The sequence below is a fragment of the Ruegeria sp. C11 genome (assembly GCF_056537725.1).
In genome coordinates, this window is the sequence record NZ_JBQFSB010000009.1 from 115,343 (window position 1) to 171,438 (window position 56,096).

Here is a 56,096-nt window from a genome sequence, read left to right on the forward strand (position 1 = left end):
CAGCCAGAGGCCGCGATACGGAAGCGGCTTCTGAAAGGGTGCACGGATCAATTCGGGGTGTCGGTCACCGATATTGCAGGCCAGATAGGCCATGCCGAGACCGGACGCCGCGAGGGTGATCAACGGCACCAGCTCAGAGACGCGGTGTTTTAACTGTGCTTTCGGATAGCAACTGTCCTTCACCCATTTCGCGGTCACATCGCTTTCGGGCTCGTGCCAGCCGATCAGGTTAAGCCCTTCACCCCCGTTGTCGCGGATGCGTGCGGCATATTCCTTGCTACAATAGGCGGCTTGTGACATCTGAACCAGCTTTCGCCCGACCACGTCGTCGCTCACCTCGTGGGCCACACGTAGGGACACATCCGCCTCGCGCCGCGTCAGGTCGGCCACGTCATTGGTGAAGTTCATGTTGAGTATGATGTCCGGGTAGAGATCTGCAAAGGCCGCCAGATCATCCATGATCGATGTCATTGCCAGCCCGTGGGGCAGGGTCAGATAGACGGTGCCGGACGGCTGTGCGTCGCGTCCGATGACCACACGCGAGGCGGCAGTCATTTCTTCTTCGACCCGCTCGGCATAAGGAAGCAAGTCCTCGCCCAATTGGGTCAAGGCGAGCCCCTGTTTCGAGCGGTCAAACAAACGGCTACCCAGTCGTTCCTCCATCAGGGACAAGCGTCGTGTCAGCGTGGTGTGGTTGATCAGGATACTCTCGGCGCCGCCCCGGATCGTGCCGGTGCGGGCCACCGCCAGAAAGACTTTCAGGTCGTCCCAGTTGAAGGCATGGCTTTCCTGCAGCATCGGCAGACCTCAGTAATGTGGTTCATATTTGACACGCTGTGTCCAGTTTTACCCATATACACGGCGATTTCCAAACACGTTATTTCCGGACAACAGAAAGGACCCCGATCCGGGCCCTGGGAAAATGGCAAAGGAAACGCAACATGAAACCGATCCAATCCGTGCTCATCACCGGCGCCAATGCCGGTCTGGGTCGCGAGGCCGCGCGACAGCTTGCGCTGCAGAAAGGCATCGAAAAAATCTATCTGGCCTGCCGCAACCGAACCAAAGCCGAGGCCGCCAGAGCGGCGTTGGAAAGTGATACCGGACGTAAGATATTTGAGAATGTCCTGATGGACGTCACCGACCCTACCACGGTTCGTGCGGCTGTGGCGAAACTCACCACCCCGATTGACGCTGTCATTCTGAATGCGGGCGGTACAGGTGGGCGGCAACCTAACAGCCTCACTGATGAAGGCGTAACCAACATCTTCGCCACCAACGTATTGGGACATGTGGTGTTGGTGGATGAGCTGTTGGAGCGCCAATTGGTGACATCCACTGTCCTATATGCCGGGTCCGAGGCCGCTCGCGGTATTCCAAAGATGGGTATGGAGCGCCCCGACCTGTCCGAAGGAACCGTGGACGAGTTCAGGTCAATCGCCGATGGCAGCAAATTCGGCCCCGAGGGCGATCCGATGAAGACCTACGGCTATGCCAAGCTCACCGCGACCCTGTGGATGGGCGCGATGGCGCGTCAGCACCCGCATATCCGCTTTGTAACCATGAGCCCCGGCGGCACCGCTGGCACTGCGGGTTTTGACGATCTTCCGCTCATGAAGCGCATCTTCTTCAAGCATGTTGGCGGTGTACTGATGCCGATGTTCGGCATGATGCACAGCGTTGAAACCGGTGCAAAGCGGTATCTGGACGGGTTGCTCAACCCCGAATTCAAGACCGGCCACTTCTATGCCAGTCAAACAGGATATCCCACAGGGCCGGTCGTGGATCAGGCCAGCATTGATGGGGCCCTGTCGGACATCGCCACTCAGGAAAATGCCAACCAGGCCCTGCGCCAGTTCGCCTGAGCCAAAGGAGAATTGAAATGGAAACCACGTTGAACGCCCTTGTCATCCTTGTCACCTTCATGCTGACGGGCCTTGGAATCATGTCGATGTTCGCGCCACGCCGCATGGTCGCCAACTTTGGCATCGAACCTGTGGGCACAGCCGGACTCAGCACCATCCGCTCAGTAATCGGCGGATTGTTCCTGTCTTCTGCCGCACTGTTGGTGATCGGCCTGATCACCGGACAGACGCTGGGCTTTGTGGCCGTTGCAATCCTGATGGGCGTCGTAGCCTTCGGGCGAGTTGTTGGCATTCTGATCGACGGGTTCGACAAGGCAGTTGTTCCACCATTGGTGGTCGAGCTGGTGATCATCGCGGTCCTGCTGGTGGCCTATCAGAACCCGACTGCGTGACCCGTATTCAAAACAAAACCACCCGGCAGAGCGCATAGTCTCTTTGCCGGGTGTCGGCTACTGCGCTGAAATGACGGAAGCTGCTAAGATCAGCAGAGACCGTTTCAGGAGATAGAGGTCGCTCAGGTCCACCATTGGTCGATCGCCGCTATTTCCACATCGGTCCAGCCAAAATGATACGCGAAACTCTACGCTGCGGTTTGCAGCTTGTCAGGATCCAAGCCGTTTGATCAGGAAATCCATAAAACAACGCACTTTTGGGGTCAGAACGTTTGAGCGTGGGTAGATCAGCCATAGAACGGACCGGTCGTTCAGCTGCCAATCGGGCAGAATGTGAACCAACCGCCCTGAGGCGATCTCATGCGCGATATTCCAGAGCGAATTAATGGATATGCCTGCGCCGGCCATAGTGGCGACGCGCTGAGAGGCGCCGTCATCAAGGATCGTGCGGCAATGCACTTCCTTGGGATCAAGCGTGAACAGCGTTCCATCCCCATCATTTAGGTCCCGAGGAGCCAGATCCGACCAGGCAAGAAAGTCATGATGGCTCAGGTCTTCAGGTTTCTGGGGTGTGCCCCGTGCCTCTAGATAGGTGGGGGACGCGCAAAGGATACGGGTATCGTCTGCCAGTTTTCGCCCCTTCAGGCTGCTATCCTGCAAGGGGGCGCTGCGTAGCGCGAGGTCAAAGCTGCCTTCGATCAGATCAAAACGGGTATCAGAAAGACGCAAATCCAAAGTGATACCGGGGTGAAGCGCCTGAAACTCGGGCAGCAACGGCATGATGTGCAACTGTGCAAAACTGCTGGGCGCGGCAAAACGCAAGGTGCCGGTGGGCGCGGCTGCACCTAGCCCAAGTGCCGCACACCCGGCATCGGCCTGGGCAAGGATTTCACGCGCGTAGGGCAGGAAGGCCTCTCCTTCTTGGCTGAGCGACACCTTGCGGGTTGTGCGATGCAGCAGTTCGACACCCAGTTCATGCTCCAACTTAGCCAAACGGGCGCTGGCAATTGCAGGGGCGAGGCCGAGGCTGCGCCCGGCGCCTGAAATGTTCAATTGCTCCGCCGCGCGTACGAACAGGCGGATCGACTGAGTGTCCATAGGATTATCCTGAAAATCAAAAAACTGAATTCAAAAATCGGCAGTTTTTATACGAATAGCAATGAATAAATTGCCTTCCAAGCGAAACGCCAAGGAGCACGGCAAGAGATGAAAGCGATCGGATACGACCGGATTGGGCCAGTGGATGGTGCGGGTGCGCTGCGCCTTTTTGATGCGGACAAGCCGCAGCCCGGACCGCGCGACCTGTTGGTGCAGGTAAAGGGGCTTTCCCTGAACCCGGTGGATGTGAAACTGCGCGCAATCCGGGCCCCCGAAAACGGCCCGGGCATTCTGGGTTTTGACGCGGCGGGCGTGGTGGTAGAGGTTGGGCCCGAAGTCACCGGCTACAAATTCGGCGACGAAGTATTCTATGCTGGGGACGTAACCCGCCCCGGTTCCAACGCAGAATTGCAGGCGGTGGATGAACGCATCGTCGGGCGCAAACCCACTTCTCTGGATTTTGTAGAAGCAGCCGGAATGCCCCTGACATCGATCACCGCTTGGGAAATGCTGTTCGATAGTTTCCGCCTGACCGAAGGCTGCGGAGCGGGCAAAAGCTTGCTGGTCATTGGCGGCGCAGGCGGGGTCGGTTCGATCCTGATCCAGTTGGCGAAAAAGCTGACCAAGTTGACTGTGATCGCAACTGCGTCGCGCCCCGAGACCGAGGACTGGGTGCGCAAGATGGGGGCTGATCACGTGATCAATCATCGTGGAGATCTGGTGGCCCAGATGCGCGCGCTTAGACTAGAGCCGGACTATGTGGCGGCCCTGACTGCAACCGATCAACACTGGCCCGCGATCATCGAACTGATTGCACCGCGCGGCCATGTGGCCCTGATCGACGATCCTGAGAATTTTGACATTGCACCCGCCAAGCCCAAGGCGCTGACGATCTCGTGGGAGTTCATGTTCACACGTTCGATGTTTGGAACAAAGGACATCGAGGTTCAGCGTGAACTACTGAACAGGGTCTCTGCCATGCTGGATGCAGGAGACCTGATCTCGACCGCCACGGAGCGCGCCAGGGAACTTACGGTCGAAACACTGACCGATGCTCATCTGCGGCAGGAAAGCGGCCGGGTCATCGGCAAGCAGGTTTTGCCCGGCTTCTAGTTCTTTCGCACAACCCCGAAATCAAGGAATATATGCAATGACTTACTATTCTGTTCTGGACGTGACGCCCACAAACGAAGACTGGATTCCCGGCTACCTGCCGACTGCCAATGAACGTGTCGCAGCACATGGCGGACGCTACATTGCCCGCACAGCCAATCATGAACAGGTCGAAGGCGACGCCAAGCCCGCGGCGCTGCGGATCATCATTGAGTGGCCTTCGAAAGAGGCAGCATTGGCCTTCATGCAGGATGAAGACTACGCACCCCACCTTGCTGCCCGGACAAACGGATCGGTCAGCAATCACTATTTGATAGTAGGTAAGGACGACCTTGCCTGATGCAATCGGGCTGTCGCCATCTAGACGGCCCTTTTAGCGTCGTGACCTACCGCAGTTCAGTTGAGGAAACCATGATGCCTAAAACCATTCTCATCACAGGAGCGACCGACGGAATAGGTCGCGCCACGGCGCAGGCGCTTGCCCAACAGGGCCACCACCTGCTGATCCACGGCCGCAACTCCGGTAAACTGAACGCGGTGTCAGATGATCTGAAAGCGCAGGGCGCGGAGGTGGATGCTTTTCTCGCGGATCTGTCCAACCTGGAGGACGTTCAGCGTCTCGCGCATTCTGTGCTTGCTACGCATAAGCATCTGGACGTGCTCATCAACAATGCCGGCGTGCTCAGAACGCCAACTCCCATGACGCCCGATGGGCTGGACGTCCGGTTTGTTGTCAACACATTCGCACCTGCTCTGCTAACCCGGATGCTGCTGCCGATCCTGCCCAAAGATGGGCGTGTTATTCATCTGTCCTCAGCCGCACAGGCGCCGGTAGATCTTGCTGCAATGAACGGTCAACGAACACTTGAGGCGATGGAAGCTTACGCACAAAGCAAACTGGCCATAACTATGTGGAGCCAGGCTTTCGCTCAAGAATTTCCGTTGGGCCCGGTCTCGATCGCTGTCAATCCCGGCTCTCTGCTGGCCACAAATATGGTGAAGGAAGGATTTGGTGTTGCGGGCAATGACATTGATATCGGCGCGGACATATTGATCAGGGCTGCGCTGTCTAAGGAATTCGCCAACGCGTCCGGGCGATATTTCGATAATGACACGGGGAAGTTTGCGGCTCCCCATCACGGCGCTTCCGACCGATCGAGAGTAAGCAGTGTAGTCGACGTGATTGCGTCTCATGTCGGTGAATATGAAACGAAGGTGCGATGAGTGTGATCGCAATGGTTTACCTTTTCTTGACCGAACATTCTGCCAACCTCTGATCTCTGCATGGTTTTCTAATCAAACCCGAAAAAGAAGATCGAATTCTCGCCTTGAGCATGGGGGCACCCCGCCGATTTCCCTGATAGGGCCCAAGCGCTCGAACCGCCGTTCAAATCTCACGAGCGGATTAGAAGCCCGGGTATTGTGCAGGGGCGAAGTCCGTCAAACAAACCGCATTGTCCGCGCGATAGGACGCGTAAGTGGCCAGATGTATATTGCCAGTTTCTATTCGAAAGACGGTCGGTTTTCCGTGCCGCTTCGATCGTCCAATTGTCAAATCTGAACGCGTATTTACGAGGATGCGGTGAACGGTATGGGTTGCCGCCCGAGATTGCGGGCGGCATTGCATTTCCCCAAGTCTTCAGAAACTGGTTCGCAGCAACGTGTTCGACAGAGACCAGAGTTCTTGTGCGCCGTCCGCATCGTAAGCGTGTGGGACATGACCGCCTTCCATAATGTCTTTGCCACCCGGTTCGGCGACGTGACAGTCTTCCAGATAGAGGCCGGTCTGGCCGTTCAAGTCAGGGGAAGTCGCAGCCCAACAAGACGTCGCGGCGCCTTGGGGGATGGTTTTCCAGAGATCAGGGTAGTCCCTGATCATTTGCTCAAACCGTTCCAACAGGGCGGAGTCCAGATTGCGGCCCAGTTCGGTCTGGATGCCACCGGGGTGCACGGCAAAGCTGGTGACGCCGTGGTCAGCCCATCGGCGGGCGAGTTCGAGCGTAAACCAGATGTTTGCAGTCTTTGACTGCCCATAAGCCTGCATCGGTTCATAATCACGGTTCAGGTAATTCGGATCGTCCAGATCAACGGTCGAATACCAATGTCCGGCTGAAGACAGGTTGACAATTCGTGCTGCGTCCGCGGCCTTGATTGGCTTGGCCAGCAGATTGGTCAGCAGGAAATGCCCAAGGTGGTTAGTGGCGAACTGGCTTTCCCAGCCTTCGGCGGTCCGCGTCAGAGGGGTTGCCATGATGCCTGCGTTGTTGACCAGGATGTCGAGCGTGTCATGTGTTGCCAGCCAGTTTTCGGCAAAGGCCCGGATGGTGTCGGGTTTATCCAGCTCCAACGTCGCGGTTTCCACGTCCTGACCGGTTTCCGCTTTAATGGTCTCTGCGACCTTGGCCAGTTTTTCCGCAGACCGTGCCACGATGGTCACTGACGCGCCGCAGCTTGCCAGCGCACGGGCCGTTTCGGCCCCCAGCCCGGTTGAGCCACCGGTCACAAGTGCGGTTTTTCCGGTCAGATCGATGCCCTGCAGAACATCGCTGGTGGTGGAGTTTCTATCGAAGGACATGAGGGGTCTCCTACTTGATTATGTCGAGTTGGATCGCTCAACCGGGGCAATCCTGCTCTGCGAGTGGTGATGCCGGCAGTCTTAGGCGTCGGCTCCGCCGTGTTTCCTGAAGAACCTGTCCATGGCCGCGACGGCACGGTCGACATCCTCGGGGATGTCATAGAGCGAAACGTGCGAGGCGTCGGGGATCTCGACCAGTTCCTTGGGCTCGGAGGCCCTTTCGTGAAAGGCTATCGTCAGCGGGGCTGTGTCGACCATCGCTTTCTCTCCATAGATGCCGATGAAGGGCGTGTAGAGATAAGGCGCATAGCTCATTGCATCCGCCAGCATCGGTGCCTCCAGCATGAAGGATGGCGACATGTTGCTGTAGGTCGGATAGGTCTCCGCCCCCGCACGTTCGGTCATGTAGTACTTATAGCCTTCGCGCATAGCCGTGCCCTCGGGCGCGGCCTTGGCCGCAGCCATGTTCAGTGCATCCACATAATCGACCACTCCGGTTTCATAGGCTTTCTGACGACCGGCATTTTGTGTTGCGATCAGGTCGGTCACGGTTTCGCGGTCCATTGCGCCAAAATAGCTCATCTGATTGCCCAGCATGCCGGATACGGAGGCGATGGCCTTGAGCCGTTTGTCGGTGGTTGCAACCAGCGCCATGTAGCCACCTGAGGCGCAGACGCCGAGGCCAAACAGGTTGTCGCGATCCACGAAGGGCAGCGTGCCCATGAAACTTATTGCGTCGCGGATGCTTTCAATCTTGATCCACGAATTCTCGTTATTGCGAATTTCGCCTTCGCTTTCGCCATAGCCGATATGGTCAAAGCCTATAGCAACATATCCCAGCGCCGCCAGGCGCGGGCCATAAACGGCCATAGTCTGTTCTTTCACCTGGTTGAAGGCCGAAGACATGACAACCGCTGGGTAGCGGCCTTCGGGGCCAAAGCCCTCGGGCGTATAAAGGTTGGCAGCCAACTTCTGGCCCATGGATTTGAAGGTGATGTTGTTTTTTCCGGCTGCAATAGCGTTCATGTTCGAGTTCAACTCTATCGATGATCGAGATGTCTGATTTGCCTTTGCGCCCCAACCTGCGAAGGACAGCACGGAAGCGGAAGAAGTGAATTGAATAAGACGGCGTCTTGTGAGCTTGATCATCCGAACATCCTTTTGGGGTTGTATTGTAAACTGGTATGTTTACATTTAGGAAAAGCGGATAGAATGTAAATAGAGCTTTTTACAATTTTCCACCAAACGAGGTGAAATGGCGTGAAGCTGACTGAAAAGAAACGACAAAATATTATCGAGGCAGCGATCGAAGAATTCCGGGAGAACGGATTTCTCGCCGCCAAGACTACGCAAATCGCCAAACGGGCCGGTGTCTCGAGTCGCACGCTCTACAATCACTTCGCGACGAAAGAGGCGTTGTTCAACGCGATCACCCAGATCATGATTGCGCGCAACGAGGCGATGAAACCTGTCGACTACGATCCGGCGCGCGGCTTGGAAGAACAACTGCTTGAAGCTTTGGAACACTACGTGACGGTCATCACCGAGCCCGAAGCCATGGGTCTCAACCGTATGGTGATTTCTGAGTTCTTGCGCGACCTGGACCGCTCACGCGCCTTCTTTGCCGAAACTGCCACGCACGACTACCCGATAACGCAGCTCATAGCCGGCGCGATGGAGGCTGGTGCTCTGCGAAAAGCCGATCCCGCTTTTGCCACCGGTCAGCTGCTCGCCCTGGTGAAGAATTTCTTTTTCTGGCCTGAATTCTTGTTGGGCGAGAAGCAGAACGCAGACGGTATCATGCAGGACTGCGTCGCGATGTTTCTATCGCATTACAAGGTGGGACCTTAGTTCGCTGTGATGACAACCTGAAATTCCTGTTTGCAGATATTTGCGCCAGTGCAGAAATAGCTGAGCCTGTCAGAAGCGCGGATTATTTTTCATAAAATCTGATACTTGCACACAACGCCCAATTATTTGCCAAGTCAGTAGGAACGCAACAATCTCGCAGGAACTTTAAAAACTTCTAAGTCCTGTGGCAGCCCTCGAATAGAGCGGAAGCCGACAGATTGGGCCGCGTCACCCGTGTGCCGCGCGATATTTGCTGTCATTAGAATTTTTTCGTCCAGTTCTTTGCAAAGACCCTGAACGCGGCTGGCCACGTTTACGGCTTGACCAACAACCGTGAAATCCAATCGGTCGGGACTGCCGATATTGCCGAAAGTCACCTGGCCAAAGTCTATGCCGATTACGAATTCAATAGGCTCCCGGTCCTTGCGCATCCCGGCTTCGTTGTAATCTTGGAGATTGGCCAATGACATCTTCGCGGCCTCGACAGCGGACTTGCAGGATTTTCCGGCACTGTCCTCGACATTGAACACGGCAAGAATGCCGTCACCCATAAATTTGAGGACATCACCCCCCATCTGCTGAATGGGAGAGACAACCATCTCGAAATAGTCTCCCATCATGTCCAGCAATTGGGTCTCGGGCCAGGCCTCTGCTTTTTCGGTAAAGCCCCGGAGGTCTGCGAACAGGATCGCAGCAGAAACTGTTCTGTGCTCTCCGCGCTTTATATGCCCTTGCCCGATTTCTTCGGCAGGACCGTGACCGAGATAGGTTTGCAAAAGGCTCTTTTGCGAATTGCGCATGGCGATGGGTTCGAGGGCCGCCGCAAGCGCATAGCGCGAGTCTTCGATGTATCGAATGTGCTCGTCAGAAAATCCGCTGTCTGCATCCGTGGTGAAACTGGTGCCTTGCACTGAACCGTTGCCATGCTCCAGGGGAATGGCCAGAAAATCGGTGGCTCCTGTGTCGGCAAGCTCTGTATAGACCGGGTGTTCATCCTCTAGGTCGAGGCTGATCAGCCGCTTACGCAACGGGCAACGTTGAGTAACTACAAATTCGAACGGGCTCCCATGCCATGCGCTTGTTGACAAAACCGTCGTGGGAACGACGTAGCGTTGGGTTTCTTCTGGGGTCCAGATTATGCCCCAGGCACTCAGAAGAGGGTTGGAATAGTTTTGCGCGATCCGTGCGCGCGCCAGCGGCACGCCTAGCCGAACCAGGCCTTCGCAATAGCCCCTGACGATTTCGACCTCATCGCCAAGCAGCCTCCCCTCGGCAATCAGCCAGTGGTTCAGTTGATCGATCTCGGGCACGGGCATCTCGCAGAATATTGGGCTTGCCGACATTCTATATATTGATTGATCAGAATGAACCCACTCTGAAGAGGTTGCGATCCGACAATTCAGCGTGGGTTCTTTGGCATAGCATAATAGCGCAGGCTTTAGCTGACTGCGGCAGCCTTGGTTGGATCGTCTTCCAATTGTTTGAGCAGGCGCGCTTGTTTGACCTTGGGGTCCAAATCCGGGTCGGTCAGGTGGGCCAGCATCTCGGGCACATTTGCTTTGATCTGCTCTTCAGTAGCGAGAGCCATGCCGTGCGCCACAAACGGGCGAAGATAGGTCATGCCCGCCAAATTGGCCGTCTGCTGAAAGGGTTTCAGGAATTCAGCCATCGTGTAGTTGTTGTAGCCGCCTGCGTGATAGCTGTGTTCGGGCCCGCCTGTGGAGACAAGGATCAGGAACTCACGCCCTTTCAGTTGGTCGCCGCCGGGCCCGTAAGCGAAGCCATAGCTCAAAACCTGATCCATCCAGGCTTTCATCACCGGCGGGGCGGAATACCAGTAGAAGGGAAACTGGAACACGACCCTATCATGTGCCAACAGCAAGGCTTGCTCGTTGGCAATGTCAAACCGCATCTCGGAACCGCCGATGTCGGTCAAATCGCGGGTGGTCACGTTGGTCGCTTCGGACAACGCTTCGAACCATGCACGATTGATGCGCGATCTGTTCAGGTCCGGATGCGCAGTGAGAACGAGGGTTTTCATATGTCTGCCTCTTACAGAAACTTTGCGGAATAGGAGGTGATGAGCGGGCGACCGTCGGGCCGGGTGTCAAAGCGCCAGTTTTCCTGAACGCGGGCTTCGATGCGTTCGCCCGAGAAGGTTCTGGCGCGGAACAGAACTTCGAACCGCGCAGTGTCGGGCGTGACATCAATCTTGCTCACATGGTGTTCGGTGGGTCTCTGAAGTGTCTTTAGCACCCCGGCATACCAAGCGCGCACGCGGTCGTGGCCGGTGAGGCTGGCATCCGCGTCGGGCATGTCCCATGTCACATCCGGATGTAGATCGCGCAGGAACACTTCGATCGAGTCCAGCCGGTCAAATCGAGCAAACCAGTCAGCGATGAAACCGCGGATTTCAGGATAGTCACTCATGTATTTCACCATTCGATTGGTTGTCGGTCCCCAAAAAACCGCCGGTGGGTCCGCCTTAATAAAGGGTGGCCGGGAAGTTCGCCGTATCGGCTCTGTCTTCGACCGAGCGGGTTGCCCCAAGGCGATATCCCTAGCGGCGAGGGCGGCGGCAAACGCCGTAGCTATAGTCATGGCGCGTTCATCCTCTTGGGTCAGGCTGTGCTGCGGTGAGGTGAATATAGGTGTGATACGCTGCTGAGATAATTGCCTCGATTTTCACTTCTTTCATGTATCATATCGAATAATCGCCTAAGTCGGAGCCTCCATGCGTTTGCCCCTCGCCACGCTTGAAATTTTTGTAGCAATTGCTCGCCACGGTTCGCTGCGCGCCGCGGCCGAGGCGCTTGGCATCAAGCCTTCAACCGTCAGTCATCAGTTAAAAACACTGGAGGATCAGCTTGGCACCGCGCTGTTCATTCGCACAACGCGATCAATCAGCCTGACCGAGGCAGGACGGGCGTTGATCCGTGGGGCAGGCCCGGCCTTCGATCAACTCGCTGAGGCCGTCGAAAGCGCACGCAACACTGGGCACGCTGCCAGAGGCACGCTGAGGTTGGCGATGCCGGAATTTGCCTATCATCTGTTTGTCAGCCCGGTCCTGAAAAGCTTCTGCGCCAAATACCCTGAAATTGAACTGGAACTTTCTCAGACCGATGCACTCTCGGATATTCTGGGTGAGGAACTTCATGCGGGATTCCGTTTGGGGGACCGCATTGCGCAGGACATGGTAGCAGTGCGCATGACGTCACCGTTGCCGCTTGCCGTGGTGGCTTGCCCGGACTACCTGGCGGCCCATGGAACTCCTGAAACCCCGCGCGATCTTCTCGATCATAGCTGCATCTGCTACAGGTTTCAGTCTTCAGGTCGGATTGCCCCTTGGAGCTTTCGGGCGCAGGATGGCGAGTATTCGGTTGATGTGCAGGGCAACCTGATTACAAACACCCTTCCGGCCTCTGTCGACCTGGCCAAACAGGGGTTGGGATTGGTTTACACGTTTCGGGACTACGTTGCCGATGAGATTGCCTCCGGCGTTCTGAGCCCTGTACTCGAAAGGTTCCTTGGCACAACTCCGGGCATTTTTCTCTACTTTCCACGAGAATACAGATCCATGATGCCGCTTAGACTGTTCATCGAACACTTGAATGCATCGTCCGATCGCCAAGGATGACGTCTTTCAGACAGCTGAGAATGAAGGGCAGGATAGTGTTTTGCCTTTCTCCCGAAAATTAGCCATCGCTGCGCCTTCTGCGTGCTGCACGTCGCCGGAGAATTGCAAGGACCCAACCTGCCGCCATCGAACCGATTATCGGATGGAGGCTTTCGGCCGCCAATAACTATGACACAGAGAGTTAGATTTGAATGTTGTCGGCCGGGGCGAAGGCGTGCCCTTGCTCAGCAATGGGATGTAAGCGGGAACCGCAGATTTCGTGTGAACCACGATCTTGCCCAAAACGTTGCACGATTTGTCATAACGCGTGAATGTCGAACGGATCGGAAAAACCTTTGATCCTGGTTTCACCGAATGTCTCCAATACATTAGCTCCTTCCAACAGGTCGAAGGTTGCTTGATCAATCAATGTCCGGCTGCCAGTTTTCTGCGTTTCTGCTTCAAGACGAGCAGCAAGGTTTACGGTCGATCCGATACACGTATACGTCGCCCGGTTGTCCGTACCGGCATAGCCAGCGACGACTTCGCCAGTTGCGATTCCGATGCCGATCCTTAGGTCACTTTTCCCTTCTGCACGTCGTTCGAGATTTAATATCTCAATCATGTTGTGCATTTCTTGCCCTGCGGCCACCGCGCTTTGCGCAGAGTTGGGTAATGGCTGCGGAACGCCGAAAAGTGCCATCAGGCCGTCTCCCAACATCAGGCTGACAATGCCTCCGTTGCTGGTGACCGCCTCGAACATCAACGTGTAGTAGGTATTGAGCAGATCAATCGTTTCCTCGGGGGCGAGGTTTTCCGACAATGTCGTGAAGCCGCGAATGTCACAAAAGAGAACCGACGCGTTGGCACGCTTGCCGCCAATCGCAAATCCCGACTCTTGCAAATCCTGAGCAACTTCGGATGTTGCAAAGCGTTCCAGCAGGCGTTTTTGTTCGTCCCGAAGCCTTTTCTTCTCAAGGCCACTTGAGACGCGGGCGCTAAGAAGCGTCTTGTTGACCGGTTTCGGCAAGTAGTCTTCGGCACCCAATTCAATGCAACGCACAACATTGTCGAGCCCTTCGACAGATGACGTTACAATCACTGGCAGATCCCGTAGCTCGGTGTTTGACTTGATCGCTTCCAGAACCTGGAAACCGTCCATTTCCGGCATCTCGATATCCAATAGAAGCAGGTCAAATGGCTGGCTTGAAAGCATTTCCATTGCGACCAGACCGTTTTCCGCAACCGACGCCTGATGGCCCAAAAGCTCCACACTGCGAGACAAAAGCAGGCGGTTTACCTTGTTGTCGTCGACAATGAGTAAATGGCCGGGGGCATCAGTCATCAATCAAACTCCGTAGGGCCGCGGCAGCAGTATCGAAGGCGACCTCCAATGCGAGCGCATCCGTAAGATCTCCGGTCACGGGCGGATCACCGAGTTCGACTTTTCTTGCCTGTTCGGCAAGCGCTGTCGCCCCAAATGTACTGGCATTGGACTTAATGGAATGGGCGGCGCGGCGGTACCTGTCGGCATCTGCCTCGCCTGCTGCCGTTTTCAATTCGGCAATCATGCCGGGCGCTTCGTCAAGAAATGTGCTTACAAGTTCGGCGGCAAAATCTTCACCTGTTGCGTCTTTTAGCTCCAGGAAGATTTCATGATCAATTGGGCTGTCAGTCATGGATCACCTTCTTCTGCCGGGGACATTCAAAAGCGCTTCGATTAGGACAGGTACGCGGATGGGTTTGGTGATGTAATCGTCCATCCCTGCTTCCAGGCACATCTCGCGGTCGCCTTGCATGGCATTTGCAGTCATCGCAACGATGCGAGGGCGGTTTCCACCGGGGAACGCTTTGTTGATACGGCGGGACGCTTCCAGCCCGTCCATTTCAGGCATTTGTACATCCATGAAAACGACGTCGTAGGTTTGACGGTCAACGCTTTGGACGGCCTCGGCGCCGTTGCTGGCCAGATCAGCGCGATAGCCCATCTGCTCGAGCAGGCGAAGAGCGAGTTTCTGATTCACCAAATTATCCTCGGCCAGCAAAATGCGCAGCGGATGCCGCTTTGCCATATCCGGATCGGTCTGAGGTTTGTCCTGAGATTTTGTCGGTTTTATGCGCACCTTTTCAGTCGCAAACAGTGTGACCAGGGTATCGAACAGGTGAGATTGACGTAAAGGTTTGGCGAGATTGGCGTCAAACAGCCCATCATCGAGATTCATGTCGCGCGGACCAAGCGAGCTGAAAAGGATAAGTGGCAATCCAAGCTTCTTGGCGCGTACCTTTTTGGCAAGTTCTTCGCCATCCATCTCCGGCATATGCATGTCGAAGATCGCCAGATCGAACCGATCCGCATTCTCAAGCAAGCGCAGCGCCTCAGACGGAGTTTCGCAAGTTGTGGTTTGGGTGCCCCATTTCTCGGTTTGAAGGGACAGAATTTTGCGATTGGTGGCATTGTCGTCCACCATCAGTATGCGCTTGCCTTCAAGTTCCGGCTGAACGCCAAGCAGATCGCGAGATGACGATTTGACCGATTTTGCAGGTTTGGCTTGAATCTTGAAAATAAAGGTGGAACCGCATCCCTCGCCATCGCTTTCTGCCCACATGGTTCCGCCCATAAGCTCTGCGAGGCGTTTAGAAATCGCAAGACCAAGGCCGGTGCCACCATATTTGCGGGTGGTTGAACTGTCCGCCTGACTGAAAGATTGAAACAGGCGGCTCATGCCCTTTTTGGTAAGCCCAATTCCGGTGTCACGGACCTTGAATGTCAGTTCAAGTAACCCCTGCACCCCGGCTGAGTGTTCAACGGAGAGAACCACTTCGCCGCTTTCGGTGAATTTCACAGCGTTTGAAAGGAGATTCAGCAGAATTTGCCTTAGTCGGGTAAGGTCTGTACTGATTGCGGGCGGAAGGGAGTCATCGAATTCATACGCCAAATCGAGCTGTTTCTCGGCAGCTTTGCCGCTGATCAAGTCCAGCGCGCTTTCCAGACATTCACGCAAATCGAACGGATGGATTTCGATGTCCATCTGCCCCGCCTCAATTTTTGAGAAATCGAGAATCTCGTTGATGATGCCCAAAAGCGCATCGCCGCTATCGCGGATCGTGTTGGCATAGTCGCTTTGTTCCGCATCTAACTCTGTATCCATCAACAGCCCACTCATCCCGATTACGGCATTCATCGGGGTTCGAATTTCGTGGGACATCGTGGCCAGGAAGGCGCTTTTGGCTTCGTTTGCCTCTTCCGCAGCTTTTCGCGCCTCTTCCGCCTCGCGGAACAATCGCACGTTCTCAATTGCGATCACTGCCTGATCGGCAAACGAATAGGCAAGGTCGATTTCATCCTTGGTGAAGGCACCGGCTGTTTTTCGTGCAAAAACCAATACACCCAGACACACCGCACCCTTCATCAGAGGCAGCAAGAGTGCGGCACGGATACCATGCCGATCATACGTGATCTGCTCAAACTGTGAGAGGTCGAGTTTGTCCCAATCCGGGAGGTGGAGCATCTTCTTGTCATGCAACACCTGCGCAGGAAAGCTGGACATCGGATCGGGGTCGATCGGGAAACTCTGGTTCCCCTCAAGGGTCGCCGCACCTTCTGCATCGACCCGGGCGAGCACCTCAAAGCTGTTGTCCTGCGCGGTCATCGTTGCAACCGTATCACAGGAGACCAACCGAACACCCGCTTCTGCAATCGCCTCGAAGACAGGTTTGATGTCGTCAGGGGATTGGCTGATTACTCGCAAAATGTCTGCGCTGGCCGTTTGTCGCGCCAAAGATGCTTCGGTTTCATTGAACAAGCGGACGTTTTCGAGGGCGATGATAGCCTGATCAGCGAAGGACTCGGCAATGGCGACGTCATCATCACTAAAAGCCTTAGTCGTCTTTCGAATGAATGTCAGGGCACCGAAACAATCCTTCCCGCGCATCAGTGGTACCATCAGGGAGGATTTGAACCCCTTCTCGCGCATGATTTTTTGATCGCGCCGAGGTAGCTCGTCGTAGTTCCACTCAGGTATATGCAAGGTCTTACCGCTTTGGATTGCCCAAGACGGCAAATTGTCTTCCGGATCAATTGGGATCCGCTCTGCCCACGTGATTTCTTCGATACCATCAGGCGTTGCAACGGCGACCTGCCAAATTTCAGTTTTGTTGGCTTGGATGGCGATTGATAGGTCGCAATCGATGAGCATCGTTGCGAGCTCAACAATCTTCTCAAAAATCGGTTTGGTATCGGTCGGGGACTCTGAAATCACGCGCAGCACGTCCGCACTCGCCGTTTGGCGTGCTAGCGCGGTTTGCGTATCATTGAACAACTGAGAATTCTGAATAGCGATAATCGCCTGCGAGGCAAAAGTCTCCATTTGTTTGATTTGCTTCTCGTCAAAAGCTGCGCTTGTTCGGCTGCCCATGCTGATGACACCAATTGTGTCACCGTCACGTATCAAGGGTACGGACAGAACGGACCGATACCCTTCAAGGTTGGATTTCAGGACCGGGTCATAATTGGGGTCTGCCAGGGTATCTTCGACGTAATCGGCCCGCCCATAAAGCAGCGCGCGTGCCGTCGCCGATGTTTCCCCCGGTTCAAAAGGATGGGCTTTTAGAAAATCGGCAAATTTGTCGGACAGATTGTGGCCGGCAAAGTAATGGTATTTGCCGTCATCCGGCTTTTTCAGAGCCACAAAAGCATCCTGAAGGCGGCAGATACGGGACGAGACGGCCAGCAACACTTCCAAGACTGGTTCTAAAGCGTCCGGAGATCGGGAAATCACCTCAAGAACTTCAGTCGTGGCTGTCTGGTACTGCAACGCCTCTTCGACTTCTGCCGTACGCGTTTGCAACTCTTCGAATAGCTGCGTGTTGTTGATTGCGATCAGAGCCTGAGACGCGAAAGTTTCAAGAAGGCTGATCTGTTTTTCACTAAAAGCCGAGGCCTGCCGGTGTGCCATAACGATGACCCCCAGCGTCAGGCCATCTTTGACAAGCGGAACCCCCAGAGTCGTCAGGTAGTCGCCCATCTCGGCCGCTTCTTTCCACGTGTATGTCGGGTCGTTGCGCGTATCCTCGATATGGACAGTTTTTCCGTGCAAGGCCGCACGCCCGATGCACGAGCCTTCTTCAGGAGCAATCGGATTGTCTGACAAGAAGTTCAGGAACGCATCGCTGACATTGTGGGACATGACCACGCGGTAGAGCCCGTCGTCAGCATCGCGCATGGCAAAGAATGCATATTCCGGGGAGCAGATGCGCGAGGAGACTTCTAAGATGGCGTCCAGTACAGGCGGAAGGTCGTTGGGCGAGCGCGAGATGACATCCAGAACTTCTGACGTGGCAGTCTGGTACTCCAGTGATTGCACGACTTCTGCGGTGCGTTCCTCGACTTCTCGGAAGAGGTTGGCATTCGTAATGGCAATGATGGCTTGATCCGCGAAAGTTTCCAATAACTGAATCTGTTTGTTGGAAAATCCCGAAACCTCTGTTGACCCGATCGAAATTACACCAACAACATCTCCGTTCTTGACCAAGGGCACTCCGAGCACGGATCGATATTCACCGACACCGCTTTCTTCCATCCAAGTATAAGAAGAATCCGTTTCAACATCTTCGATATAGATTGTGCGTTTCGACAGAATGGCACGCCCGGTTACACCGCTTTCATTGGGAGAAATAGGATTGGCTTTGACATACTCAGCAAAGGCCGTGTCCTGCGTAAGTATCGAATGAACATGAAAGAGCTGATCGTCGGGGTTCAGCATCGCTACATAGGCATCTTGCAATTCGCAGATACGCGACGCTTCTTTGAGGATAGCGTCGAGAACGGGTGATAACTCATTTGGTGACGCCGAAATAACCCGCAGCACTTCGGATGTAGAGGTCTGGTATTCCAAAGCTTGCGTTACTTCCGCTGTGCGGTCCTGCACTTCGCGGAACTGACGGACATTCTCCATTGCGATCACGGCTTGAGCCGCGAAGGTTTGGACCAGAGCCACGTCGTCATCCGAGAAGGATGCAACTTCGCGGCGATAGAGCACAATCACCCCCAGGCCTAAGCCATTCTTCATCAATGGAACCGCAAGAACTGAACGAGCCCCTTCGATCTCAACCATCTGAACGCGTCTTGGGTCACGGTCCCTGTAATAAAGTGGATCATCGGCAATATCGTCTAGGCGGATAACCTGCCCATCGATCATTGGCTTGATCGCGATCAATTCAGTGTGCGTCAACGGCTCTGAGAAACCCTTGAGCGCTTCGTCAAAATCAATTCTCGCACCAATATTGGCTGGGATCGTTGCAAGCCCACGTTCGTGATCAGCGACACACAAGAAGGCAAGCGGCGCTTTACACAAACGGCTGGCATTTTCGAGAATGCTTTGGAAGACAGGCTTGTCATCGTCACGGCTACGGCTGATGACTTCGAGGATTTCTCGCGACGCTTTCTCGCGCTCAAGCCGTTCCTGAACTTCACGAAACTGGCGCGTGTTTTCGATGGCAATGACTGCGTGTTTGGCGAACTCTTCAATGAGCTGCACGTCCTGATCGGCAAACGGGCGCACCTCGCGGCGACTGACCGCGATGGCACCCACCGCCCGATCTCCTTGCATCAAAGGGACTGCAACGCGCGACCGAATGCCCTCGACCTCGACCATCTTGACCGCGATTTCGTCACCCGAGCGGTAGAAATCAGTCTCGACCAAATCGTCCATATAAACGACCTTGCATGTTCGGATCGCGGCGCTCACGGTACCCGATCCCTCAAGCGGCCATTCCTCTCCGATACCGAATTCGATGTTCTGATGTCCCCAATTCGCCGCCAGTCGCACATGGGTTCCTGCGGCATTGACCAAAACAAGAGCGGCCTGATCTGCGTCACATACTCTGGTAGCCTGCTGAAGCACCGAATTGAAAACGCGCGCATCATCATCACGGCTTTTGCTGATTACGGTCAAAATTTCCTGTGTTGCCGTTTGACGTTCCAGCTGCGTGTGCAGCTCAGTCAACTGGCGCGTATTATCCAAGGCAATCACAGCCTGCGCAGCAAAGCCTTCTACCAGAGAAATCTCATCATCCGTAAAGGCGCGCACTTCACGCCTGTAGATGCCAATGACCCCGACCGGATCACCATCCGCTGACATCAGTGGAACCGTCAGAAAGGATCGAACGCCTTCTTCATCAACCAGCTGGCGGCGCCAGGGATCCCCGTTGATGTAATGGTCTGTCAGCCGCAAATCTGCATTGTGGATGGCACGCGCTTCTCGCACTGACTCGGCGATCTGAAGGTTTGAGTCCAGAGACCAGCGATCTACGCCGACCTGGTAGGTCGCCAATTGATCGCCGAAGTGTGCCGCATATTCGAGATGCGTTCCGGCCTCGTTCAAAAGGCTCAATGTGGCGACATCCGTTTCGCAAAGTCTGGCAGTGTTTTCCAGGATCGCCTGAAACACCGGCGCTTCATCTTCCCGAGACCGACTGATCGTCTCCAAGACTTCGCGCGTGGCGCCCTCACGTGCCAGACGGATCTGCAACTCGCGGAACCGGCGCACATTCTCAATGGCAATCACCGCCTGCGCGGCAAAAGTTTCAATCAGCTTGACCTGATCGTCAGTGTAGGGACGCACCTCGTCCCGTGCCAGCATCAAGCACCCGATTGCGCCACTATCCACCTTTAACGGAACAAATAAGTTGCTGCGGCACCCATGCTTATCGACAATGAGCTTAAAGCGCTCATCGCCTGATTTATGGAAATGGGTATCCCCCATGTCTACAACGCGCTTGGTCTCGCCACTGAGAATGGTGTCGGTCACGATAGAATTGCCCGGTTCCATCGTGTACTTGCCGTCGGTCCAGAGTTGTTGAATTTCCGGGTGCAGATTAACGCTGGCAACCAGTTGCTGAAGATTGTCCCCTTCTTGCCCGAGGACCAACCCGGCAAAAACGGCATCACAAAGGTCTTTTGCAAGCGTTACAATCAGGTCGCAAACAGGCTGCACATCATCCTTGGCCTCCGAGATGGCCTGCATGACCCGTGCGGTGGCGTCGAACCGCGCCTGCTGATCAGCAGCGCTGAGTCCCGAATTTTGCGCTGTTGATGACGTTGAAATTATCGTCTTCTCTGAAGCCTTCTTTCCACCCACTTGCGCTCAAACTCCCACGCAACCCACTAAAATACATGAGACAGGAGTTTAGAGGGCACATGGTAGAAGTCACTGAGTTTCTTTGCAGCCGGTGTTTCGTGGACTTCGGGCGATATAGGGCGGAACTGAATTGCGGGGGTTTTCTAGAAATTGCGAACACCTCAAGCTGTGCTGTCAGGAGGCACAAACAATGGCACTCCCGCCAATCCGAGCCCAGAGTTTGCGGCACATCCCATTGAGACGAATTCCCCTTACATTTCAGAAATGAGTTGTGCCCAAAATCATAATTTATTAATTCACGAAATATGGAAATAGAAGTCTCGAATCAACTTGGCATCCTGGGCCACTCTCACCGTCTTGCGGTGTTTCGGATGCTCATGCGGCGATATCCTGACCACGTGCCGGCGGGGGAGCTGGTTTCCGCGTTGGGATTCAAACCCAGCACAATGTCGAACTACCTGAATGCGTTGCAGAATGCCGGGTTGATCAGACAGCAAAGGGCGGGAACTTCTCTGCTCTACTCGATTGAAATGAAGAACGTGCAGCAGATGCTCGACTTCCTGATCGTGGATTGCTGCCTCGGACGACCTGATCTCTGCATGCCTTTTAACCAAGGAAATGATGCCATGACTGACCGGAAGTTCAACGTGCTGTTCATCTGCGTGGGCAATTCCGCCCGCTCGATCTTTGCAGAATCCTTGCTGCGCGAAATCGCCGGGGACCGGTTCAATGTATTTTCGGCCGGGACAAGACCGTTTTCCGAGCTGAATCCCTTTGCCCTTCAAGTATTGAAAGACAAAGGGCACGACACGTCAGTCCTGCGCTCCAAAAACGTAGCTGAGTTCACGGGGGCGGATGCGCCAGAACTGGATTTCGTTTTTACCGTCTGCAATCAGGCGGCGAACGAAGAATGCCCGGCCTGGGAGGGTCAGCCGATCAGTGGCCACTGGGGCATGGTTGATCCGGTCAAGGCCGAGGGTAACGATGCCGAGAAAAGCCTCGCCTTCCAGAACGCTTACGGCGCGCTCAAGCGCCGTATCGAAGCCTTTTCTTCACTACCGGTCGAAAGCCTTGACCGGATCGCACTTCAATCCGCCGTTGATGAAATCGGCAAAACCTCTGCTGAAAGTACAACATGACAACATACGCTGTGAACGGCTTGGGCCGAATGGGAAAGCTTGCCCTGAAACCGTTGCTGGAGAAGGGCGCAAAAATTGCCTGGATCAACGACGCCGTGGGTGACGCCGCAATGCAGGCGCACTTGCTGGAGTTTGATACCGTGCACGGTCGTTGGGAAGCATCCTTTGAACATGATGAGGACAGTGTCACGATCGATGGCGTGCGTATTCCGTTCATCGGAACCGATGATTTGGCCGAACTGCCACTGGACGGCGTAGATGTGGTTATCGAGTGCACCGGGGCTTTCAAGACCGAGGCCAAATTGGCACCGTATTTTGAAGCAGGCGTGAAAAAGGTCGTCGTGTCCGCGCCGGTCAAGGACGGCCCCACGGCTAACATCGTCTGCGGCGTGAACGAAGATACTTACGATCCCGCCGCACATCGCATTGTTACGGCGGCATCATGCACGACCAATTGCCTCGCTCCGGTGGTCAAGGTCATTCATGAAAACCTTGGCATCCGCCACGGGTCGATGACCACGATCCATGACGTGACCAACACGCAAACGATCGTGGACAAACCGGCCAAGGATTTGCGCCGCGCTCGCTCGGCTTTGAATTCGTTGATCCCGACCACGACCGGTTCGGCTACAGCCATCACTCTGATTTACCCGGAACTCAAAGGACGGCTGAACGGCCATGCTGTGCGGGTTCCATTGCTGAACGCATCGTTGACGGATTGCGTTTTCGAGGTCGAGCGGGAGACGTCCGTCGAAGAAGTCAACGGTTTCTTCAAAGCTGCCGCAGAAGGAGAGCTGGACGGCATTCTGGGCTATGAGACGCGCCCTTTGGTGTCTACCGACTACACGAATGACGAACGCTCTTCGATCATTGATGCGCCTTCAACCATGGTAGTGAACGGCACACAGGTGAAAATCTATGCCTGGTACGACAATGAAATGGGTTATGCACATCGACTGGTCGATGTTGCCCTGATGGTTGGGGCTTCTCTGTGACCCAAAAACCTGAAGGTCTGTCAGCCTATATCGCGGTAACGGCAGCCTATTGGGCATTTATGTTAACCGACGGGGCGCTCAGGATGTTGGTGCTATTGCACTTTCATACACTGGGCTTCTCACCGGTGCAGTTGGCCTATCTGTTTGTCCTGTACGAAATCGCTGGCATGGTGACCAACCTTGCAGCCGGTTGGATTGCAGCACGGTTTGGGTTGACGTCGACTCTCTATGCGGGGTTGGGCCTTCAGGTCGTGGCGTTGCTGGCGCTGACCCAGCTTGACCCGAGCTGGACCATCGGGGTCTCGGTCGCCTTTGTCATGATTGTTCAGGGGGCAAGCGGGGTCGCCAAGGACTTGGCCAAGATGTCTTCGAAATCGGCGGTGAAACTGTTGGCGCCCACCGATGGTGGTGGTTTGTTTCGGTGGGTCGCCATCCTGACCGGATCAAAGAATGCGGTGAAGGGTCTGGGCTTCCTGCTGGGGGCCGCATTGCTGGCCACGCTGGGTTTCAATTGGGCTGTTCTTTTCATGGCGATCGTATTGGCGGCGATCCTGGCGGCTGTCGTGACCTTCATGCCACCCGGCCTGCCCAAAGGACGCAAGGGAGCAAAATTCTCCGAGGTCTTTTCGAAATCGGCCAATGTGAACTGGCTGTCGGCTGCGCGCGTTTTTCTGTTCGGGGCACGAGACGTTTGGTTCGTGGTTGGTATCCCGATCTATTTCTACGCCGTACTTTCGGACGGTACAGAAGAAGGAAACCGCGCCGCCTTTTTCATGATCGGCACATTCATGGCCGTCTGGATAATCCTGTACGGCGCGGTTCAAGCCAGCGCACCCAAAATCCTGCGCGCGTCCGAGCGCACCGAGGGCGATCTGATCCGTGTCGCGCGCAGTTGGGCCGCCGCCTTGTTTTGCGTTCCGGCCGCTCTGACCATTGCAGTCCTGCTGTCCTCGGGACCACAGACATGGCTGACCATCACTTTGGTCTTTGGCCTTTTGGTCTTTGGGGTGATTTTCGCGGTCAACTCTTCACTGCATTCCTACCTGATCCTTGCCTTCACCAAGTCTGAAAGGGTCACGATGGATGTAGGGTTCTATTACATGGCCAATGCAACGGGCCGATTGGTCGGCACCGTCCTGTCGGGCCTGACCTACCAGATCGGAGGGCTGCCTTTGGTTCTGGGAACTGCGGCAATCATGGTCGCTTTGGCCGCGCTGACATCCGGCAAGCTCGCCGAGCAGACTAACGAGGCAATCTCATGAGCATCTTCGAACGCTACCTGACGGTATGGATCGCGCTAGCAATGATTGGGGGCGTGTTGATAGGCCAGGCGGCACCGGGACTGGTTCAATTGATCGCTTCGGCCGAAGTCGCCAGCGTCAATCTGGTGGTGGCGCTGCTGATCTGGGCGATGGTTTACCCAATGATGGTTGGTGTCGATTTTGGCGCGGTCGCGGGCGTTGCCCGCCAACCCCGCGGCTTGATCATAACCCTTGTCGTCAATTGGCTGATAAAGCCATTCACCATGGCGTTTCTGGCGGTACTGTTCTTTGACTTTGTTTTTACGCCCTGGATTCAGCCCGAAGATGCCGCGCAATACACTGCTGGTTTGATATTGCTTGGGGCTGCACCTTGTACCGCAATGGTTTTCGTCTGGTCGCAACTGACAAAAGGGGATGCGACATACACTCTGGTTCAGGTCTCGGTAAACGATCTGATCATGGTCGTAGCTTTCGCACCAATCGTGGCGCTTTTGCTGGGCGTCACAAACATTTCTGTCCCGTGGCAGACGCTTGTTCTGGCAACCGTTCTTTACGTTGTCCTGCCATTGATCGCTGGCCTGATCACGCGCAAGAGGCTGGGATCGCATGAGGCGATCGAGTCCTTCTCGGCTCGGGTCAAACCCTGGTCCGTGATTGGCCTGATCACCACCGTTGTGATCCTGTTCGGTCTCCAGGGCCAGACAATTCTGGCCAAACCTTTGGTGATTGTGCTGATCGCAGTGCCCATATTGGTTCAGAGCTATGGCATCTTTGCGCTGGCCTATGGCGCTGCATTCGTTCTCAAAGTTCCACATCGGATCGCCGCCCCCTGCGCCATGATCGGGACATCCAACTTTTTCGAGCTGGCCGTCGCGGTTGCAATCAGCCTGTTCGGCTTGAACTCGGGCGCTGCTTTGGCAACCGTTGTCGGAGTACTGGTCGAGGTCCCAGTGATGCTGTCGTTAGTGGCTTTTGCAAACAAAACACGCAGCCGGTTTGCGGAGATAGTGCAATAGCCCGGCAAAATTCTCGATGGCACTCTTGATTTGATATGAGTCCCCAGCCCAACCAGAAAAACGCCGGGAAAAGAGAATAGCGACAACTAAAGGCAGACCCTCCGGAATAAGAATACAGCCAAGCGCAACCAACCCTTTCCGTTGGTGACCAAGTAAATTTCCTGTTCCGCCCAAAACGCTACCCCCTCACAACCGGATCTTATCGCCATGTCCGTGCCGGTGATTTCAGAACTGGGGAAGCGTTTACACTTGAAGTGACCGCATGATTTTTTGCTCTGGTCACGCTTCGAGGCAAAAGGTGAATAACCTGACAATGCCTGCCGATCGTCGTTCACCCGCAGGCGGCGCGAGCGTCGATGGTCATGAGTTTGCAGCAGATTCTTCAATCCTGACTCCTTGCAAGCAAAGATACGAAAAACGTAGAATAATAAGAATACAGCAACTTTAATGTAGGTTAAATTTGCCAGTATTGACGAAAGCGTAAAATAATTGTGGACAATATCAAAAATTCGCAGTTCACTTTTCTGCATGGAATCATGAAACTCGATGCAGACATCTCAAAAAGGTCAACCTGCAAGACAACAACTGCGTGCAATACGACACGCGCCTTGAAATCGAAAACGGTCGGCTTCCAGCAGGAAGGTCGCCGGTGTTGATCCGGATGATTTTGTAGCCGGCTGATGGCTCGCTGCAGGCCGCTGACGGCGAAAATGCCGTTCAAACATTCGACCGCCCAGCTCTGATGTCAGAGTGCAGCGGCGCGCTGACAGGAGGAAGCCCAGTGCCTAAGGACAATGCAAACAGCAAGATCTATTACGAGAGCTTTCAGGACGCGGTTGAGCGCAACCGCCCCAAAATTCCCGCCGTCAAAAAGCGGTTGGAAGAGGCTGGCGTCAAATATGTGATGGGCGCCTGGATCGACCTGCATGGCATCCCCAAGACCAAGCCCGTCCCGATGAGCGATTTCGAACAGCTGTGCCTTGGCAAAGGCCCGCAATTCGCGGTGCACTCGATCTCTTTCGTGCCGGAACTCAGCCCCGCCGACAGCGATCAGGTCGTGGTTCCGGATCTGGATGCAGTTTACATCTGCCCCTGGGATAACTCGATGGCGATCATCTTCTCGGATCTGTACTGGGAAGACGCGCCCTATAATGTTTGTCCGCGCCAGGCGCTGAAGCGTGCGATGCATGAGGCCGCGCAGGAGGGATATACCGGGTACGCCGGGGTCGAGCCCGAATTCATCGTCATGAAATATGACGAGAACGGCCAGCCGGTGAAGGCGTTCGATGACGACCCGGCGGACGGCCTGCGCCCGCGCCGTCAGGCCTTTGGCTATGACGTGGAATATTCGGTCGACTCGATGCCCTATCTCAAGGACATGATCGACATCATCGAAGATCTGGGCTGGAACCTGCATGACGTGGTGGCCGAGGGTGCCTATTCCCAGTTCGAGCTGGATTTCCACTATACCAACATGCTGGAAATGTCGGATCGTCTGGCCTTCCTGCGTATCGTGCTGAAAGAGGTTGCCAAGAAGCACGGCATGTTCGTCACCTTCATGCCAAAACCCACGGTGGGCGACTGGCGCTCGGGTGCGCATATCAACATGTCGATGCAGCACGAAAGCCGCCCCGGCGAGAACATCTTTGAGACACCGGATGGCGAATGGTCGGATGAAAGCCGTTATGCCGTTGGCGGCCTGATGCAGCACGCCGAGGCGATCACTGCGATCACCTGCCCGACGGTGAACTCGTATAACGGGCTGGTCCCGCGCGTGGGCGGGTTCGAAGGCGGCACCGTGACCTGGGCGCCGACCAACATCACCTACGGGTTCAACAACCGGTCCGCACAGTTCCGCCTGCCGCAGAGCCGTCACTGCATCGAAAACCGCGCCTGCGACATGACGATGAACGTGTATCTGGCGATGGCGATGCATCTGACTTGCGCGGTTCAGGGGATCAAGAACAAGGTCGACCCGGGCAAGCCCACGGATTTTGACCTGTATTCAAAGACTGAATCCGAGCTGACCGAGCTGGGCATTCGCCGTCTGCCGCGCACGCTGTTCAACGCAATCGAGGCGCTGCGCCATGACAAGATGGCCGAGCACGTGATGGGCCCGGTCATGCGCAAATCTTACCTCGAATACAAAAATGACGAGTGGGAACGATACCACCAGTCCGTCACAGACTGGGAAGTCCAGGAATATCTGAGACTGTATTGATGAACCAAAAGCAGGGCGATCAGCCGACCATGGTCGCCCCGCTGAAATTACCAATAGCATCAACAATCTACAGATCATCTGAGACTACGACGATGAAGAACATTTATACGTTCAACGGAACGCCTGCGAAGCGTAATTTCACAGTCGCCGACCTGCGCGCACGCAAAGTCTCCAAAGACAAATTGACGATGGTCAACCCGTCCAGCCCAGAAGAAGCGCGGGCAGCGGTTGAAGCCGGTATCGATCTGTTCACCCTTTGGGATGAGCAGGTGGAAATGGTACGCCAGGTCGCCCCGACCACATTTGCCGGTTCTGGTATGGGTTGGGAACAACACGCGACCAATGACGACATTCTGCGGGCCGGTATCGCATCGATGGAGCGGGGCGCAGATTTCTTCTACACGAACCGCAGCTACGATGCCGTTGAGCTATTGGCCAAGAATGGAATTCCCGTCCAAGCGCATATGGGATTGATTCCACGATTGTCGACATGGGTTGGCGGCCTTCGAGCCATGGGAAAAACGGCTGAAGAGGCGATGGAGCTACATCGCACATTCAAGCGTTTGGAAGATGCAGGGTGTTTTGCCGTCGAGATTGAGTGCGTTGCCGAAGAGGCGTTGCTGGCCCTGAACGAGAAAACCAGTATCGTTACATGTTCTCTGGGATCGGGTTATGCCGGTGATATCATTTTTCTCTTCTTGCACGATATCTGCGGCGAGGCCCCGAATGATCCGAAACATGCAAGGGCGTTCGGTGATGTGGGTCGGTTGCACCGGCAGATCTACAGCGAACGGGTAGAGGCAATGATCAAATTCCGGGATGCCGTTAACGAGGGCTCGTTCCCGGGCCCTAAAGAGACTGTCCATATGTCGAAAGAGGAGAACGAGAAGCTTCTCGAAGCATTGGACAAGCTCTGACAGATGACCGCGATGGGGGTTCCGTCCCGATCCCACAGAAATCGAAATACTCGCCTTGGAAACCAAACCTGCAACTGCTTACAGGGAGATCTAACGAAGATGGCAACGATTACCTACGTCGAGCATGGCGGTACCGCTCATGTTGTCGAGGTCCAAAACGGTCTGACCGTGATGGAAGGGGCAAGAGACAATAACCTGCCGGGCATTGATGCCGATTGCGGCGGTGCATGCGCATGTTCGACATGCCACGTCTATGTGGATGCGGCTTGGGTCGAAAAGCTGCCGGGCAAAGACGACATGGAAGACGACATGCTTGATTTTGCATTTGAACCAGATCCGGCGCGGTCACGTCTGACTTGTCAGATCACAGTATCAGATGCCTTGGACGGTTTGGTTGTTCACCTGCCCGAGAAGCAGATCTAAGTCGGCGCTGTTGACAAGAATTGAGGCAGATCGCGTGGGGTTGCACATCCGATCTGCCTCAAAGCCGTTTCGAATTCAGCGAGAAAAACGTCAAAGACGTGGTCTGCACCTTCAGGCCCAAGCGCGGCGACCCCTGCATAGAATGGACGCCCGGTGCAAACGAAGTCGGCCCCGAGCGCAACCAGGCGACAAATATCCAGACCAGAGCGGACTCCGCCTTCGGCCAAAATCGGAAATTCGGGTCCTAACTTCTTGCGCATTTCGGGCAAAACGTCAGCCGGAGTAGGTGCCGCGTCGTATTGCCGGCCACCATGGTTGGACACCACCACGCCATCGCACCCCATGTCGCGCAGCTTTGTGGCTTCGGTCGGAGACAAAACGCCCTTCGCCACAAGTTTGCCGGGCCAGTGGTTCCTTATCGCGCGCAGGCGGTTGGCGGTAACGGGCGTCGACAGGCTTGCGATCACATCGGCCGCGTTCTGGCCATCTCGGCCGATATAAGGACTCAGGTTGGCGAAATCCATCATGCCGTGGCGCAGGACGTGGTGTAGATTGGCCCAGCTCCAGGCGGGGTTCAGCGCCATCTGCCACAGTTTGGGTAAATCAAAACGGAACGGAAACTCTAACGCGTTTCGCAGGTCGTGGGCGCGTCGAGCGGGGGTCGGCACATCCATCGTGACCAGCAGAACGTCGTATCCGGCAGCTTCGGCTCGGCTTAACAGGTCATACGTGATCTCGTCCCGGGATGACACATATAGCTGAAACCAGGCTGTTGGCCCTGCGATCTGCCGTAGCTTTTCCAGCGTTGCAGCGGTATAGGTCGACCCCGTAAAGGCGAGCCCAGCCCGCGTAGCGGCGGATGCCAGGTGGGATCCGGCCCGCGGCCAGGCAATTTCGCCCCCGCCAACCGGAGAGACACCAAACGGCGCGGCATATCGCTGGCCGAACAGGGTGCAGGACAGGTCAGGTCCTTCGGCGTCATGAAGACTGCGCGGCGTCAGAGTGACCTCAGACAATCCTGCCCGGTTTCGGTCCATCGTTGCATTGTCATCGACGCCTTCGAAAATGAAGTCTCGGGCAAATCCCGGCAAGCGTTGTATCGCCCGCCTTTCAAGATCATCAATGCGGGGAAAGCGTCGATGCAGTTCCGATGTCAAATCTCGCGACCAAGCAGGTTGGATTCAAAGGGGAACTTGGACAACAGTTCATACCCGTCCTCGGTGATTAGAACCTGTTCTTCCAGTTTCACACCTTCAGCCCCTCCGACTTCTCCTACATAGCTTTCAACGCACATCGCCATGCCGGGCTCAAGCACGCCGTCATAGGCCAGAGCTTCGTCTTGCGGGTAGTAGATGCACGGCCATTCATCGGACATCCCGATACCATGAGCCAAAACCGCATAGTGTTGATCCTGGAATTGCTCGGGTTGTTTGAACCCTTTCTCCATGACTTCTCGGAACGATATGCCTGGTTTCATCAGTTCCAGATTGTGCTGAATTTCGTCATAGGCACGGTTGTAAAGCTCGCGTTGATAATCGCTTGGCCGACCCGAGCCACAGAACAGCGTGCGCGAAACATCTGCGGAATATCCGAAGGGGCCGACCATATCCGTGTCAAAAGCCACCAGCTCTCCCGGGCGGATGATGCGCCCCGAGGCTTCCTGCAGCCATGGGTTCGTTCGATCGCCTGCCGCCAGCAGGCGACCTTCGATCCAATCACCACCGGCCTCGACATTGGCTTTCCAAAGATGCGACCACAGTTCGATCTCGGTGATGCCGGGGCGTAGGGCCTCGCGCATGCGCCACATGCCGTCTTCGGCCACCGCGATGGCGTAATTCATGCACAGAACTTCTTCGATGGATTTGATGGCGCGGGCTGGTTCGACCACCTTGTGCGCATGAACGACTTCCAGCCCTTTGTTCGCGAACAACGCCGCAACCTGCGGTACCGGGCTTTCCACGCCCAAACGAGTGCTGCCGCCGCCATGGCGTTGCATCAGGGCGGCAATCTGATTGACCCAACGGTCGATCATTTCGTCCATGCGCTGACCGGCAAACATAAAGCTGATCTGGATCGCCTCATCGCCCAGCTCATCAATAGTTTCCAACCCCTGAGCGATCTTCTTGCCGGTTTCGCCATCGAAATAGACTGTCGGACCTTCAGCGGGTACGAACAGATAGCTGAGCGGGATGTGGCTTTGCATGATGCCGGCGTCGCGCATGCCTGTTGCGTAGCGGATCGAATAAACCGAGGTCAGGACGCAGCCGCCCATATCCTGCCGTTTCATCTCGTCCCGCAGCCGTTGCAGGCGATAGGCCCGCATCTTGGGTAGGTCGATCATTTCCAGCGTGTCGGTCATGCCGACAACCGGCGTAACCCGCGCGGCCTGCGCCAGTGTCATATCCGCATAGCGCATAAGCGTCAGACCTTTACAAAAAGACGCCCGTTTTCGACGCGGGTTTCATAAGTGCACAGATCTTCAATCGCAGGCGCGCTGAGCGCCTTTCCCGTGCGAACACAAAACCGACCTTGGTGGAGAGGGCATTCGATTACCCCATCCATGACCAACCCATCGCCCAGCGATTCATCTTCGTGGGTGCACTTCCCGTCCGTGGCAAAGAAACCTTCAGGCGTGTTGTATATGGCCAGAAATTTGTCCCCGATATCCAGAGTGATCAAATCCTCGTCGTCAATGTCGCCTGTTGCACAGGCATCATGCCATTGCTGTGTCATTTTCTTCCTTTGCTAAGTCGTCCGAGAAGGCCTGGCGGATTTTCTTTGACCGGTCATCGCGCCCCAGCGAGCGCCGGATGGCAATTTTAAAAACCTCCCAGTGAGTGCTCAGGAAACCGGCATCGGGTTCGGGCAATTGATCGGTGAGTGCCTCACTCAGGTCCGGCAGCGCGTGGAACGGCACCGTTGGATACAGGTGATGCTCGATATGATTGTTCATGTTGAAATACAGGAATTGAAAGAACCAGTTGGTGCGGAATGAGCGAGTCGATTGCACGATATTGGGCTGGTTTTCGGCCATTTCCACATGCTGCATCAGGATGAATGCGTTCATGATCGGTCCGCCCAGAACGCGCGGGATCACGATCAGCCACAGGGGCCATAGCCAGCCAAGCCAGACGCTGATTGCGGCAAGGCCCAGGTAGATCGCGACGCAGATCTGCGTATTGCGCTGCATTCTGGACAGTTCGCTTTTCGGCGTGACGCGTTTGACGTTCTCCGAGAAGATACCGAAAGAATGCAGCACAAACATTCTCGTCTGATGCCAGTACAGCCCCAGCCCTAGGATTTCCTCGATCCATCCCCAAAAAGTCAGCGGGATCGGGGCATAAGGCATCTGGTTGTCTGCGCCCTCGATCCAGGTGTGGGTGTGGTGGCTGGCATGTGAATAGCGACGGTGCAGCGGTTCCTCATAATAGAGCAGCGAGGTGAACCAGAACACCAGCTCGTTCAGCCAACGGGTCCGAAAGGCGGTGCCGTGTGCGCATTCATGGGACAATGCATAGGCTGACACCGCGAAGAACCCGGAATAAACCAACAGCGCCGGAACCATCCACCAAGTGCCTACGGAGAGCATCACCAAAGTGCCGGTGATCGCCAACAGGCCAAGCCAGCAGCCCAGATAGATCAGCCCCGGCCGGTCGCTGCGGCGCATCAGGGCCTTGACCGCCTTTTTGTCCAGATGGATGTTGGATGTCTTTGCGTTGGTAATCATCTTCGGCCTCCAACTGGTGCCCGGCTACCTATTGCAGCCAGGCGTCTTTCTCGTCGATTTCGATGATGGTTGGACCATCTGCCTGCAGCGCGAATTCCAACGCCTCGCGTAATTCCTCGGCACTTTGCGGGCGGCGGCCATGGGCACCGAAGGCTTCGGCGATTTTCTTGAATTCCGGGTTGTAGATGGTGCAACCAATAGTGGGCAGGCCCTTGCTATCCATGTACTCCCGGATTTCCTGATAACCATCATTCGACCAGACGATGATAGGCATCGACAGTTTCTGTTCGACCGCCGCGGCCAGTTCCTCGCAGGTCATCTGGAACGAGCCATCCCCGGTGATGCAGGCCACCGGCTTGTTACCCGCGCCGACTTTCATGCCGATGGCGACCGGCACGCCAAACCCCATCGCTGCATAGCCGTTTGGGAAGTGAAACAGGTTCGGGAGCTTCATTGGATAGTGATAGAGCCCAGTATAACAGACCTGAGACGCATCGGCGCTGATGATCGTATCCACAGGAAGAACGTCGTGAATGATCTCCAACGCCTTTTTGTGCTTGGGGGATTCTTTGCACAGGTCGCCGCTGAACTTGGCCTTGGTCTCGGCCACCAGATCAGTAGCAGGTTGGTCGTGCTGCGGGCCGTTGTGGTTTTCCAGCGCCTTCAGGATGGCCGAAACCGCCAGTTTTGAATCACTCAGCAGGGCTGCGGCGGGTTTCGAATAGTGCATGATCTGGCCCGGATCGATATCGATGCGGATCAGTTGTCCGTTGATCGGGTAGTCCTCGGTGAAATACCGGTCGGGTTCGGCAAATTCGGTGCCGATGGCCAGTACAACATCTGCGTCTCGCAGCAGGTCTCGCACCGGATCAAACGCCTGAGTGAAGCCCAAACACAAAGGATGATCCTCGGGGATCACACCTTTGCCCGCGCAGGAATTGATGACGGGCACGTCCAGCCGTTCGGCCAATTCCAGCACCTCTTTTGAGGCCGGGATAGCACCGCCACCCACCACGATCATGGTGGATTTGCTGCCGGACAGCATCCCGGCAATCTTGTCGACCTCGGTCGGGTCGGGGCCGGGTTTGGGGGCCGGGGGCCAGGCTTCGATTTCAAAATTCGCGGGACCTGCCAGAATGTCCTGCGGGATCTGGATGCAGACCGGGCGCGGGCGCTGGCCCGAAAAGACCGCGAAAGCGCGGGCCAGAACTTCGGGCAGGTTGCGTGCGTCCAGCAGGGTGTGGGTGAGCGCCGTCACCTGATCCAGAATGTCGGATTGCGAGCGTAGCTCGTGCATCCGACCTCCGTTCATACCCAGCTCGTGCACGTTGTTCATGGTGGTGAAGATCAGCATCGGGATTGAGTTTGAATAGGCCTCGCCTATCGCCGTGGTTCCGTTGGTGACACCCGCGCCGGTGACCAGAAAGCAAACGCCGGGCTTGCCGGTGGCGGCGGCATAGCCATAGGCGCCATAGGCCGAACCCTGTTCGTGCCGGGGGGTGACCTGACGGATGCCCATTTTGTCGAAATTCCGGTAGAACTCGACTGTGTGATAGCCGGGAATGCCAAAGGCGGTATCGACGCCATAGGCTTTGAGCAGGTGCAGAAGGCCCTCGCCACAGGTCATGGCGGATGTATCTAGATCTTTCATGGCTGTTTTGTCCCTTCGACGACAAAATGGTCCGGTCGACCGGAGTTGGCATAAGTGATCACGTTCTTGATCGCGCGCGAGCGGCCTTCCTCGTCGGCCTCGACCGAGTAATAGGCGGCATGCGGTGACACCACGGTGCGCGGGTGGTGCAGCAGGGGGTCATTTGGATCAGGAGGTTCGACCTCGAACACGTCCAGCCCGGCACCGCCGACCTGACCACTGTCCAGAGCAGCAAGCAAAGCTTCGGAGTCAATCAGAGCGCCCCGTGAAGCATTGACGATGAAGCTGCCGCGTTGCATCCGCCCCAGCAGATCAGCGTTTACGATATGCTTGGTTTCGGCCGTGAGTGGCGAGTGCAGCGATACGACGTTGGACCGTTCAAACAGCGCTTCTTTGGTCTCGACCCGCTCGATCCAGTCCGGGAATGCTTCGGCGGGCATATAGGGGTCATAGGCAATCACCTTGCCAAAACTGGGTGCAGCACTGCGTGCGGCCTGCTGGCCGATGCGGCCACACCCCAGCAGACCAAAGGTCATGTCGTGCGTGCGGTGCAGAACGCCCGGCTCTTCATAATCCCAGCGCCTTTCACGGACCGAACGATCATAGAAGGGCAGGTGACGAACCAGAGACAACGTCATGGCGGCGGCGTGTACGCCAACTTCGGACACCCATGCGTCGGGGATATGCGCAACCCAAACACCGTGCCGCTTGGCCGCTTCTGTATCGATGGCATCGACCCCGACCAGCGGGACGCTGACGACTTTCAGATCGGGTAGGGCAGAAAACACGGCCTCGCCAATCGGCGCATAGAGCGACACTATGGCATCAGCGCCGGTTTCCTTGACCAAATCGATAACCTCTTGTTCCGAGGTGCAATGGGGATCGGCCACCACCATCTCGAACCCCGCGTTGTTGATAAGGGCGGTTTCCAGATCGAGGTCGGGTTGCACGAAATCAGTAAAGGCGATCTTCACACCTGGGTCTCCTTGCTGAGCCTTGGGTAAGCCCGGCACAGCCGCTGCTGTCCGGTGAATCGATAAAGAGGTTTTGAAGTCATCTTTTCAAACGACTTATTTCCGGCCATGATGCGACGAAATGGAATGGTAGTGTTGAGACTGAAGGAATGCAGCAGGAAAACCGCAAAACAGCGACTCCGCCACTGCATTGGTTGCGCGCCTTTTCGGTCTCAGCCCGGCATCTGAGTTTCACCGACGCGGCGCAGGAGCTGCTGATCACACAATCCGCTGTAAGTAAGCAGGTTCGGCTGCTGGAACAGGCCTTGGGTCAGCAATTGTTCATCCGCCGCCATCGCGGTTTGAACATGACCGAGGCTGGCCGCAACTATCTGCCTATCGTCGAACGGGCCTTCAACACGCTGGAACAGGGCACGCGGTCGTTTCTGGGTTATTCGGCCGGTCGCAATCTACACCTGAAAGTAAATTACGCCTTTGCCTCGTTCTGGTTGATGGATCGACTGGATGACTTCATGGAGGCCCATCCGGACGTGCAGCTGACCGTCTCAACCGCATTGTGGGAGCAGGAGTTTCAAGGCACCACTGCGGATATCGAGATTCACTATGGTCGAGAGGAAACCTTTCAGGAAGACGCGATCCGTCTGCGGCAGGAAACACTGACGCCGGTTTGCGCACCTGAAGTTGCGAAACGGCTGAAGTCGCCGGATGATCTGGCAAATGAACGAATTCTTGATCTGACGGGGGTCAACGAAACTTGGGACTTCTGGCTCGCGCGTTCCGGGGTTCGGGGGCTTGCGTTGAAAGACCGGCATTTCTTCAGCACCTATGTCCTGTCGCTGACTATGGCACAGGCGGGCAAAGGAGTGTCCATGGGGCACACGACATTAGTCGAGCGCGCGATTGCACGAGGCAATCTGGTCGTACCGTTCGACATCCATGTTCCCGGGCGTGACGCGTATTTTCTGATCCACAATAAAGGCAGCGCCGCAAATCCTTATGCGTCGCTGTTTGTCGATTGGGTTCAGGCGCAGTTTTGAAGCCGGCCCGACGCGTTATCCGTCAGAAACCGGATGGTTTGCCATCCGCTCAAGCGCCTTGACCATGCCTGAATGATCGTCCTGCGCCCCGCCATTAGCCGAGCAGGAATTGAACAGTTCCTGCGCTGTGGCGGTGTTGGGCAGCGACACCCCGAGGGCGCGGGCCGAGGACAATGCCAGATTGAGGTCCTTCTGGTGTAGTTCGATACGGAACCCCGGATCCATCGTGCGTTTGATCATCCGTTCTCCGTGAATCTCAAGGATTCTTGAAGTTGCAAGCCCGCCCATCAACGCCTCTCGAACCTTTGCAGGATCGCAACCCGCTTTGGAGGCAAAGACCAGCGCCTCAGCCACCGCTTCGATATTCAGGGCGACGATGATCTGGTTGGCGATCTTGCAGGTCTGACCAGCTCCATTGGCCTCGCTTATTAGGGTGATGTTCTTGCCCATCAGTTCGAACAGGGGTCTGGCCCGGTCAAACGCGGCTTGCGGCCCGCCGCACATGATGGTCAGGCTTGCCGCCTTTGCGCCAACCTCGCCACCCGACACCGGGGCATCGACGTATTGCCCGCCTTTTTCATTCACAGCCCGCGCAAGCGCCTCGGTTGCAATCGGGCTGATCGAGGACATGTCGATTACCAGAGAGCTTTCGTGCACATTGACCAGCACACCGTTTTCCCCGGTGATCACTCGTTCCACATCGGGCGTGTCCGGAACCATGACGATCACGATATCGCAATGCGCAGCGACCTCGGCTGGGCTGCCGACGACCTGAACGGGCTTGTCCGCAAGCGCGTCGGGCAGGGCCGAGCGGTTGAGGCAGGTGAAAATGGTATGGCCTGCATCTGCCAGATGCCCGGCCATGGGGGCGCCCATAACGCCCAGTCCGATGAACCCGATATTCATGACAATCTCCTCAATAGCCCAGTTTGGGGTCGATGGGATTCAGCAGCGGCTTGCCCGCAAGAAACAGCTCCATGTTCTGAAAAAACAGGCCCAACGTCAGCGGGATATAGGCGTCGCCGTCATCGGCCGAGACATGCGGCGTGATTATCATGTTCTTCGTATTCCACAGACGCGACTCGGCCGCGATGGGTTCGGGATCGAACACGTCCAGAATGGCGCCGCCCAAACTGCCTTCGTCCAGCTTGTCGCAGAGTGCATCGTAATCCATGACCGCCTCGCGTCCGATATTGATGATGCCCGCCGTGGGCTTCATCAGATCCAGCCGCCGCCGGTCCATCAGTCCGCGCGTGTCCGGTGTATCGGGGGTTGCGATCAAAAGGTAATCGGCCAGCGGCAGAACCTCGTCCAGTTGCGCCGTCGGCACGCAGCGATCACAGCCTTCGACATCCCGGCCCGACCGGTTCACACCGATCACGTTGACCCCCAGAGGTTTGATCATCTTGGCACCTGACCCACCCAGCGACCCGGTTCCCAGAACGACGACAGTCTTGCCAGCGATGGGCGAGCAATAAAGCGACTCGTAATATGCATTGCGCTGGTTGGTGACGATGGCAGGCATATGTGAATGCAGCATCAGGATCGCCATCAGGCCGAATTCTCCGGCCTTGGCGGCATGAACGCCCTTGTTGTTGGTCAGGGTCACGCCCTCGGGCAGCCAGTCCATCGGCAGCATATGCTCGACCCCGGCACCGATGCAGTGAATCCATTTCAGATTGGGCGCGACCTGCGCCAGATTCTCGGTGGGCATGTTCCAGGTCAGAAGCACTTCGGCATCCGCCATAGAGCTTTGCCAGTTATCCGTATCCCAATCGATGAACGGATCAAGCTTGCCGACGACTTCCGGGTGCAGCGCCTGCGCCGTGTCAAAGCGTTCACCGGTGATGGTGAACACCTCTTCGCCTTCCGGTGTGTTCGGGAATGATCCTTCAGCCCAACGGTTGTTTTTGACGTGAACTTTCACAGCCATAGTGGTTTCCTTGCGTAGAGTTGACCAAAAAATCCCCCGCGGACCGATGGAAGAACCGGATCGCGGAGGAAGTAGGGGAGTTCACCCGATACCGTTGGCTTCCATTTCCTTGAGTCTTTCGATGATCGCGGTGTCACGGTTCTCGTCACACCAGTCTTCATGCTCGAACTGCATGTCCATCACCGCTTCGCCGATCTTCAGCAGATAGGCACTGTCGTTCTGACCTTCGATCGGAGGCAGATGCAGCACCGTGTCCTGACCATAGGTCCGCACCGAATTTGCACCGTGCCTAAGAGGCTGAGGTGGTTCGATGCCATCATTCTCGAGATCCCGGATCGCCTTACGTACACGGCGCCGATATAGCGAGATACCCCGGTCTGTCGGCATCAGGTTCTCACCTTTATGGGTCGAGATTGGCCCCATTCCTTCCACAGCTTCCGAATCCGCTGGGTAGCGCTGTTTCTCTTCGGGTGTCCGGTCCAGAACTTCACCCTGTTCGATCATCTCGTGACCTTCCTTGGTGTTGTATTCGTGCGGGTCCCATCGGTCGCCGAAATTCGCCCATGCGTAGACAATGGTGTTTTCGTCATCCACCGGCACCACCCAGCGGGTAAAGCATGACCGCCCGAAATAGCGCTGTTCGGTCCCGTCGGCGGCATAGGCTGACCCGGCTTGGGTAAAGTTCGGCAGCACAAGCTCGTTCAGCCGAACCCAGGCGTTTTCACCGATGCGCCGGGTGGACGTGCCGAGGAAATGGTTTTCATTCCGCTCATAGAATTTCAGTTCACCCGAAGCCATCATTCCCTCGGAGAACTGAGGGTGGCTGTTCTGGCTGTGCAAAAAGGTCGTATGGGTCGGGTCCATGATCGCATCCTGAACCTGAATCCAGTTGCAAGTGTATGGGGCCTTGTAGGGTGCGCTGGTCATGCCCTCATGCTCGAAGGCGTCGTAGATCGGGAAATCAGGCTGTTTGTCGGGCGGACCCATATAGGCGAAGATTATTCCGCGATATTCGATGACCGGATAGGCGCCCAGCCGAGTCCGTTCCTTGACCATCTCGACCGCGCGTGCGGTCTGATCCTCGGCTGGCGCTTCGAGAATTTCGCCATCCGGTGCAAACAGCCAGCCGTGGTAACAGCAACGAATGCCCCGGTCTTCGCATTTTCCATATTCAAGCGAGGCGCGCCGATGCGGGCAGTATTTGTGGACCAGACCGATCTGCTGCTTGTCCTCGCCATAGCGGAACACGACCAGTTCTTCGCCTAGGATGGTGATGGCCTTGGGCAGATCACCCAGATCGTCCGTCAGATGGACCGGATGCCAGAAACGGCGCAGGTATTCACCTGCTGGTGTGCCCGCTCCGACGCGGGCGATCTCTTCGTCGATCGCGGCGGGGTGGGATTGATTGTAGCCCTGGAAATTCCCGGCAAATGTTTTGATCTGCGGTTTTTCTGCTGCGGATGACATGGTTGGCTTCCTCCTGATCGGTCGGGCGCTTGGTTCCATCGAACTGCAGTTCTGCAAGTTGATTCAATCCGAACTTTGATTGCGAATTATTTCACGTCAACGAAAAATTACGATCCCAAAATTACGAGATTCGTAGTAAAATACGGATTACGTATCAAATTAGAGAGTTCTCATGACCGAATCCAACCGAAAAAAGCCATCATCCGATCACGCAGCCGGGGCGGGCAGCCGTCAGCGGGACACCGCATTGTTAAATGACAGTCTCAATCAGGAAATTATCCAGGCTCTGCAAAAGGATGGGCGCACTCCGTTTGCGGAAATTGCCCAAAAACTCAACGTATCCGAGGGCACGATCCGAAACCGTGTAAATGCCATGAAATCCAGCGGCAGCCTGCGCATCGTCGCGGTCACCGATTCAGGCGTTTCCGAGTATCGAACCGAGGCCATGGTCGGCATTCGCGTCGCTTCCGGACATCGGCCTGAAAGCGTTGCTGCCCGCCTCTCGGCGCTGGAGGAAATTGTTTATGTAGTTTGGGTAAGCGGCAATTATGACCTGCTCATCGAAATTGTGACAGATGACCGCAAAACCTTTCTCAGCATGTTGTCCGAGCATGTTTATGGCCGGGAAGACATCGGCTCGGCCGAAGTTATGACCGGGCTGATGAACTTCAAAAACCAGTTCCTTCTCAAAAGCAACTGGGGATGAGTGAAATGCGGAACCGTCATCGAGTCTTGTGTCATGGTGCGGAATCCGTAATCAATGCGAAAAAAGATCTCTAAAAGATTACTGTAACAGCAAAGATGTTGCGTAAAACAGAAGTTCGCCCCTATCATGCTGGGACAGAACACTCGAATCAGGCACGCCACGTTGTCGAATGTCCTCACGCCGAAAGGAATGGACATGGACTTAGAAGCAAAGTCGAACCCATTGGAGGAATCTGCCAATGTAGCTGACAGCGGCGTGGCCACACGCACGCAACCTGTTTCGTCTGGCCTGCGCGCACAGCCGCAGGCCTCTCATTTTGTGGATGGAGAGTTCGTGGAGGATCCGGCAGGTGCCCGGATCGAATGTTTTTACCCTGCAACCGGTGAGCGGATTGCCCTGCTGCATTCCGCAACACCCGACATCATCGCGCGTGCGGTAGAAAGCGCAGCGCGGGCGCAGGCAGACTGGGAACGGACCTTACCGGCTGAGCGGGGTAGAATCCTGCGCCGGGCGGCCGACATAATACGCGACCGGAACCATGAACTGTCCGTTCTCGAGACGTTGGACACCGGAAAGCCCTATCAGGAAACGATTGTAGCGGATGCGCTGTCTGGCGCTGAAGCATTCGAATTTTACGGTGGGCTGGCCAGTAGCCTTTCGGGCGAGTGCATCCCACATGGCGAGTCGTTCATCTATACGAAGCGGGTCGCGTTGGGTGTTTGCCTTGGTATCGGTGCCTGGAACTATCCGACACAGATCGCGTGCTACAAGGGTGCTGCAGCATTGGCCTGTGGCAACTCGGTCATTTTCAAACCTTCCGAAGTCACGCCGCTTTGTGCTTTGAAAGTCGCTGAAATCCTGATCGAGGCCGGACTCCCGAAAGGGCTTTACAACGTGGTCCAAGGCTATGGCGATATCGGGGCCGCGCTGGTCACGCATCCCGATATCGAAAAGGTCTCGCTGACCGGCTCGGTACCCACGGGATCAAAGGTGATGGCCGCAGCCGGCGCGGGGATAAAGCATGTGACGATGGAGCTTGGCGGCAAGTCTCCTTTGGTCATATTCGAAGATGCCGATTTGGATGCCGCCGTAAGTGGTGCGATCCTTGGAAACTTTTACTCTGCCGGACAGATCTGTTCGAACGGCACTCGTGTATTTGTCCAACAGTCAATCCGAGCAGAATTCGAACAAAGGCTCGTGGAACGGGTGCGGCAAATCCGTCTGGGTGATCCGCTGGACCCCGACACGCAGATGGGATCGCTGATTTCTGCGGCACATATGCAGAAAGTGCTGAGCCACATTGAAACCGGACTTTCAGACGGTGCTCGGCTGCTGTGCGGGGGAAAGCAGGCGACCGTTCACGGCTTCGAAAACGGCAGCTTCGTTGAGGCCACGGTGTTTTCAGATGTCACAGACGACATGCGCATCGCGCGCGAAGAGATTTTTGGGCCTGTTCTGTCGATCCTCGAATTCACAGACGAAGAAGAGGTGATCCGCCGCGCCAACGATACTGACTTCGGGTTGGCAGCAGGGGTCTTTACGCGCGATCTGACCCGGGCACACCGGGTGATCGACCGGCTGCAGGCAGGTACATGCTGGATCAACACCTATAACACCATGCCGGTTGAAATGCCGTTTGGCGGTTTCAAACAATCCGGCGTTGGCAAGGAAAACTCCCGGGCCGCGCTGGATCACTACAGCCAGATCAAATCCGTTTACGTCGAAATGGGAGGAGTGGAAACGCCCTATTGAAAAACACCCGATATCGTCGGGGATGGGAAACATGAGCCTGAAAAGATCAGTTTTTTCAGCATCTTTCCGTCCACCGGCACAGCCCGAAAAGACGCATGAAACAGCGCGTCGGGCAGACAAACGCATTTGGCTACGGATCGTTTGTCGGACCAGTCATTCCAACAGTAAGGAGAACCTACAATGAAAACCAAAATTCTGGGAACCGCCCTTTCCGCCGCGCTGGCCCTGACGGCCAGCAGTACGCTCGCCGGACCGCTGGAGGACCGGGTCGCGGCAGGTGAGCCGATCCGCCTTGGTTTTGCCGCGGCGGCCCCTTGGGCTCATCCGGGTGAAAACGGGGAACCGCTGGGATTCGTAAACCAGATCACCCTGGATCTGCTGGAAAAGATGGGTCACACGAATATCGAACCTGTCGTGACCGACTGGGCTGGCCTTATCCCCAGCCTGATGGCGGGTCGTGTCGATATCATCACCGGTGGGATGTATATTCTGGGTTCGCGCTGCGAGAATATCGACTTCTCCGAGCCGGTCGGGCAATTCGGTAACGCCTTCATCGTGCCCGAGGGGAACCCCGAGAACCTGCAGACATATGAAGAGATCAAGAATGCAGGCGTCACCATGGCCGCTGTTGCAGGCTATGTGAATGTCGAAGAAGCATTGAAAGTCGGTATACCCGAAGCCAACATCATGCAGTTGCCCGGCACGACCGAAGTGCTTGCAGCCGTCAAAGCCGGTCGGGCGAGTATCGGCGCGATGACCGCAGTTGAGGCCTATGACCTTGCAGCCAAAACCGACGGCATCGAAGCGACGGATACCAACGCACTGCCGGAATGGACTTTCAACTGGGTTGCTATCGGCTTCCACCCCGATGACGATGGATTCCGGGAAGAGTTCAATGCCGCCATGCCCGGTTATCTCGGGTCCGAGGAAATGCTCTCTGCCGTCGAGCAGTGGGATTACTATCCGGACAACGTTCCGGGCGAAGATGCCTCGATGGAATGGGCCTGTGCCAATCGCTGATCCCCGGCGAGGATTATTCACTTAACTTGCAAAAACCAGCGCCCTGCAGGGCAGGGCGCTGTGTTTTGCACCTCTCATTCTCTGAGTAAACACGAAGGGAGCGGCGTTTGCCCTATTACGAATTTCTTGAGGCCTATGGCGGACGGCTGCTGGAGGGGTCGCTGATCACGGTTGTGCAGTTTGTCCTGGCCACAATCGTGTCCGTAATCGTCGCCCTTACCTTCGGGTTGATGCGCCTCTCTCAGAACGTCGCGGTCAAAGGCGTCGCCACTGTCTATATCGAGATTTTTCGCGGAACGTCGCTGCTGGTACAGCTGTTCTGGATTTTCTTCGTTCTTCCCTTGTTTGGGGTCACGCTGGACAAATTCACTGCTGGTTTCATTGCCGTTGGAATGAATATGGGCGCCTACGGGGCCGAACTGGTCCGCGGCGCAATACTTGCCGTTCCCAAAGGGCAGTGGGAGGCCGCCAAGGCAATCAACATGACACCCGGGCAAAGGATGCGTCGTATCATTTTGCCTCAGGCCTTTGTCATCATGTTGCCGCCTTGGGGCAATCTGGTCATCGAGATCATGAAAGGCACGGCGCTGGTGGCACTAATCTCTGTCACTGACCTGATGTATGAGGCCCGCCAGATCAACATTTCGACCTTCCTGTCGGTTCAGACATTCGGCACCGCACTGATCATCTATTACGTCTTCGCGCGGTTCCTCATCACGCCCTTCATGAGATTTTTCGAGCGCACGATGGCGCGCAAGATCGGGAGGGCCTGACCGATGCAATGGCGCTGGGACTGGACCTGGGAATTGTTGCCGCGTTTTATTGACGCGACGGGAAAAACTCTGCTGGCGGCGGGCGGGGGATATGCCATCGCCGTGGTATTGGGGCTGGTCTTCGTACTGGCACAACGCACGCCGTACCGCATTGTCACAGTGTGCGTGCGCGAAGTGGTCGAGTTTATCCGCTCGACACCGCTGCTTTTGCAGGTGTTCTTCGTATTCTACGTGGGGCCGCAGTTTGGCATCAACTTGTCGCCCTGGACATCGGGCCTGATCGCGATCGGTGTTCACTACGCGGCTTACCTGTCCGAAGTTTATCGTGGTGGCATCGAAAGCGTGCCGAAAGGCCAGTGGGAGGCCGCGACCGCCATCAACATGCCGGTCATTCAAACCTATCGCCGCATCATTATCCCGCAGGCGCTACCGCCGGCGATTTCGGGAATGGGGAATTACCTGGTCGGTATTTTCAAGGATACCCCGATGCTGTCCGTGATTGGCGTGGCCGAATTGATGCATACCGCCAACGCGGTCGGCGCCCAAAGCTATCGCTACCTTGAACCCTACACCATGGTCGGCGTGATCTTCCTTGCGATCTCACTGCCCACCGCGTTTTTGATCGCCCAGTTTGAAAAATGGGTGCGCCGTAAAATGGGAATGAGATAAATGAACGAAGACATGAGCCAATACCCATTGCGCCTTGAGGGCGACGATATCCCGATGGTCCGGTTTCAGAACGTGCGCAAAAGTTACGGCAATCTTGTTGTGCTGGACGATCTGAACCTGGATATCGACGCGGGTGAGATGGTGACAATCATCGGCCCGTCCGGGTCAGGCAAAACCACCGTTCTGCGCATGCTGATGACGTTGGAAACTATCAATGGCGGCGTTATCTACGTGGATGGAGAACCCCTTACACATATGGAAAAAGGCGGTGTGCTGGTGCCCGCGAACCCGGCGCACATCCGGCGTATCCGCAGCAAGATCGGCATGTGTTTTCAGCACTTCAACCTGTTCCCGCACATGACCGCCTTGCAGAATTGCATGGAAGGTCCGGTGCAAGTTCTCGGAATACCGAGGAAAGAGGCCGAAGAGCGGTCGATGGAGCTTCTGCAAATGGTCGGCATGGATGAGAAGCGCGATCAGCATCCGTCGCGTCTATCCGGTGGTCAGCAGCAACGCGTCGCCATCGCCCGTGCGTTGGCCATGCGCCCCAAGGTAATGCTTTTTGACGAAGTAACGTCTGCTTTGGATCCCGAAGTGATCGGAGAAGTTACCAATGTCATCCGTAAGCTCGTGGATGCACATAATCTGACTATGCTGATGGTGACGCATCAGATGGGGTTTGCCAAGGACATCTCAGACCGGGTCTGCTTCTTCTTCAATGGCGCGATCGAAGAACAGGCAGCGCCCAAAGAACTGTTTGAAAACCCGAAACGAGAACGCACACAGCAGTTCCTGAATGCGGTCCTCGAATCCAACTGAGGACCCGCCAAGGAATTCACTTAACCAATGAATTTTGTAGTTCGTGACGAGTGATCTGGCCGCGGACAAGAACCTAATCCGGAGCAAGAGGACGTTGTAGCTCGCGCTGGGGTGTCCTCTTAGCGTTATGTAGAGCGACCGGACAACTCTCGAACGCATTCCAAAACGGCAGCCGAGTAACGCGATTTGTTCTTATCCAGTCGAAACAACGGTACGGACACGCTGATGGCGGCGATAGGGCGTGCGGCTTCGTCAAGTATTGGCGCGCCGAAACAGGCGATGCCGACTTCATTCTCCTGATTGTCAAAAACGAATCCCTGTGCGCGGCATTGGTTAATCTGAACGCGTAATCCGGCGGGGTCAGTTGTCGTGAAAGACGTGATTGGTTTCAGGGTCGCGGTTTCGAGATAATCGGCAAACTCATCCTCAGGCAAAGCGGAAAGATACGCTTTGCCCACTCCGCTTGAGTGCAACGGAACAAACGTACCTATGGTCGAGTTCATGCGCACTGTTTCGAGGCTTTCAATTTTGTCGATGTAAACAAGCCCTTCGCCACTTGGTACGGCGAGGTGCACGGTTTCCCCCGTCTTGTCTCTGACGCGAATAAGCGCATCGCGGGCAAGGTCGCGAATGTCAGATGTAGACAAGGCGGTGCGGGCCAGATTGATCAAACGTGGGCCGGGTTTGTAGCGTTTGTCTTTGGCCTGAATTACTAGGCTCTCGGCTTCCAGCCCGTGCAGCAATCTGTACAGGGTGGGGCGTGTGAACGTGCATTCCGTAAGCAAATCCTGAAAGGTCGGAGGCGTGGTACGGTCGCAAATATGCTGCAAGAGACTGATGCTCCGCGCAAAACTCTGCGTCCCCTGAATTTGTTTTGACATGCGTGAACCTCTCTGTTGACCAGCGAACTGCGCAGCGTGTAACGTCCATAAAATGGTCTATATGTCCACTATATGGACAATGTAAGATGGAAGCAATGTACGAAACACGAAAACGCGCCTTGATCACCGGCGGAACCAGCGGGCTTGGACTGGCGATTGCCGAAGGTTTTCACGAGGCGGGTTACCAGGTGATGGCTGCCGGATTGGGCGATCTGCCGGAGGGTAAACCCGGTCTGAGTTTTCATTCGCTGGATGTGACTGATGGGAAAGCGGTTGAAGCCCTTTGCCAGAACACTCCTGGACTGGATGTTGTGGTGAACGCTGCAGGCGTCATCCGGCGCAACGAAGAGCACGATCCGGAGATATTTGCCAAAGTTCTGGATATTAACCTGAACGGCACAATGCGCGTTTGCGCTGCCACGCGCGCGCATCTTGCCAGTACCAAGGGTTCAATCATCAATATCGCGTCGATGCTCAGCTATTTTGGTGGCGGATTGGTACCTGGGTATGCGGCATCCAAAGGCGGGATCGCACAACTCACCAAATCACTGGCGATTGCTTATTCGCCGGACGGGGTTCGCGTAAATGCGCTGGCACCGGGGTGGATCGCCACGCCGCTGACACAGAATCTGCAAAACGACCCAAAGCGCAGCGCGGCCATTCTGTCGCGCACCCCTATGGCGCGATGGGGCAAACCACAGGACCTGATCGGTCCGGCCCTGTTTCTGGCGTCTGAACAAGCAGGGTTCATCACCGGAACAATTCTAAACGTGGATGGCGGCTACGCCGCCGGCTGAAAGCAAGGGGAGCGAAATGCCACTGTCTGAGACCGACGAAAACCCAATGGTGCCATACAAGCACCCTATGCCACAGGACGCTTTGCCCGAGATCGTAGTGCCAAATGCGCTGGCCGAAGACGACCCCCGGATGTGGGTCCAACAGACCGAGACGGTATTCTTCCGCCCGCTCTGTCTGAATGTCAGCCAGGGATATTGGATGAACCTGCTCAAGGTGACAAAAGCAGGAGTTTTGTCGCGCCACCGCCACCCGAACCCGGTGCACGGCTTTGTGCTGAAAGGACGCTGGCATTATCTGGAGCACGACTGGGAAGCCACCGAAGGCTCTTACGTTTACGAGCCTCCGGGCGAAACCCACACCTTGGTTGTGCCGGAAGATGTCGAGGAAATGATCACCTATTTTCAGGTGAACGGAGTGATGTATTACTGCGACCCCGACGGAAATCACCTTGGCTACGAGGACGTGTTCACCAAGATCGACATGTGCCGTGCGCATTTCGAGAAAGTCGGCCTTGGCGCTGATTATGTGAGAAACTTTATCCGGTAAGGTCCATGAGCAACGTAACTTATGACTTCGCAGGTCGCACCGCTGTCATCACCGGTGGTGCGGCCGGGATCGGTGCAGAGATCGCCCGCCACTACGTTGCCGCGGGTGCAAACGTCGCCATCTGGGACTTGGCCGAGCCCGAAGATGCGCCAGCCGGGTCCATCACGTGCAAGGTTGACATAAGCCAACCCGAGCAGATTGCCGAAGCGGTTGCAGAAACCCGCGCGGCCTTTGGCGGCATCGACTTTTTGTCCCACAATGCAGGCTTTGCCGGGCCAACACTGCCAGTGGTCGAGAGTGACCCCGCCACATGGGCGCGTGTCGTCGAGGTGAACCTGACCGGCACCTTTTATCTGGCTCATGCGATCGTGCCAGTCATGCAGGAACGCGGGTTTGGCCGGATCGTCAACATGGCCTCGCTTGCCGGGAAAGAAGGTACGCCATATGCGTCGGCCTATTCTGCGTCCAAGGCGGGCGTGATCGGCTTTACCAAATCGCTCGCGAAAGAGCTGGCGCAGACCGATATTCGCGTGAACTGCATCGCCCCTGCCGCAATCAAGACCGCAATTCTGGACCAGATGACGCCAGAATTTGTACAGATCATGATCGACAAATCGCCGATGAAACGGCTGGGTTGGGTCGAAGAAGCCGCGCGGATGGTGATGTGGCTCAGTTCCGAGGATTGCACGTTTAACACGGGCGCGGTTTTTGATCTCTCTGGCGGCAGGGCAACTTACTGATGACCCACCTTCGCAACTTCAAGCCCGGCCCGGTCAAGGTGGCCGGGAATGTGCTGGTTGCGCGGCATGGGCTTTTCAAGAGACCGGCGTACAGATCAGACGCGCAGAACCGGGGATGTTCTATATGACGCCGTGATATAGATGCCCAACAAGTTTTGAAGCGTTAAAAATGGATGGGCGTAATTCGCGAAGTCATCCAGATTGCGATCAGCAGGATTGCATAGGTGCCAATGATCCAAAGGAACATTGAGTGCAAAGGCAACGTCTTCATGCTCATGCCGTGACTGGGCATGTCTTCCATATCGCCGTGGGACATACCGTTCATCTCTGAAGACAAGTGTCCGTTGCCAGGTGCCGGGCCATCTGCCCCGGGTAGAGTCATACATCCGTGTTTGAGGTGGTTGGCAACCAGCCAGTAATTGATCGGGAATGCAACAAAACCACCAACAATTGCCGCCAAGCTCATACGAAACCAAAAAGTCGGAGAGAGCGGGTCTTCCGATTCAGGCCAAGCCGCCGTCAATAAGACCATGGTCGGAATCATGCCCGTCATTACCATGTTCATCGAGACCGTCTCTGAAAAGAACGTTTTTCGGACAGCTTGCGAATAACTTCCGTACATCGAAAGCATCATTAGGGCCTGAAAGATGAAAAGCCCCGAGACGAAACCGAAGACGTATTCGACAACGATGTCCCATCCATTTGATAGCGCGAGGAAATGAACAACGGTGGCGGCAACAATGATCCCTGTAGCGTCACCTGCTAAGCAGTGCATTTCGCTGTTGACCCCTTGCTTCCAAGGTGTGCGGGTGAAACGGTCATGGCCGCCTGGAAACGGTCGGCGGCAGGTAATCATATAAAAAAATAGGCCGACTGGTCCTGTATAGATCGTCACCAAAATCCAAGCCATACGCTGAACCCAACTGGTCACGCCATTGCTAATTGAATCCCAAACAACGAAAGCTACGCTGGCACCAGTCAATAAAAACCAGACAAGCATCGCGCCGTTGAGCACATCGACCTCCTAGGAATACAAATCCTGTTAATTGAACCAAGTATCAACGTACATGAGATGTCGGGCAATGTATGACGAATATTTCGATCTATGGGAATGAGAGCTCAATTTCCCTACCTTGGTGATGTTGCCCAAGTGCGAGCAGGCAATGCCGGGACTAAATTAGACTTCTCTGCCAGGGACCGAAGTCCCTGGCAGATGTTGGTTTACCACTTTGTATCTGGGTCGACTTTGAACAGATGTTCCATGAACACACGGGTAACGGCCTGCAACTTGTCAGTGCGCGCGTGGTCGCGTTGCAGCTCTGCCGGAACCACGTTCCATGTGATCGGTTCGACCCCTGCCTCGATCATGCGGCGCATGCCGTTTTCGTGGCTAAGCTGGGTTATCGAGCCAACGGCGTCTTCCGGTACATAGACATCATATCCGGCAAGTTCGGCCTCAATCGCAGGATAGGCCAGGCAGACATCTGTCCAGAGACCACCCATAATCAGCTTAGTCCGGCCGGTTGCTTCGACCGCTGCGACAAACTCAGGTTCTTCCCAGGCGTTGACATTTGTCCGGTCGACAAAGACAGCGTTTGGAGCCAGTTCGCGCAATTCTTCGATCATCGGATCATAACCGTTCAGGCCCACTGCGACATGACTGAAAATGATCGGGATGTCATAGATCACAGCGGTCTTGATCAGACCCGTGGTGTTGTTGATCAGATCTTCATGGTCGATGTTCTTGACCCCAGCCAAAATCGGAGGCTGGTAATCGATAAGGATCAACGCCGAGTTGGTCGGTGACAGAAATGGGTCTTCGTCGGCAGCCCGGACTGGCGTGCCCTGATAACCTTCTGGATATGTCGCGACGCCATTTGTTGTTTTGATCATCGGAGTTTCCGCCGCTGCCGGCAGTGCTGCGGCAGCGATGATCAGGCTCAGGGCTGTGGTGAGCGTTTTTGGAAAAGTTAACATGAGAGTGTTTCCTTGGTTACTTGGGATTCAGCCGTGCACATGCTCGGCAATTAGCTGCGCGACTGAAGGACCGGGGCCGACAAGCTCCAGAACATTGCGATCCGGGTCGCGAATGAAGATGGTTTTGGTACCGCGAAATTCTCGGCGGCCCGTGATGGCGATGCCGTTTTCGGTGACAAAGGTTTCGGTTGCTTCGGCGTCCTTCACCTTGACCGCCAGATGGGTGATGCCCGGATACTTCTCTGCCTCGTCCATCAGAACGTTTTCGCCGGCCTTTGCCGTTGCTGGACCCAACAGGTTGATGTTGACCCCCGAAGGATGGAGCATCACCAATGGATGCCCGTCGTCAAAACCGCCATCGGCGATCATCTCGAATCCCAGCAACTCATAGAAGGTGACGGATGCATCGCGATTACTGATACGGATGCCGATGTGATCGAAGTTTCTGATGTCCAACATGGTTTGACCTTTCCTTTGCTTGCAACAAAGGTAACTATGTCTGTAGTGAACTTTAATAACTCAGATGGAACGGCATATTTTCCAAATGGATCAAAATAAGGATCTTTTCGACGGTATGGTTCTGTTCTGCACAGTGGTGGAGCAGGAAGGTATGAGTGCGAGCGCCAAACTGTTGGGCCATACGCCCAGCCATGTCAGCAAAGAGATTGCACGGCTTGAAGCGCGCCTTGGGACACGGCTCCTGAACCGGACAACACGACGGATCAGCCTGACGGAATCCGGGCGTATCTACTATGAAAACGCGCGTCGAATGGTGGAGGACGCCCGCGCGGTGCAAGACCGATTGCATTCGGTCGGCGACCGGCCCTTTGGGGAATTGCGGATGAGCGTGCCTGTGGTGTTCGCCCACGGGTGGCTGAATGACTGGCTGCCCGAATTTCTCAAGCGATATCCAGAAGTAGATTTGAACATCGACGTATCCGAGCGTCGCGCCGACATGATCGGTGAAGGGATCGACCTGCTGGTGCGCATCGGCGATCTGCCCCCGTCCGACCTGATCGCCAGCGAGATTTTTCGCACACAGGGTCTGACGGTGGCTTCCCCTGCTTATCTGAAGCGAAACGGCACGCCGAGACACCCCGATGACTTGAAAGGGCATCAACTGATTGATTTTTCGTTTCATGGGGTCACCCAAAACTGGACCTACCCGGGGCCCGACAGAGAAGTGATCACCGTGCCAATCACGCCGCGCATTCGATGTAACGATGCCCATACAGAGAAGGCACTGGCGCTTGCCGGGCGCGGGATTACCCGTCTGCCAGAGCTTTCCTGTCAGGCTGAACTGGATGCCGGATCATTGGTGGCGATTTTGCCCGATTTCCGCCCGCCCTCCATCGGGGTCAACGTGATCTATGCCAGCCGCGACAACTTACCCGCCAAGACACGTGCCATGATCGATTTTCTGGTCGAAAAGAGCGGCTGAGGTCAGGACTTGCAGAGGTTCCTATCCCATCGCTGGCGGCAAGCGGCCTGCTCGTGATTTATACTGCCCTTTTGCCGCAAGGTCCGGTCCGCCATGCTTGGTCTAGCCATTCAACCAAAGCGGTGTGTCGCCGTCTGCCCACGGCGCGTGCTTGTTCATTACGTTTGCGAAGGCTTCGCTTGCCAGGAAACGATCCAGCCATGCAATCAAATTCGGCCATTTCTGTGCGTCAAACCATTCCCTGTCTATATGGGCGAACTGGCGGACAAAGGGCAAAAGCGCCAGATCTGCAAGGGTTGGGCGATCTCCAAAAAGCCAAGATTGACTGGTCAGCCGTTCTTCAAGTTTGATCAAATAGCTCTCAGCTTTCTTGCGCTCTGCTGCATGGTCAACTTCTGGATAGCGCGTAGCATATTTTGTGCGATCCAGTGCATCCTTGAATGGACCATCATTTTCCGCGATCAAGTCCCACCCTTCCTGAGGCATGTCCAGAAGTCGCTGCGGGTCATTCTGTTCGAGAGTCCAGATCATGATATCCAGGCTTTCGTCAAAAACCCTGTCCTGAAGACGAAGCGCCGGCACCGTAGCGGATGCAGATGTTTGCAAGAATGCTTGTGGTTTCTCCTTTAGGCGGATTTCACGCAATTCGACTTTGACGCCCGAGCTCGCCAATGCAAGACGAGCTCTGATTGCATATGGGCACCGGCGGAACGTCCATAATATTGGGTGATAAGCCATGTGAGGATTTATCTGCATTCCGCCAGCACGGTCAAACCCTTCCTTGACCGTCAAGTTGGAGCTTCTGCCTCCAAGTTGTCACGTCCGGTCAAGCAACCCACCGCTTCGCAAATATCGGCCACGGTAGCCGTTGGTTCAGGGGCAAATCGGGTCTCGTCACCTTCACGGAATTTTCCGGTGCGCACCAGATACGCCTCTGCCAAGCCTGCAGCCAGTGCGCCAGCAATATCGCTTTCAGCATCATCGCCGATCATTGCCGATTGGGCAGGCGAGGTTCCGGTGCCAGCAACAGCAGCCCTGAAAAACCCGGGGTCCGGTTTGCCGAACAGTCGGGCCCGAATTCCGCTGGCGTGTTCCAACGCTTTGACGAAGCAGCCCGCATCAAGGCTCAACTCCCCATCCTCATCCATGAAAATGCGGTTGTTCGCGAGAGCGATCAAAGGTGCCCCCTTCTGCAACAACCGGTAGGCTTGGTTCATGTTTTTATAGGAAAATTTTTGAGCCGCATCGCCAACTATAACGGCGGGCGGCCCACTGCGATCGCAGCAGGAAAATTCCTCCTCAAGCGCAGGATGGACGAGCAAATGCGGGCTATGCCCCGTGTGGACCAACCAATCGAGGGCGGCGGCAACAGGCGTAAATAACTCGTCAGGTTGAATGTCGAACCCAAGATCGTGCAGCTTGCCCATAATGCGATGCTTTGGCTGCCGGGTGCTGTTAGTGAGACATCTCACTTGCCGCCCGCTGGAGCGCAAATGGGTAAGAGCCTTCGCGGCTCCGGGGATCGCTTCGGTCCCTTGGTAGAGAACTCCGGAGACATCAAGCAGTACTGTTTGGATCATTGTCAAACTGTGCCCGAGCCTACGCGAGGCGTCAAATTATGCACCTACTGCGCCATCCGGAACCGGTGATCTCTGAAAGAGCATTCCGTCCCAAATGATGTAACGATTGTCAGTTCTACTGTTCGGTGAAATCTCGTTGTTCCCACCCCGGAACTCCACCGCCAACCTATCAGAGAACGCGTATCCGTGCTTGCCGCGGTGGAGATCAGGATGCTGGAATAATTCTGCACTGATCACGGATGACCGCTTTCGGGAATTGTAATGCAGAAGGCTATGGTCTTTTAAGCAAAGCGCTTTGCCCCGGCCACGCAGACAACCACAAAAATCGTGATCCCGATCATGGATGGCGCTATCGGTTCTGCCAAAAAGGCTGCTGCAAGGATCAAGCCGAAGAACGGCTGAAGGAGCTGAAGTTGCCCGACACCTGCCGTGCCACCCAGCGCCAGGCCGCGATACCAGAAGACAAAGCCAACCAGCATCGAAAAGATCGAGACGTAGCCCAAACTGAGCCAGACTGGCAAGTTCAGCCCGCTATATGTGTCAGGCCAAGTCAAAAGTGCAAAAGCGGTCATGAACGGTAGCGAATAGACAAGCGCCCAGGAGATTACCTGCCATCCGCCATATCGGCGCGACAGCAGTGCACCTTCGGCGTACCCCAAACCGCATACTACGATGGCTGCCACCATAAAGAGATCTCCGATGAGCGATGCATCGGCACTTTGTGTAAGTGCAAAACCAACGACAGCCACGCTGCCCAAAACTGAAAATACCCAGAACATCGCGGACGGGCGTTCACCACCCCGCAGCACGCCAAAGGCAGCAGTGCTCAAAGGTAAGAGGCCGATAAAGACAATCGAATGCGCGGCAGTGATGTGCTGCAATGCCAGCGCCGTCAAAAGCGGAAAGCCGATCACCACGCCCAAGGCCACAATCAAAACAGAAATCAGATCCGCACGCGGTGGCTGCTTTTCTTTGAAGAAGACGAGCAAGAATAGGGCAAGTACAGCCGCCAAAACCGCTCGAATTGATGTCAGAAAGAACGGGTCCAGACCGCCTACAGCCACCCGCGTGGCAGGTAGTGACCCGCTGAAGATCAACACACCGAGCAGCCCGCTACCCCAACCAGAGAATGAGGAATTCATCAACAAAGGGTCCTTTTTTGGACCTTGTAGCTGGAGTGGCGCAACAGATGCAGGTACAAAGCAACACAATTGCTACAAACTGTACTGCTAGATGATGCCATACAGAGAAGGTCGGAAATGGTGACAGCGACCCGTCGAACCCTTGTGATGGAACACATCAATCGTCGTATTCGGTCTCGATCACTCGGCGCTGGCGACAAACTGCCTTCGGTCCGAGGCCTCGCGTCCCGACTGGGCGTGTCGCCTTCGACGGTGGTAGAGGCCTATGATGTCTTGGCTGCTGAAGGGGCTATTTTTGCCCGACGCGGCTCTGGCTTCTTTGTGACAGACCGCGCACGGCCGTTCGTGGTATCTCAAACCGGGCCGCAGCTTGATCGGGAAATCGACCCGCTTTGGGTGGCTCGACAATCGATTGATGCCGGAGACGACATTGCAAAGCCCGGATGTGGCTGGATGCCTGCCGACTGGATGCCGGTCGAGTCGCTTCGACGAGCCATGCGCGGTGTGGCGCGTGGCGAAGGTAGTGTGCTCACCGACTATAGTAGCGCGCAGGGCCATGCTGGTCTGCGAAAGCATGTGGCACGGGCGTTGTGCGACCAGGACATAGAGGTGGACCCCGATACTGTTCTGCTTACCAATTCCGGATCTCAGGCACTGGATCTAATTTGCAGAATGCTTCTCAAGCCTGGTGATACGGTTTTGGTGGATGATCCGTGTTACTTCAATTTTCAAGCGTTATTGAGGGCGCATCAGATCACAATTGTCAGTGTCCCATATACGCCCAATGGCCCCGACTTAACCCAGTTTGAATGCGTACTTAGCAAAGAACGCCCACGGCTCTACCTGACAAACTCGGCTTTGCACAATCCAACGGGTGCGACGATTGCCGCAGCTACGGCACACCGCGTGTTATCTTTGGCTGAGGCATATGATCTGCAAATCGTAGAAGATGCCATCTTCTCCGAATTCGAACCCGATCTTTCCCCGCGATTGGCAGCATTGGATGGGATGGACCGGGTTCTAACGATTGGAAGCTTCTCCAAAACGCTCTCGGCGTCGCTCAGATGCGGATACATAGCGGCGCGCCCTGATTGGATTGCGGCCCTGACCGAACTGCAGGTGGCGATCAGCTTCGGCGGCCCCAGCCCGATGGTCACAGAATTGCTGCATGCGGCGCTCACCGACGGGAGCTATCGCAAACATATGGACGCGCTTAGGGTCAAATTGGATCGGGTCCGCACGCGTTCAATCAAAGAGTTGAACACCATAAACATAAGACCCTTCGTAAAGCCCAGAGGTGGGTTTTACCTATGGTGCGAGCTCCCCGACGGGATGGATGCAGCAGTGCTCGCGCGAATGGCTCTCAAGAGAGGTGTTGTTCTGGCACCTGGAAATGTATTCAGCCCAACACAATCCAAAAACTCGTTTCTACGTTTCAACGTAAGCCAGATGACAGGAAAAACCCAAACGGAACTACTCCGGAATCTAATGAGTGACGCATAATTGGAAGTTTCGCCAACTTGCCCATCTTTCGATTGGTCGTATTCAGTCGGACGCCTTGATTGGCGCTCAGGCAAATGTACTGGTCACGGATTGGCTGACGCGCGCAGATGTCAAGCTTAAGCTGGATGTGTCCGAAACCAAATTTCCCGGGGCACATCCACGCGCTTTATGGGCCGTTACTATCGTAGCGATGTGGTAAATGACTAGTCGGCGGGTCTCAGCATAAGTTTCTTTTGCTCTGAGCCGCAGCAGGCAAACATCTTATTGATCGTCAGCAATTTGAACCAACGCAAATATTTAGTAGCAGTGCGTAAAGTGCAATTTTCAGTGAGTGATGAT

Annotated in this window: 54 protein-coding genes (1 of these 54 cut by a window edge); 27 read left to right on the forward strand and 27 right to left on the reverse strand. The window is 55.6% G+C overall.

From position 1 onward, the window contains the following. Nucleotides 1-798 carry the 5' portion of a LysR family transcriptional regulator gene (locus tag ACR0NA_RS16495; RefSeq protein WP_480730721.1) on the reverse strand. It extends 114 nt beyond the left edge of the window, so 798 of the gene's 912 nt are visible here — the first part of the coding sequence; it begins with the start codon at nt 796-798; its stop codon lies off the left edge, out of view. Between the two features lie 143 nt (nt 799-941). Between ACR0NA_RS16495 and ACR0NA_RS16500 the strand changes: the two genes are divergently transcribed. Together ACR0NA_RS16500 and ACR0NA_RS16505 are read left to right on the forward strand one after the other, a co-directional pair. Continuing rightward, nucleotides 942-1,865, forward strand: a complete 924-nt coding sequence (locus tag ACR0NA_RS16500) for an SDR family NAD(P)-dependent oxidoreductase (RefSeq protein ID WP_480730723.1) — start codon at nt 942-944, stop codon at nt 1,863-1,865. Between the two features lie 17 nt (nt 1,866-1,882). Further along, a complete protein-coding gene (locus ACR0NA_RS16505) occupies nt 1,883-2,257 on the forward strand; it encodes a DUF4345 family protein (RefSeq protein WP_480730725.1) in 375 nt (124 codons plus the stop codon). A 210-nt stretch (nt 2,258-2,467) separates the two neighbouring features. Here ACR0NA_RS16505 and ACR0NA_RS16510 read toward each other — a convergent pair whose 3' ends face one another. Further along, nucleotides 2,468-3,355 carry a LysR family transcriptional regulator gene (locus ACR0NA_RS16510; protein ID WP_480730727.1) on the reverse strand — a complete coding sequence of 296 codons (888 nt, stop codon included), beginning with the start codon at nt 3,353-3,355 and terminating at the stop codon, nt 2,468-2,470. 108 nt (nt 3,356-3,463) lie between these two features. Between ACR0NA_RS16510 and ACR0NA_RS16515 the strand changes: the two genes are divergently transcribed. The 3 genes from ACR0NA_RS16515 (at nt 3,464) to ACR0NA_RS16525 (ending at nt 5,692) form a co-directional block, all read left to right on the forward strand. After that, a complete protein-coding gene (locus ACR0NA_RS16515; protein ID WP_480730729.1) occupies nt 3,464-4,468 on the forward strand; it encodes a zinc-binding alcohol dehydrogenase family protein in 1,005 nt (334 codons plus the stop codon). Between the two features lie 37 nt (nt 4,469-4,505). Then, nucleotides 4,506-4,808: a DUF1330 domain-containing protein gene (locus ACR0NA_RS16520; RefSeq protein ID WP_480730731.1), complete on the forward strand. Its 303-nt coding sequence runs from the start codon at nt 4,506-4,508 to the stop codon at nt 4,806-4,808. Nucleotides 4,809-4,882: 74 nt separating this feature from the next. After that, nucleotides 4,883-5,692 (forward strand): SDR family NAD(P)-dependent oxidoreductase, encoded by an 810-nt coding sequence (locus tag ACR0NA_RS16525; RefSeq protein ID WP_480730733.1) that lies wholly within the window; start codon nt 4,883-4,885, stop codon nt 5,690-5,692. Between the two features lie 415 nt (nt 5,693-6,107). On the opposite strand, the gene ACR0NA_RS16530 is transcribed toward ACR0NA_RS16525, so the two are convergent. Next, complete coding sequence (locus ACR0NA_RS16530) at nt 6,108-7,043, reverse strand: SDR family NAD(P)-dependent oxidoreductase (RefSeq protein WP_480730735.1); 936 nt, start codon at nt 7,041-7,043, stop codon at nt 6,108-6,110. A gap of 81 nt (nt 7,044-7,124) precedes the next feature. Further along, nucleotides 7,125-8,069 carry an alpha/beta hydrolase gene (locus ACR0NA_RS16535; RefSeq protein ID WP_480730737.1) on the reverse strand — a complete coding sequence of 315 codons (945 nt, stop codon included), beginning with the start codon at nt 8,067-8,069 and terminating at the stop codon, nt 7,125-7,127. Nucleotides 8,070-8,303: 234 nt separating this feature from the next. Here ACR0NA_RS16535 and ACR0NA_RS16540 point away from each other — a divergent pair, with 234 nt between their 5' ends. Then, entirely contained in the window at nt 8,304-8,894 is a 591-nt protein-coding gene (locus ACR0NA_RS16540) for a TetR/AcrR family transcriptional regulator (protein WP_480730739.1), read from the forward strand. A 134-nt stretch (nt 8,895-9,028) separates the two neighbouring features. On the opposite strand, the gene ACR0NA_RS16545 is transcribed toward ACR0NA_RS16540, so the two are convergent. The 3 genes from ACR0NA_RS16545 to ACR0NA_RS16555 all read right to left on the reverse strand — a co-directional run bounded on the left by ACR0NA_RS16545 (nt 9,029) and on the right by ACR0NA_RS16555 (nt 11,324). Further along, a complete protein-coding gene (locus tag ACR0NA_RS16545; RefSeq protein WP_480730741.1) occupies nt 9,029-10,237 on the reverse strand; it encodes an adenylate/guanylate cyclase domain-containing protein in 1,209 nt (402 codons plus the stop codon). A gap of 95 nt (nt 10,238-10,332) precedes the next feature. Beyond that, complete coding sequence (locus tag ACR0NA_RS16550) at nt 10,333-10,935, reverse strand: NAD(P)H-dependent oxidoreductase (RefSeq protein ID WP_480730743.1); 603 nt, start codon at nt 10,933-10,935, stop codon at nt 10,333-10,335. Between the two features lie 11 nt (nt 10,936-10,946). Next, the gene (locus ACR0NA_RS16555; RefSeq protein WP_480730746.1) at nt 10,947-11,324 is read right to left on the reverse strand and encodes a nuclear transport factor 2 family protein; all 378 of its coding nucleotides are present in this window, start codon (nt 11,322-11,324) and stop codon (nt 10,947-10,949) included. Between the two features lie 304 nt (nt 11,325-11,628). On the opposite strand from ACR0NA_RS16555, the gene ACR0NA_RS16560 reads away from it, so the two are divergent. After that, complete coding sequence (locus tag ACR0NA_RS16560; RefSeq protein WP_480730748.1) at nt 11,629-12,531, forward strand: LysR family transcriptional regulator; 903 nt, start codon at nt 11,629-11,631, stop codon at nt 12,529-12,531. Nucleotides 12,532-12,829: 298 nt separating this feature from the next. Here the strand turns inward: ACR0NA_RS16560 and ACR0NA_RS16565 are convergent, their stop codons facing one another. From ACR0NA_RS16565 to ACR0NA_RS16575, 3 genes are read right to left on the reverse strand one after another with little or no spacing between them, the layout of a single operon-like run. Then, nucleotides 12,830-13,855: an adenylate/guanylate cyclase domain-containing protein gene (locus ACR0NA_RS16565; RefSeq protein ID WP_480730750.1), complete on the reverse strand. Its 1,026-nt coding sequence runs from the start codon at nt 13,853-13,855 to the stop codon at nt 12,830-12,832. Then, nucleotides 13,848-14,189: an Hpt domain-containing protein gene (locus ACR0NA_RS16570; RefSeq protein ID WP_480730752.1), complete on the reverse strand. Its 342-nt coding sequence runs from the start codon at nt 14,187-14,189 to the stop codon at nt 13,848-13,850. The genes ACR0NA_RS16565 and ACR0NA_RS16570 overlap by 8 nt, the downstream gene beginning before the upstream one ends. A gap of 3 nt (nt 14,190-14,192) precedes the next feature. Further along, nucleotides 14,193-20,534 (reverse strand): GAF domain-containing protein, encoded by a 6,342-nt coding sequence (locus tag ACR0NA_RS16575; protein ID WP_480730754.1) that lies wholly within the window; start codon nt 20,532-20,534, stop codon nt 14,193-14,195. A gap of 419 nt (nt 20,535-20,953) precedes the next feature. Here ACR0NA_RS16575 and ACR0NA_RS16580 point away from each other — a divergent pair, with 419 nt between their 5' ends. Genes ACR0NA_RS16580 through arsB form a run of 4 tightly spaced genes read left to right on the forward strand, consistent with a single transcriptional unit; the run spans nt 20,954 to nt 25,060 of the window. Next, the gene (locus ACR0NA_RS16580; RefSeq protein WP_480730756.1) at nt 20,954-21,787 is read left to right on the forward strand and encodes an arsenate reductase/protein-tyrosine-phosphatase family protein; all 834 of its coding nucleotides are present in this window, start codon (nt 20,954-20,956) and stop codon (nt 21,785-21,787) included. Further along, nucleotides 21,784-22,782: an ArsJ-associated glyceraldehyde-3-phosphate dehydrogenase gene (locus ACR0NA_RS16585; protein WP_480730758.1), complete on the forward strand. Its 999-nt coding sequence runs from the start codon at nt 21,784-21,786 to the stop codon at nt 22,780-22,782. The genes ACR0NA_RS16580 and ACR0NA_RS16585 overlap by 4 nt, the downstream gene beginning before the upstream one ends. Beyond that, entirely contained in the window at nt 22,779-24,044 is a 1,266-nt protein-coding gene (arsJ, locus tag ACR0NA_RS16590) for an organoarsenical effux MFS transporter ArsJ (protein ID WP_480730760.1), read from the forward strand. Before ACR0NA_RS16585 ends, arsJ begins: the two co-directional genes overlap by 4 nt. Next, nucleotides 24,041-25,060 (forward strand): ACR3 family arsenite efflux transporter, encoded by a 1,020-nt coding sequence (gene arsB, locus ACR0NA_RS16595; protein WP_480730762.1) that lies wholly within the window; start codon nt 24,041-24,043, stop codon nt 25,058-25,060. The genes arsJ and arsB overlap by 4 nt, the downstream gene beginning before the upstream one ends. An 86-nt stretch (nt 25,061-25,146) precedes the next feature. Here arsB and ACR0NA_RS16600 read toward each other — a convergent pair whose 3' ends face one another. Continuing rightward, entirely contained in the window at nt 25,147-25,590 is a 444-nt protein-coding gene (locus ACR0NA_RS16600) for a hypothetical protein (RefSeq protein WP_480730764.1), read from the reverse strand. A gap of 251 nt (nt 25,591-25,841) precedes the next feature. Here ACR0NA_RS16600 and ACR0NA_RS16605 point away from each other — a divergent pair, with 251 nt between their 5' ends. From ACR0NA_RS16605 to ACR0NA_RS16615, 3 genes are all read left to right on the forward strand, one after another. Then, complete coding sequence (locus ACR0NA_RS16605) at nt 25,842-27,281, forward strand: glutamine synthetase family protein (RefSeq protein ID WP_480730766.1); 1,440 nt, start codon at nt 25,842-25,844, stop codon at nt 27,279-27,281. 92 nt (nt 27,282-27,373) lie between these two features. Next, entirely contained in the window at nt 27,374-28,198 is an 825-nt protein-coding gene (locus ACR0NA_RS16610) for a 3-methyl-2-oxobutanoate hydroxymethyltransferase (RefSeq protein WP_480730768.1), read from the forward strand. A gap of 99 nt (nt 28,199-28,297) precedes the next feature. Continuing rightward, on the forward strand, nt 28,298-28,621 hold the full coding sequence (locus ACR0NA_RS16615; protein ID WP_170653301.1) for a 2Fe-2S iron-sulfur cluster-binding protein: 324 nt from the start codon (nt 28,298-28,300) through the stop codon (nt 28,619-28,621). On the opposite strand, the gene ACR0NA_RS16620 is transcribed toward ACR0NA_RS16615, so the two are convergent. From ACR0NA_RS16620 to ACR0NA_RS16645, 6 genes are read right to left on the reverse strand one after another with little or no spacing between them, the layout of a single operon-like run. Further along, nucleotides 28,618-29,778 carry an alpha-hydroxy acid oxidase gene (locus tag ACR0NA_RS16620; protein WP_480730770.1) on the reverse strand — a complete coding sequence of 387 codons (1,161 nt, stop codon included), beginning with the start codon at nt 29,776-29,778 and terminating at the stop codon, nt 28,618-28,620. The genes ACR0NA_RS16615 and ACR0NA_RS16620 overlap by 4 nt on opposite strands. After that, nucleotides 29,775-31,037, reverse strand: coding sequence for a M24 family metallopeptidase (locus ACR0NA_RS16625; RefSeq protein ID WP_480730772.1), 1,263 nt, complete (start codon nt 31,035-31,037; stop codon nt 29,775-29,777). Before ACR0NA_RS16625 ends, ACR0NA_RS16620 begins: the two co-directional genes overlap by 4 nt. 5 nt (nt 31,038-31,042) lie before the next feature. Next, nucleotides 31,043-31,354, reverse strand: a complete 312-nt coding sequence (locus ACR0NA_RS16630; protein ID WP_480730774.1) for a non-heme iron oxygenase ferredoxin subunit — start codon at nt 31,352-31,354, stop codon at nt 31,043-31,045. After that, on the reverse strand, nt 31,335-32,348 hold the full coding sequence (locus tag ACR0NA_RS16635; RefSeq protein ID WP_480730776.1) for a fatty acid desaturase: 1,014 nt from the start codon (nt 32,346-32,348) through the stop codon (nt 31,335-31,337). Before ACR0NA_RS16635 ends, ACR0NA_RS16630 begins: the two co-directional genes overlap by 20 nt. 28 nt (nt 32,349-32,376) lie before the next feature. Further along, nucleotides 32,377-33,999, reverse strand: a complete 1,623-nt coding sequence (locus ACR0NA_RS16640; RefSeq protein WP_480730778.1) for a 5-guanidino-2-oxopentanoate decarboxylase — start codon at nt 33,997-33,999, stop codon at nt 32,377-32,379. After that, nucleotides 33,996-34,973: a C-terminal binding protein gene (locus tag ACR0NA_RS16645; protein ID WP_480730780.1), complete on the reverse strand. Its 978-nt coding sequence runs from the start codon at nt 34,971-34,973 to the stop codon at nt 33,996-33,998. The genes ACR0NA_RS16640 and ACR0NA_RS16645 overlap by 4 nt, the downstream gene beginning before the upstream one ends. Nucleotides 34,974-35,122: 149 nt before the next feature. Between ACR0NA_RS16645 and ACR0NA_RS16650 the strand changes: the two genes are divergently transcribed. Continuing rightward, nucleotides 35,123-36,010: a LysR substrate-binding domain-containing protein gene (locus ACR0NA_RS16650; RefSeq protein WP_480730782.1), complete on the forward strand. Its 888-nt coding sequence runs from the start codon at nt 35,123-35,125 to the stop codon at nt 36,008-36,010. A 15-nt stretch (nt 36,011-36,025) separates the two neighbouring features. Here the strand turns inward: ACR0NA_RS16650 and ACR0NA_RS16655 are convergent, their stop codons facing one another. From ACR0NA_RS16655 to ACR0NA_RS16665, 3 genes are all read right to left on the reverse strand, one after another. After that, nucleotides 36,026-36,916, reverse strand: a complete 891-nt coding sequence (locus ACR0NA_RS16655; RefSeq protein ID WP_480730784.1) for a 2-hydroxy-3-oxopropionate reductase — start codon at nt 36,914-36,916, stop codon at nt 36,026-36,028. A gap of 10 nt (nt 36,917-36,926) precedes the next feature. Beyond that, a complete protein-coding gene (locus ACR0NA_RS16660) occupies nt 36,927-37,943 on the reverse strand; it encodes a D-2-hydroxyacid dehydrogenase (protein ID WP_480730786.1) in 1,017 nt (338 codons plus the stop codon). Between the two features lie 81 nt (nt 37,944-38,024). Then, nucleotides 38,025-39,410, reverse strand: coding sequence for a Rieske 2Fe-2S domain-containing protein (locus ACR0NA_RS16665; RefSeq protein WP_480730788.1), 1,386 nt, complete (start codon nt 39,408-39,410; stop codon nt 38,025-38,027). A 172-nt stretch (nt 39,411-39,582) separates the two neighbouring features. Between ACR0NA_RS16665 and ACR0NA_RS16670 the strand changes: the two genes are divergently transcribed. The 6 genes from ACR0NA_RS16670 (at nt 39,583) to ehuA (ending at nt 45,149) form a co-directional block, all read left to right on the forward strand. Beyond that, nucleotides 39,583-40,116 (forward strand): Lrp/AsnC family transcriptional regulator, encoded by a 534-nt coding sequence (locus tag ACR0NA_RS16670; RefSeq protein ID WP_480730790.1) that lies wholly within the window; start codon nt 39,583-39,585, stop codon nt 40,114-40,116. A gap of 288 nt (nt 40,117-40,404) precedes the next feature. Then, on the forward strand, nt 40,405-41,868 hold the full coding sequence (gene betB, locus ACR0NA_RS16675; protein WP_480730881.1) for a betaine-aldehyde dehydrogenase: 1,464 nt from the start codon (nt 40,405-40,407) through the stop codon (nt 41,866-41,868). Nucleotides 41,869-42,048: 180 nt separating this feature from the next. After that, complete coding sequence (locus ACR0NA_RS16680; protein ID WP_480730792.1) at nt 42,049-42,888, forward strand: transporter substrate-binding domain-containing protein; 840 nt, start codon at nt 42,049-42,051, stop codon at nt 42,886-42,888. Nucleotides 42,889-42,995: 107 nt separating this feature from the next. Further along, nucleotides 42,996-43,661 (forward strand): ectoine/hydroxyectoine ABC transporter permease subunit EhuC, encoded by a 666-nt coding sequence (ehuC, locus tag ACR0NA_RS16685; RefSeq protein WP_480730794.1) that lies wholly within the window; start codon nt 42,996-42,998, stop codon nt 43,659-43,661. Nucleotides 43,662-43,664: 3 nt separating this feature from the next. Then, entirely contained in the window at nt 43,665-44,330 is a 666-nt protein-coding gene (gene ehuD / locus ACR0NA_RS16690) for an ectoine/hydroxyectoine ABC transporter permease subunit EhuD (protein ID WP_480452182.1), read from the forward strand. A gap of 12 nt (nt 44,331-44,342) precedes the next feature. Beyond that, nucleotides 44,343-45,149 (forward strand): ectoine/hydroxyectoine ABC transporter ATP-binding protein EhuA, encoded by an 807-nt coding sequence (ehuA, locus tag ACR0NA_RS16695; RefSeq protein WP_480730797.1) that lies wholly within the window; start codon nt 44,343-44,345, stop codon nt 45,147-45,149. Nucleotides 45,150-45,274: 125 nt separating this feature from the next. On the opposite strand, the gene ACR0NA_RS16700 is transcribed toward ehuA, so the two are convergent. Next, nucleotides 45,275-46,030: an IclR family transcriptional regulator gene (locus tag ACR0NA_RS16700; RefSeq protein ID WP_480730799.1), complete on the reverse strand. Its 756-nt coding sequence runs from the start codon at nt 46,028-46,030 to the stop codon at nt 45,275-45,277. A gap of 95 nt (nt 46,031-46,125) precedes the next feature. Here ACR0NA_RS16700 and ACR0NA_RS16705 point away from each other — a divergent pair, with 95 nt between their 5' ends. Genes ACR0NA_RS16705 through ACR0NA_RS16715 form a run of 3 tightly spaced genes read left to right on the forward strand, consistent with a single transcriptional unit; the run spans nt 46,126 to nt 48,114 of the window. Next, nucleotides 46,126-46,827 carry an SDR family NAD(P)-dependent oxidoreductase gene (locus tag ACR0NA_RS16705; protein ID WP_480730801.1) on the forward strand — a complete coding sequence of 234 codons (702 nt, stop codon included), beginning with the start codon at nt 46,126-46,128 and terminating at the stop codon, nt 46,825-46,827. Between the two features lie 16 nt (nt 46,828-46,843). Then, complete coding sequence (locus ACR0NA_RS16710; RefSeq protein WP_480730803.1) at nt 46,844-47,374, forward strand: 2,4'-dihydroxyacetophenone dioxygenase family protein; 531 nt, start codon at nt 46,844-46,846, stop codon at nt 47,372-47,374. 5 nt (nt 47,375-47,379) lie between these two features. Beyond that, nucleotides 47,380-48,114: an SDR family NAD(P)-dependent oxidoreductase gene (locus ACR0NA_RS16715; RefSeq protein WP_480730805.1), complete on the forward strand. Its 735-nt coding sequence runs from the start codon at nt 47,380-47,382 to the stop codon at nt 48,112-48,114. A gap of 163 nt (nt 48,115-48,277) precedes the next feature. On the opposite strand, the gene ACR0NA_RS16720 is transcribed toward ACR0NA_RS16715, so the two are convergent. The 3 genes from ACR0NA_RS16720 to ACR0NA_RS16730 all read right to left on the reverse strand — a co-directional run bounded on the left by ACR0NA_RS16720 (nt 48,278) and on the right by ACR0NA_RS16730 (nt 50,550). Beyond that, nucleotides 48,278-49,129 carry a DUF4396 domain-containing protein gene (locus ACR0NA_RS16720; RefSeq protein ID WP_480730807.1) on the reverse strand — a complete coding sequence of 284 codons (852 nt, stop codon included), beginning with the start codon at nt 49,127-49,129 and terminating at the stop codon, nt 48,278-48,280. A 206-nt stretch (nt 49,130-49,335) separates the two neighbouring features. After that, the gene (locus ACR0NA_RS16725) at nt 49,336-50,091 is read right to left on the reverse strand and encodes an isochorismatase family protein (protein WP_480730809.1); all 756 of its coding nucleotides are present in this window, start codon (nt 50,089-50,091) and stop codon (nt 49,336-49,338) included. A gap of 27 nt (nt 50,092-50,118) precedes the next feature. Continuing rightward, nucleotides 50,119-50,550, reverse strand: coding sequence for a VOC family protein (locus tag ACR0NA_RS16730; protein WP_480452195.1), 432 nt, complete (start codon nt 50,548-50,550; stop codon nt 50,119-50,121). 85 nt (nt 50,551-50,635) lie between these two features. Between ACR0NA_RS16730 and ACR0NA_RS16735 the strand changes: the two genes are divergently transcribed. Further along, nucleotides 50,636-51,532 (forward strand): LysR family transcriptional regulator, encoded by an 897-nt coding sequence (locus ACR0NA_RS16735; protein ID WP_480730811.1) that lies wholly within the window; start codon nt 50,636-50,638, stop codon nt 51,530-51,532. 102 nt (nt 51,533-51,634) lie between these two features. Here the strand turns inward: ACR0NA_RS16735 and ACR0NA_RS16740 are convergent, their stop codons facing one another. The 3 genes from ACR0NA_RS16740 to ACR0NA_RS16750 all read right to left on the reverse strand — a co-directional run bounded on the left by ACR0NA_RS16740 (nt 51,635) and on the right by ACR0NA_RS16750 (nt 54,254). Then, nucleotides 51,635-52,270, reverse strand: coding sequence for a glutathione S-transferase (locus ACR0NA_RS16740; RefSeq protein ID WP_480730883.1), 636 nt, complete (start codon nt 52,268-52,270; stop codon nt 51,635-51,637). 50 nt (nt 52,271-52,320) lie between these two features. Beyond that, nucleotides 52,321-53,112, reverse strand: a complete 792-nt coding sequence (locus ACR0NA_RS16745; RefSeq protein WP_480730813.1) for a TIGR01458 family HAD-type hydrolase — start codon at nt 53,110-53,112, stop codon at nt 52,321-52,323. A 281-nt stretch (nt 53,113-53,393) separates the two neighbouring features. After that, the gene (locus tag ACR0NA_RS16750; protein ID WP_480730815.1) at nt 53,394-54,254 is read right to left on the reverse strand and encodes a DMT family transporter; all 861 of its coding nucleotides are present in this window, start codon (nt 54,252-54,254) and stop codon (nt 53,394-53,396) included. A gap of 147 nt (nt 54,255-54,401) precedes the next feature. Between ACR0NA_RS16750 and ACR0NA_RS16755 the strand changes: the two genes are divergently transcribed. Together ACR0NA_RS16755 and ACR0NA_RS16760 are read left to right on the forward strand one after the other, a co-directional pair. Next, a complete protein-coding gene (locus tag ACR0NA_RS16755) occupies nt 54,402-55,757 on the forward strand; it encodes an aminotransferase-like domain-containing protein (protein WP_480730817.1) in 1,356 nt (451 codons plus the stop codon). Further along, on the forward strand, nt 55,747-55,956 hold the full coding sequence (locus tag ACR0NA_RS16760; RefSeq protein ID WP_480730819.1) for a hypothetical protein: 210 nt from the start codon (nt 55,747-55,749) through the stop codon (nt 55,954-55,956). Before ACR0NA_RS16755 ends, ACR0NA_RS16760 begins: the two co-directional genes overlap by 11 nt. The last annotated feature ends 140 nt before the right edge of the window (nt 55,957-56,096 follow it).

What these genes read in the sequence shown, in the direction of transcription:
- ehuA (WP_480730797.1), top strand. Translation starts at nt 44,343, where the DNA reads ATGAGCCAATACCCATTGCGCCTTGAGGGCGACGATATCCCGATGGTC.
- ACR0NA_RS16635 (WP_480730776.1), bottom strand. Translation starts at nt 32,348, where the DNA reads ATGATTACCAACGCAAAGACATCCAACATCCATCTGGACAAAAAGGCG.
- ACR0NA_RS16680 (WP_480730792.1), top strand. Translation starts at nt 42,049, where the DNA reads ATGAAAACCAAAATTCTGGGAACCGCCCTTTCCGCCGCGCTGGCCCTG.
- ACR0NA_RS16525 (WP_480730733.1), top strand. Translation starts at nt 4,883, where the DNA reads ATGCCTAAAACCATTCTCATCACAGGAGCGACCGACGGAATAGGTCGC.
- ACR0NA_RS16705 (WP_480730801.1), top strand. Translation starts at nt 46,126, where the DNA reads ATGTACGAAACACGAAAACGCGCCTTGATCACCGGCGGAACCAGCGGG.
- ACR0NA_RS16715 (WP_480730805.1), top strand. Translation starts at nt 47,380, where the DNA reads ATGAGCAACGTAACTTATGACTTCGCAGGTCGCACCGCTGTCATCACC.
- ACR0NA_RS16565 (WP_480730750.1), bottom strand. Translation starts at nt 13,855, where the DNA reads ATGACTGATGCCCCCGGCCATTTACTCATTGTCGACGACAACAAGGTA.
- arsB (WP_480730762.1), top strand. Translation starts at nt 24,041, where the DNA reads ATGAGCATCTTCGAACGCTACCTGACGGTATGGATCGCGCTAGCAATG.
- ACR0NA_RS16730 (WP_480452195.1), bottom strand. Translation starts at nt 50,550, where the DNA reads ATGTTGGACATCAGAAACTTCGATCACATCGGCATCCGTATCAGTAAT.
- ACR0NA_RS16640 (WP_480730778.1), bottom strand. Translation starts at nt 33,999, where the DNA reads ATGAAAGATCTAGATACATCCGCCATGACCTGTGGCGAGGGCCTTCTG.
- ACR0NA_RS16750 (WP_480730815.1), bottom strand. Translation starts at nt 54,254, where the DNA reads ATGAATTCCTCATTCTCTGGTTGGGGTAGCGGGCTGCTCGGTGTGTTG.
- ehuD (WP_480452182.1), top strand. Translation starts at nt 43,665, where the DNA reads ATGCAATGGCGCTGGGACTGGACCTGGGAATTGTTGCCGCGTTTTATT.
- ACR0NA_RS16510 (WP_480730727.1), bottom strand. Translation starts at nt 3,355, where the DNA reads ATGGACACTCAGTCGATCCGCCTGTTCGTACGCGCGGCGGAGCAATTG.
- ACR0NA_RS16710 (WP_480730803.1), top strand. Translation starts at nt 46,844, where the DNA reads ATGCCACTGTCTGAGACCGACGAAAACCCAATGGTGCCATACAAGCAC.
- ACR0NA_RS16670 (WP_480730790.1), top strand. Translation starts at nt 39,583, where the DNA reads ATGACCGAATCCAACCGAAAAAAGCCATCATCCGATCACGCAGCCGGG.
- ACR0NA_RS16555 (WP_480730746.1), bottom strand. Translation starts at nt 11,324, where the DNA reads ATGAGTGACTATCCTGAAATCCGCGGTTTCATCGCTGACTGGTTTGCT.
- ACR0NA_RS16740 (WP_480730883.1), bottom strand. Translation starts at nt 52,270, where the DNA reads ATGGCTTATCACCCAATATTATGGACGTTCCGCCGGTGCCCATATGCA.
- ACR0NA_RS16600 (WP_480730764.1), bottom strand. Translation starts at nt 25,590, where the DNA reads ATGCAGAAAAGTGAACTGCGAATTTTTGATATTGTCCACAATTATTTT.
- ACR0NA_RS16530 (WP_480730735.1), bottom strand. Translation starts at nt 7,043, where the DNA reads ATGTCCTTCGATAGAAACTCCACCACCAGCGATGTTCTGCAGGGCATC.
- ACR0NA_RS16725 (WP_480730809.1), bottom strand. Translation starts at nt 50,091, where the DNA reads ATGTTAACTTTTCCAAAAACGCTCACCACAGCCCTGAGCCTGATCATC.
- ACR0NA_RS16735 (WP_480730811.1), top strand. Translation starts at nt 50,636, where the DNA reads ATGGATCAAAATAAGGATCTTTTCGACGGTATGGTTCTGTTCTGCACA.
- ACR0NA_RS16535 (WP_480730737.1), bottom strand. Translation starts at nt 8,069, where the DNA reads ATGAACGCTATTGCAGCCGGAAAAAACAACATCACCTTCAAATCCATG.
- ACR0NA_RS16570 (WP_480730752.1), bottom strand. Translation starts at nt 14,189, where the DNA reads ATGACTGACAGCCCAATTGATCATGAAATCTTCCTGGAGCTAAAAGAC.
- ACR0NA_RS16660 (WP_480730786.1), bottom strand. Translation starts at nt 37,943, where the DNA reads ATGGCTGTGAAAGTTCACGTCAAAAACAACCGTTGGGCTGAAGGATCA.
- ACR0NA_RS16505 (WP_480730725.1), top strand. Translation starts at nt 1,883, where the DNA reads ATGGAAACCACGTTGAACGCCCTTGTCATCCTTGTCACCTTCATGCTG.
- ACR0NA_RS16520 (WP_480730731.1), top strand. Translation starts at nt 4,506, where the DNA reads ATGACTTACTATTCTGTTCTGGACGTGACGCCCACAAACGAAGACTGG.
- ACR0NA_RS16655 (WP_480730784.1), bottom strand. Translation starts at nt 36,916, where the DNA reads ATGAATATCGGGTTCATCGGACTGGGCGTTATGGGCGCCCCCATGGCC.
- ACR0NA_RS16545 (WP_480730741.1), bottom strand. Translation starts at nt 10,237, where the DNA reads ATGTCGGCAAGCCCAATATTCTGCGAGATGCCCGTGCCCGAGATCGAT.
- ACR0NA_RS16615 (WP_170653301.1), top strand. Translation starts at nt 28,298, where the DNA reads ATGGCAACGATTACCTACGTCGAGCATGGCGGTACCGCTCATGTTGTC.
- ACR0NA_RS16575 (WP_480730754.1), bottom strand. Translation starts at nt 20,534, where the DNA reads ATGCAGGCCATCTCGGAGGCCAAGGATGATGTGCAGCCTGTTTGCGAC.
- ACR0NA_RS16630 (WP_480730774.1), bottom strand. Translation starts at nt 31,354, where the DNA reads ATGACACAGCAATGGCATGATGCCTGTGCAACAGGCGACATTGACGAC.
- ACR0NA_RS16625 (WP_480730772.1), bottom strand. Translation starts at nt 31,037, where the DNA reads ATGCGCTATGCGGATATGACACTGGCGCAGGCCGCGCGGGTTACGCCG.
- ACR0NA_RS16755 (WP_480730817.1), top strand. Translation starts at nt 54,402, where the DNA reads ATGGAACACATCAATCGTCGTATTCGGTCTCGATCACTCGGCGCTGGC.
- ACR0NA_RS16500 (WP_480730723.1), top strand. Translation starts at nt 942, where the DNA reads ATGAAACCGATCCAATCCGTGCTCATCACCGGCGCCAATGCCGGTCTG.
- ACR0NA_RS16650 (WP_480730782.1), top strand. Translation starts at nt 35,123, where the DNA reads ATGCAGCAGGAAAACCGCAAAACAGCGACTCCGCCACTGCATTGGTTG.
- ACR0NA_RS16550 (WP_480730743.1), bottom strand. Translation starts at nt 10,935, where the DNA reads ATGAAAACCCTCGTTCTCACTGCGCATCCGGACCTGAACAGATCGCGC.
- ACR0NA_RS16560 (WP_480730748.1), top strand. Translation starts at nt 11,629, where the DNA reads ATGCGTTTGCCCCTCGCCACGCTTGAAATTTTTGTAGCAATTGCTCGC.
- ACR0NA_RS16745 (WP_480730813.1), bottom strand. Translation starts at nt 53,112, where the DNA reads ATGATCCAAACAGTACTGCTTGATGTCTCCGGAGTTCTCTACCAAGGG.
- ACR0NA_RS16585 (WP_480730758.1), top strand. Translation starts at nt 21,784, where the DNA reads ATGACAACATACGCTGTGAACGGCTTGGGCCGAATGGGAAAGCTTGCC.
- ACR0NA_RS16580 (WP_480730756.1), top strand. Translation starts at nt 20,954, where the DNA reads ATGGAAATAGAAGTCTCGAATCAACTTGGCATCCTGGGCCACTCTCAC.
- ACR0NA_RS16610 (WP_480730768.1), top strand. Translation starts at nt 27,374, where the DNA reads ATGAAGAACATTTATACGTTCAACGGAACGCCTGCGAAGCGTAATTTC.
- ACR0NA_RS16665 (WP_480730788.1), bottom strand. Translation starts at nt 39,410, where the DNA reads ATGTCATCCGCAGCAGAAAAACCGCAGATCAAAACATTTGCCGGGAAT.
- ACR0NA_RS16515 (WP_480730729.1), top strand. Translation starts at nt 3,464, where the DNA reads ATGAAAGCGATCGGATACGACCGGATTGGGCCAGTGGATGGTGCGGGT.
- ACR0NA_RS16700 (WP_480730799.1), bottom strand. Translation starts at nt 46,030, where the DNA reads ATGTCAAAACAAATTCAGGGGACGCAGAGTTTTGCGCGGAGCATCAGT.